This window comes from Solirubrobacter ginsenosidimutans, from assembly GCF_027587205.1.
Map to the genome: position 1 here is coordinate 1 of NZ_JAPDOD010000028.1, position 55,959 is coordinate 55,959.

The 55,959-nt window shown below is 71.2% G+C and carries 55 protein-coding genes and 1 tRNA gene (1 of these 56 only partly in view); 31 read left to right on the forward strand and 25 right to left on the reverse strand.

From position 1 onward, the window contains the following. The 3 genes from rlmB to OM076_RS26170 all read left to right on the forward strand — a co-directional run. A partial coding sequence (gene rlmB, locus OM076_RS26160; RefSeq protein ID WP_270043051.1) for a 23S rRNA (guanosine(2251)-2'-O)-methyltransferase RlmB occupies positions 1–919 on the forward strand: 919 nt, incomplete at its 5' end. 136 nt (positions 920–1,055) lie between these two features. After that, entirely contained in the window at positions 1,056–1,706 is a 651-nt protein-coding gene (gene sigH / locus OM076_RS26165) for an RNA polymerase sporulation sigma factor SigH (RefSeq protein ID WP_270043052.1), read from the forward strand. A 19-nt stretch (positions 1,707–1,725) separates the two neighbouring features. Beyond that, entirely contained in the window at positions 1,726–2,085 is a 360-nt protein-coding gene (locus OM076_RS26170) for a hypothetical protein (RefSeq protein ID WP_270043053.1), read from the forward strand. 3 nt (positions 2,086–2,088) lie between these two features. On the opposite strand, the gene OM076_RS26175 is transcribed toward OM076_RS26170, so the two are convergent. Both OM076_RS26175 and OM076_RS26180 read right to left on the reverse strand, forming a co-directional pair. Next, positions 2,089–2,823 carry an LOG family protein gene (locus OM076_RS26175; protein ID WP_270043054.1) on the reverse strand — a complete coding sequence of 245 codons (735 nt, stop codon included), beginning with the start codon at positions 2,821–2,823 and terminating at the stop codon, positions 2,089–2,091. A gap of 20 nt (positions 2,824–2,843) precedes the next feature. Then, positions 2,844–5,075: a DUF2339 domain-containing protein gene (locus OM076_RS26180; protein WP_270043055.1), complete on the reverse strand. Its 2,232-nt coding sequence runs from the start codon at positions 5,073–5,075 to the stop codon at positions 2,844–2,846. A gap of 100 nt (positions 5,076–5,175) precedes the next feature. Between OM076_RS26180 and OM076_RS26185 the strand changes: the two genes are divergently transcribed. Further along, on the forward strand, positions 5,176–5,784 hold the full coding sequence (locus OM076_RS26185) for a TetR/AcrR family transcriptional regulator (protein ID WP_270043056.1): 609 nt from the start codon (positions 5,176–5,178) through the stop codon (positions 5,782–5,784). Here OM076_RS26185 and OM076_RS26190 read toward each other — a convergent pair. Both OM076_RS26190 and upp read right to left on the reverse strand, forming a co-directional pair. Beyond that, positions 5,777–6,379, reverse strand: coding sequence for an FKBP-type peptidyl-prolyl cis-trans isomerase (locus OM076_RS26190; protein ID WP_270043057.1), 603 nt, complete (start codon positions 6,377–6,379; stop codon positions 5,777–5,779). The two genes, OM076_RS26185 and OM076_RS26190, sit on opposite strands and share 8 nt — an antisense overlap. A 295-nt stretch (positions 6,380–6,674) precedes the next feature. Next, positions 6,675–7,304, reverse strand: a complete 630-nt coding sequence (upp, locus tag OM076_RS26195) for a uracil phosphoribosyltransferase (protein ID WP_270043058.1) — start codon at positions 7,302–7,304, stop codon at positions 6,675–6,677. Between the two features lie 27 nt (positions 7,305–7,331). Here upp and cdd point away from each other — a divergent pair, with 27 nt between their 5' ends. Genes cdd through OM076_RS26240 form a run of 9 tightly spaced genes read left to right on the forward strand, consistent with a single transcriptional unit; the run spans position 7,332 to position 16,958 of the window. Then, positions 7,332–8,240, forward strand: a complete 909-nt coding sequence (gene cdd / locus OM076_RS26200; protein ID WP_270043059.1) for a cytidine deaminase — start codon at positions 7,332–7,334, stop codon at positions 8,238–8,240. Beyond that, positions 8,237–9,016 carry a purine-nucleoside phosphorylase gene (locus OM076_RS26205; RefSeq protein ID WP_270043060.1) on the forward strand — a complete coding sequence of 260 codons (780 nt, stop codon included), beginning with the start codon at positions 8,237–8,239 and terminating at the stop codon, positions 9,014–9,016. The genes cdd and OM076_RS26205 overlap by 4 nt, the downstream gene beginning before the upstream one ends. Next, entirely contained in the window at positions 9,013–10,323 is a 1,311-nt protein-coding gene (deoA, locus tag OM076_RS26210) for a thymidine phosphorylase (protein WP_270043061.1), read from the forward strand. The genes OM076_RS26205 and deoA overlap by 4 nt, the downstream gene beginning before the upstream one ends. Next, complete coding sequence (add, locus tag OM076_RS26215) at positions 10,320–11,315, forward strand: adenosine deaminase (protein WP_270043062.1); 996 nt, start codon at positions 10,320–10,322, stop codon at positions 11,313–11,315. Before deoA ends, add begins: the two co-directional genes overlap by 4 nt. A gap of 41 nt (positions 11,316–11,356) precedes the next feature. Beyond that, a complete protein-coding gene (locus OM076_RS26220; RefSeq protein ID WP_270043063.1) occupies positions 11,357–12,415 on the forward strand; it encodes a BMP family lipoprotein in 1,059 nt (352 codons plus the stop codon). A gap of 3 nt (positions 12,416–12,418) precedes the next feature. Continuing rightward, positions 12,419–13,951 carry an ABC transporter ATP-binding protein gene (locus OM076_RS26225; protein WP_270043064.1) on the forward strand — a complete coding sequence of 511 codons (1,533 nt, stop codon included), beginning with the start codon at positions 12,419–12,421 and terminating at the stop codon, positions 13,949–13,951. Then, a complete protein-coding gene (locus tag OM076_RS26230) occupies positions 13,948–15,150 on the forward strand; it encodes an ABC transporter permease (protein ID WP_270043065.1) in 1,203 nt (400 codons plus the stop codon). Before OM076_RS26225 ends, OM076_RS26230 begins: the two co-directional genes overlap by 4 nt. After that, entirely contained in the window at positions 15,147–16,310 is a 1,164-nt protein-coding gene (locus tag OM076_RS26235) for an ABC transporter permease (RefSeq protein WP_270043066.1), read from the forward strand. The genes OM076_RS26230 and OM076_RS26235 overlap by 4 nt, the downstream gene beginning before the upstream one ends. A gap of 36 nt (positions 16,311–16,346) precedes the next feature. Continuing rightward, positions 16,347–16,958: a hypothetical protein gene (locus tag OM076_RS26240; RefSeq protein ID WP_270043067.1), complete on the forward strand. Its 612-nt coding sequence runs from the start codon at positions 16,347–16,349 to the stop codon at positions 16,956–16,958. A gap of 6 nt (positions 16,959–16,964) precedes the next feature. On the opposite strand, the gene OM076_RS26245 is transcribed toward OM076_RS26240, so the two are convergent. After that, positions 16,965–17,378 carry a response regulator gene (locus OM076_RS26245; protein WP_270043068.1) on the reverse strand — a complete coding sequence of 138 codons (414 nt, stop codon included), beginning with the start codon at positions 17,376–17,378 and terminating at the stop codon, positions 16,965–16,967. 67 nt (positions 17,379–17,445) lie between these two features. Further along, the gene (locus OM076_RS26250) at positions 17,446–18,453 is read right to left on the reverse strand and encodes a hypothetical protein (RefSeq protein WP_270043069.1); all 1,008 of its coding nucleotides are present in this window, start codon (positions 18,451–18,453) and stop codon (positions 17,446–17,448) included. A gap of 103 nt (positions 18,454–18,556) precedes the next feature. Between OM076_RS26250 and OM076_RS26255 the strand changes: the two genes are divergently transcribed. After that, positions 18,557–19,243, forward strand: a complete 687-nt coding sequence (locus tag OM076_RS26255; protein ID WP_270043070.1) for a DUF4031 domain-containing protein — start codon at positions 18,557–18,559, stop codon at positions 19,241–19,243. Positions 19,244–19,245: 2 nt separating this feature from the next. Here the strand turns inward: OM076_RS26255 and OM076_RS26260 are convergent. Continuing rightward, positions 19,246–19,319: transfer RNA gene (locus tag OM076_RS26260), tRNA-Thr, on the reverse strand. 82 nt (positions 19,320–19,401) lie between these two features. Here OM076_RS26260 and OM076_RS26265 point away from each other — a divergent pair. Then, a complete protein-coding gene (locus OM076_RS26265) occupies positions 19,402–21,651 on the forward strand; it encodes a sensor domain-containing protein (protein WP_270043071.1) in 2,250 nt (749 codons plus the stop codon). Between the two features lie 135 nt (positions 21,652–21,786). Here the strand turns inward: OM076_RS26265 and OM076_RS26270 are convergent, their stop codons facing one another. The 4 genes from OM076_RS26270 to OM076_RS26285 form a co-directional block, all read right to left on the reverse strand. Further along, the gene (locus tag OM076_RS26270) at positions 21,787–22,503 is read right to left on the reverse strand and encodes a L,D-transpeptidase (RefSeq protein WP_270043072.1); all 717 of its coding nucleotides are present in this window, start codon (positions 22,501–22,503) and stop codon (positions 21,787–21,789) included. A 14-nt stretch (positions 22,504–22,517) separates the two neighbouring features. Continuing rightward, positions 22,518–24,011, reverse strand: coding sequence for a choice-of-anchor D domain-containing protein (locus OM076_RS26275; RefSeq protein WP_270043073.1), 1,494 nt, complete (start codon positions 24,009–24,011; stop codon positions 22,518–22,520). A gap of 112 nt (positions 24,012–24,123) precedes the next feature. Continuing rightward, positions 24,124–25,023 (reverse strand): GDP-mannose 4,6-dehydratase, encoded by a 900-nt coding sequence (locus OM076_RS26280; RefSeq protein WP_270043074.1) that lies wholly within the window; start codon positions 25,021–25,023, stop codon positions 24,124–24,126. A gap of 37 nt (positions 25,024–25,060) precedes the next feature. Further along, the gene (locus tag OM076_RS26285; RefSeq protein WP_270043075.1) at positions 25,061–25,591 is read right to left on the reverse strand and encodes a hypothetical protein; all 531 of its coding nucleotides are present in this window, start codon (positions 25,589–25,591) and stop codon (positions 25,061–25,063) included. 65 nt (positions 25,592–25,656) lie between these two features. On the opposite strand from OM076_RS26285, the gene OM076_RS26290 reads away from it, so the two are divergent. From OM076_RS26290 to OM076_RS26310, 5 genes are read left to right on the forward strand one after another with little or no spacing between them, the layout of a single operon-like run. Next, complete coding sequence (locus OM076_RS26290; RefSeq protein WP_270043076.1) at positions 25,657–27,321, forward strand: 1-acyl-sn-glycerol-3-phosphate acyltransferase; 1,665 nt, start codon at positions 25,657–25,659, stop codon at positions 27,319–27,321. A 22-nt stretch (positions 27,322–27,343) separates the two neighbouring features. Then, complete coding sequence (locus OM076_RS26295) at positions 27,344–27,898, forward strand: RNA polymerase sigma factor (RefSeq protein ID WP_270043077.1); 555 nt, start codon at positions 27,344–27,346, stop codon at positions 27,896–27,898. Next, entirely contained in the window at positions 27,891–28,271 is a 381-nt protein-coding gene (locus OM076_RS26300; protein ID WP_270043078.1) for a hypothetical protein, read from the forward strand. The genes OM076_RS26295 and OM076_RS26300 overlap by 8 nt, the downstream gene beginning before the upstream one ends. 33 nt (positions 28,272–28,304) lie before the next feature. Next, positions 28,305–28,871, forward strand: coding sequence for an RNA polymerase sigma factor (locus tag OM076_RS26305; protein WP_270043079.1), 567 nt, complete (start codon positions 28,305–28,307; stop codon positions 28,869–28,871). Continuing rightward, positions 28,868–29,590, forward strand: a complete 723-nt coding sequence (locus OM076_RS26310) for an anti-sigma factor (RefSeq protein ID WP_270043080.1) — start codon at positions 28,868–28,870, stop codon at positions 29,588–29,590. Before OM076_RS26305 ends, OM076_RS26310 begins: the two co-directional genes overlap by 4 nt. Here OM076_RS26310 and OM076_RS26315 read toward each other — a convergent pair. Further along, complete coding sequence (locus OM076_RS26315; protein WP_270043081.1) at positions 29,558–30,265, reverse strand: TetR/AcrR family transcriptional regulator; 708 nt, start codon at positions 30,263–30,265, stop codon at positions 29,558–29,560. The two genes, OM076_RS26310 and OM076_RS26315, sit on opposite strands and share 33 nt — an antisense overlap. Before the next feature lie 38 nt (positions 30,266–30,303). Between OM076_RS26315 and OM076_RS26320 the strand changes: the two genes are divergently transcribed. From OM076_RS26320 to OM076_RS26330, 3 genes are read left to right on the forward strand one after another with little or no spacing between them, the layout of a single operon-like run. Then, positions 30,304–31,263 carry an ABC transporter ATP-binding protein gene (locus tag OM076_RS26320; protein ID WP_270043082.1) on the forward strand — a complete coding sequence of 320 codons (960 nt, stop codon included), beginning with the start codon at positions 30,304–30,306 and terminating at the stop codon, positions 31,261–31,263. Beyond that, complete coding sequence (locus OM076_RS26325) at positions 31,260–32,036, forward strand: ABC transporter permease (protein ID WP_270043083.1); 777 nt, start codon at positions 31,260–31,262, stop codon at positions 32,034–32,036. Before OM076_RS26320 ends, OM076_RS26325 begins: the two co-directional genes overlap by 4 nt. 41 nt (positions 32,037–32,077) lie before the next feature. After that, positions 32,078–32,887 (forward strand): rhomboid family intramembrane serine protease, encoded by an 810-nt coding sequence (locus OM076_RS26330; RefSeq protein ID WP_270043084.1) that lies wholly within the window; start codon positions 32,078–32,080, stop codon positions 32,885–32,887. Here OM076_RS26330 and OM076_RS26335 read toward each other — a convergent pair. Continuing rightward, positions 32,884–33,768, reverse strand: a complete 885-nt coding sequence (locus tag OM076_RS26335; protein ID WP_270043085.1) for a cobalamin-binding protein — start codon at positions 33,766–33,768, stop codon at positions 32,884–32,886. The genes OM076_RS26330 and OM076_RS26335 overlap by 4 nt on opposite strands. Here OM076_RS26335 and OM076_RS26340 point away from each other — a divergent pair. Both OM076_RS26340 and OM076_RS26345 read left to right on the forward strand, forming a co-directional pair. Next, entirely contained in the window at positions 33,767–34,024 is a 258-nt protein-coding gene (locus OM076_RS26340; RefSeq protein ID WP_270043168.1) for a 4a-hydroxytetrahydrobiopterin dehydratase, read from the forward strand. The genes OM076_RS26335 and OM076_RS26340 overlap by 2 nt on opposite strands. A 40-nt stretch (positions 34,025–34,064) precedes the next feature. After that, complete coding sequence (locus tag OM076_RS26345) at positions 34,065–35,387, forward strand: hemolysin family protein (RefSeq protein ID WP_270043086.1); 1,323 nt, start codon at positions 34,065–34,067, stop codon at positions 35,385–35,387. A 398-nt stretch (positions 35,388–35,785) separates the two neighbouring features. Here the strand turns inward: OM076_RS26345 and OM076_RS26350 are convergent, their stop codons facing one another. Further along, positions 35,786–36,577 (reverse strand): 3-hydroxyacyl-CoA dehydrogenase family protein, encoded by a 792-nt coding sequence (locus OM076_RS26350; RefSeq protein ID WP_270043087.1) that lies wholly within the window; start codon positions 36,575–36,577, stop codon positions 35,786–35,788. A 132-nt stretch (positions 36,578–36,709) separates the two neighbouring features. Between OM076_RS26350 and OM076_RS26355 the strand changes: the two genes are divergently transcribed. Both OM076_RS26355 and OM076_RS26360 read left to right on the forward strand, forming a co-directional pair. Then, on the forward strand, positions 36,710–37,402 hold the full coding sequence (locus OM076_RS26355) for an FHA domain-containing protein (protein WP_270043088.1): 693 nt from the start codon (positions 36,710–36,712) through the stop codon (positions 37,400–37,402). 60 nt (positions 37,403–37,462) lie between these two features. After that, entirely contained in the window at positions 37,463–38,419 is a 957-nt protein-coding gene (locus tag OM076_RS26360; RefSeq protein ID WP_270043089.1) for an acrylyl-CoA reductase family protein, read from the forward strand. On the opposite strand, the gene xseB is transcribed toward OM076_RS26360, so the two are convergent. Continuing rightward, positions 38,416–38,649: an exodeoxyribonuclease VII small subunit gene (xseB, locus tag OM076_RS26365; protein ID WP_270043090.1), complete on the reverse strand. Its 234-nt coding sequence runs from the start codon at positions 38,647–38,649 to the stop codon at positions 38,416–38,418. The genes OM076_RS26360 and xseB overlap by 4 nt on opposite strands. A gap of 140 nt (positions 38,650–38,789) precedes the next feature. Between xseB and OM076_RS26370 the strand changes: the two genes are divergently transcribed. Continuing rightward, positions 38,790–39,176, forward strand: coding sequence for a winged helix-turn-helix domain-containing protein (locus tag OM076_RS26370; protein WP_270043091.1), 387 nt, complete (start codon positions 38,790–38,792; stop codon positions 39,174–39,176). An 8-nt stretch (positions 39,177–39,184) separates the two neighbouring features. On the opposite strand, the gene OM076_RS26375 is transcribed toward OM076_RS26370, so the two are convergent. Genes OM076_RS26375 through OM076_RS26385 form a run of 3 tightly spaced genes read right to left on the reverse strand, consistent with a single transcriptional unit; the run spans position 39,185 to position 47,048 of the window. Then, positions 39,185–39,826 carry a hypothetical protein gene (locus OM076_RS26375; RefSeq protein ID WP_270043092.1) on the reverse strand — a complete coding sequence of 214 codons (642 nt, stop codon included), beginning with the start codon at positions 39,824–39,826 and terminating at the stop codon, positions 39,185–39,187. Further along, entirely contained in the window at positions 39,823–45,144 is a 5,322-nt protein-coding gene (locus tag OM076_RS26380) for a hypothetical protein (protein ID WP_270043093.1), read from the reverse strand. The genes OM076_RS26375 and OM076_RS26380 overlap by 4 nt, the downstream gene beginning before the upstream one ends. Beyond that, entirely contained in the window at positions 45,141–47,048 is a 1,908-nt protein-coding gene (locus OM076_RS26385) for a hypothetical protein (protein ID WP_270043094.1), read from the reverse strand. The genes OM076_RS26380 and OM076_RS26385 overlap by 4 nt, the downstream gene beginning before the upstream one ends. Positions 47,049–47,379: 331 nt before the next feature. On the opposite strand from OM076_RS26385, the gene OM076_RS26390 reads away from it, so the two are divergent. The 3 genes from OM076_RS26390 to OM076_RS26400 all read left to right on the forward strand — a co-directional run bounded on the left by OM076_RS26390 (position 47,380) and on the right by OM076_RS26400 (position 50,420). After that, positions 47,380–48,801, forward strand: coding sequence for a type 2 periplasmic-binding domain-containing protein (locus OM076_RS26390; protein WP_270043095.1), 1,422 nt, complete (start codon positions 47,380–47,382; stop codon positions 48,799–48,801). A gap of 16 nt (positions 48,802–48,817) precedes the next feature. Then, a complete protein-coding gene (locus OM076_RS26395; RefSeq protein ID WP_270043096.1) occupies positions 48,818–50,071 on the forward strand; it encodes a choice-of-anchor Q domain-containing protein in 1,254 nt (417 codons plus the stop codon). Between the two features lie 109 nt (positions 50,072–50,180). Further along, on the forward strand, positions 50,181–50,420 hold the full coding sequence (locus OM076_RS26400) for a hypothetical protein (protein ID WP_270043097.1): 240 nt from the start codon (positions 50,181–50,183) through the stop codon (positions 50,418–50,420). Here OM076_RS26400 and OM076_RS26405 read toward each other — a convergent pair. The 7 genes from OM076_RS26405 to OM076_RS26435 all read right to left on the reverse strand — a co-directional run. After that, entirely contained in the window at positions 50,404–51,351 is a 948-nt protein-coding gene (locus tag OM076_RS26405) for a hypothetical protein (RefSeq protein WP_270043098.1), read from the reverse strand. The genes OM076_RS26400 and OM076_RS26405 overlap by 17 nt on opposite strands. Further along, positions 51,348–51,785 (reverse strand): lasso peptide biosynthesis B2 protein, encoded by a 438-nt coding sequence (locus OM076_RS26410; RefSeq protein ID WP_270043099.1) that lies wholly within the window; start codon positions 51,783–51,785, stop codon positions 51,348–51,350. The genes OM076_RS26405 and OM076_RS26410 overlap by 4 nt, the downstream gene beginning before the upstream one ends. After that, positions 51,769–52,047: a pyrroloquinoline quinone biosynthesis peptide chaperone PqqD gene (gene pqqD, locus OM076_RS26415; RefSeq protein ID WP_270043100.1), complete on the reverse strand. Its 279-nt coding sequence runs from the start codon at positions 52,045–52,047 to the stop codon at positions 51,769–51,771. The genes OM076_RS26410 and pqqD overlap by 17 nt, the downstream gene beginning before the upstream one ends. A gap of 6 nt (positions 52,048–52,053) precedes the next feature. Then, positions 52,054–53,253: a nucleotidyltransferase family protein gene (locus OM076_RS26420; RefSeq protein WP_270043101.1), complete on the reverse strand. Its 1,200-nt coding sequence runs from the start codon at positions 53,251–53,253 to the stop codon at positions 52,054–52,056. A 99-nt stretch (positions 53,254–53,352) separates the two neighbouring features. Then, complete coding sequence (locus tag OM076_RS26425; RefSeq protein ID WP_270043102.1) at positions 53,353–54,150, reverse strand: calcium-binding protein; 798 nt, start codon at positions 54,148–54,150, stop codon at positions 53,353–53,355. Further along, positions 54,150–54,917: a calcium-binding protein gene (locus OM076_RS26430; protein ID WP_270043103.1), complete on the reverse strand. Its 768-nt coding sequence runs from the start codon at positions 54,915–54,917 to the stop codon at positions 54,150–54,152. The genes OM076_RS26425 and OM076_RS26430 overlap by 1 nt, the downstream gene beginning before the upstream one ends. A gap of 97 nt (positions 54,918–55,014) precedes the next feature. Beyond that, positions 55,015–55,959, reverse strand: partial view of an exopolysaccharide biosynthesis polyprenyl glycosylphosphotransferase gene (locus tag OM076_RS26435; RefSeq protein WP_270043104.1) — the 3' portion only. The gene runs 516 nt beyond the window's last position; 945 of the gene's 1,461 nt are visible here — the last part of the coding sequence; its start codon lies beyond the right edge, outside the window; its stop codon occupies positions 55,015–55,017.

The following is a 55,959-nucleotide window of genomic DNA, read 5'->3' on the forward strand; positions in this document are numbered from 1 at the left end:
CGGGGCCGCGCCTCGTGGCGGTCGGCCGGGCGGCGGTTCCCGCGGCGCCGGCGGCGGGTCCTTCTCCGGCGGCCGGGCCGTGCCCGGACCCGAGGCCCGGGGCGGCAGCGCGCGGCCCGGTGGGCCGGCGTTCGTCGACGACGGGCGGGGGTTCGCGGAGTCCCACAGCGGCGCTCGGGCGCCGGACACGGCGCCGCCGATCCCCGAAGGGGCGGTCACTTCGCGGCGGATGGTCATCTACGGGCGCAACCCGGTCCGGGAGGCGCTGCGGGGCAAGCGCAAGGTGCACCGGATCTGGGCGACGTCCGCCGAGGGGTGGGGATCGGCGAAGGTGACGATCGCCACGGCCGAGGAGATCGAGGAGCGGGCCGAGAGCGACGCCCACCAGGGCGTCTGCGCGCTCGTGGACCCGTACCCGTACTCCGACGCGACCGAGTTGCTCGCGAACATCGACGCCCCGCTGTTCGTCGCGCTCGACGAGATCACCGACCCGCAGAACCTCGGCGCGATCTGCCGCACCGCAGAAGCCGCGGGCGCGACCGCGGTCGTGATCCCCGAGCGCCGTAGCGCCGAGGTCACCCCCGCCGTGTGCAAGGCGTCGGCGGGCGCGGTCGAGCACATCCCGATCTGCCGCGTGAAGAACCTCGCGGACTTCCTGGCCGAGGCCAAGGAGAAGGAATGCTGGGTCTACGGCGCGGCGGCCGGCGGCACGACGAGCTACGACCAGCCGGACTACACGGGCGGCGTCGTGGCGGTCCTCGGGGCCGAGGGCAAAGGCCTGCGACCGCGGGTTGCGTCGATGTGCGACGACCTCGTCGCACTGCCGCTGCTCGGCCGCATCGAGTCGCTCAATGTGAGCGCCACGGCAGCGGTCCTTCTGTACGAGATGTTGCAGCAGCGGCTTGACACCTCGACATAAGCGTGCCAACCTCGCCCACATAAACGTGAGCTTGAGGGTAAGCGATGACCCTCAAGCTCTCGGTCATTCGGCGCCGCGGGAGGTGTGCGCCACAAGCGATTCAGCCCTGGGAATGGGCTGAGAAGGGCATGCGCTCGTGGCTAGACTCTCACCCACAAAGTCTCAAGCTCAACTTCAGCTTGATGATGGTTACCTCCTCGCACTGGCGCGACAGGGAAGCCATGACGCGTACGACCGGTTGGTTCGGCGTTATGCCTCCTTCGTGCGGTTGAAGGCGTCGTCCTACTTCCTGGTCGGCGGCGACAGCGAGGATCTGATCCAGGAAGGCCTGGTCGGCCTCTACAAGGCGATCCGGGATTTCCGCCCGGACCGCGAGTCGTCGTTCCGCAACTTCGCGGAGCTCTGCATCACCCGCCAGATCATCACCGCGGTCAAGACCGCGACGCGCAACAAGCACACCCCGCTCAACGGCTACGTGTCGTTCAGCGCGACGCCGGCCGGGTCCTCGGAGTCAGAGCCCAGCCTCGACGAGATGCTCCCCGGCTCGACCGTGCACGACCCGGTCAACCAGGTCATCTCCTCCGAGGAGCTGCGCTCGCTCGTGGCCTGCCTGTCGACGGTCCTTTCAGAGCTCGAGTCGCGGGTCCTCGGCCTCTACCTCGACGGCTACTCCTACACGTCGATCGGCGAGAAGCTGGGCTGCGACTGCAAGACGGTGGACAATGCGCTTCAACGCGTCAAGCGCAAGGTCGGCGCGCATCTGCAATCTCGCGCAGTTTTGAACTAAAGGCGCTCATACTCTCTTCATGCTCTGGCTCATCATCCTGGTCGTCTTCGCCGTACTGATCGGCGGCGGCATCTACGCCCGCAACCGCCAGCTCGCCCGCTCACGCCCCGCGTTCGAGCGAGCTCTGGCTCAGGTCGACCGCGACCTCGCCAACGCCGCGGCCACCGACCGCGGCTGGGACCGCGGGGTCTTGGAGGCCGCCGTGCGCCGGATCAGCACCGAGCAGTTCGGCGCCGAGCCCCAGGAGCTGACGCTGGTCGAGGTGATCGACCGCCCGGGGACCGACGAGGACCAGGCGGTCTTCGACGTCACCGCGAGCGGCACCCACCACCGCGTCGTCCTCGGTCGCCGCGACGGCGACTGGGTTCCCGCCGCCTGAGCCTCAGGCGGCGCGCCGCGGGGCGACCCGCGGCCGCCGGTGCTCGATCGCGTCGAGCTCGGCTCGCACGTCGGCGAACGAGTCCGTGACCACGAGCGAGCGGACGTCGTCCTCGACGACGTTCCCATCGCGCCGGACCGTGTTCTCGAGCCAGTCGGTCAGCCCGCTCCAGTACGCCGAGTCGAACAGGACGATCGGGAAGTAGCGGATCTTCTGCGTCTGGCGCAGCGTCGCCGCCTCGAAGGCCTCGTCCAACGTCCCGAACCCGCCCGGGAAGACGACGAACCCGCTCGCGTAGCGGACGAACATCACCTTCCGGGTGAAGAAGTAATGGAACGTCACGCCGACGTCGACGTACTCGTTCAGCGACTGCTCGTGCGGCAGCTCGATGCCGAGCCCGACCGAGATCGCCCCCGCCTCGCGGGCGCCCCGGTTGGCCGCCTCCATGATCCCCGGCCCGCCGCCCGTGACGATCGCGTAGCCCTCCTCGCCCAGCTGACGGGCGAGGCGCCGCGCGGCCTCGTAGCGGGGATGGTCGCGCGGCGTGCGGGCGGAGCCGAAGATCGAGACCGCCTTGCCCACGTGCGAGAGCGCGCGAAAGCCGGCCCGCAGCTCGTCCTGGATGCGCAGCAGGCGCTGCGCATCCGTGAACTCGGAGAGGACCGCGGTGGTCTCGGCCTCGAGCAGCTCCTCGTCGTCGGAGGTCGCGGGGCGTGGGTCGTGCGGAGGCTGGGTCAACACGCCAACTGTAGGGCGCGTCAGCGCGCTTTCGCCCCGTTCGGGCGCACCTGCTGCCACGCGAACGCGCCGCACAACAGCAGCAGCCCGAGCCCGACCAGCGACCCGACGCGATACAGCGACTCCAGCGACGCGAGGTCGTAGAGGAAGACCTTCGAGACGGTCAGCGCGAGCAGGGCGAACGCGGCCTGGCGCAGTTGCCGGTCGTCGATCACCAGGCCGCGGATCAGCGCGCCGACACCCGCGAGCGCCCACAGGACGCTCAGCAGCGTCTGGCCCGTGAGGGTCGGCCCGGCGGCCGTGACGACCTCCACGCTCGCCAGGTACAGCACGGTCACGGCGGCGGCGGTCTCGAGGATTCGCCGGCCGTCCGGGATGCGCAGGTCGACGCGGCTGACCATGAACAGCGCGGCGGCGGACGCGGCGAGGCCACCGGCGGCGGCGAGCGGGGCGTCGAGGCCCACGAACAGCGCGTCCGGCGTCGCCAGCGTGCCGAGCGTGTGGGTGAGGCTCAGGAGCGCGAAGCCCGCGGCCGCCCAGGCGGCGTACGGATCGTCGTGGCGGCGCGCGAAGGCGGCGAGCGCGAGCGCCTCGGCGGCGAGCGTGGCGGCGAGCGCGGCGCCCTCGAGCGCCAGGCCCGTGAAATGCGCGACGGCGGTCAGCGCGAGCGTGTCGAGCCAGATCCGGTAGCGCTGGCCGGCGAGCCGGCCGCAGGCCCAGGCGACGACGGCGATCGCGCCCGCTGCGGCCAGCGCCGTACCCGAAGCGAGCGGGCCGCTCAGCTGCGTGACGGGCGCGTCGAACGCCAGGCCCTGGAAGGCGGAGAGCGCGATCTGGCCCAGCAGGCCGCCGATCGCGAGGATGCGGTCCGCGCGGCGGGCGGCCTCGTCGTCGGCGGGGCCGATGACGGTGTCGACGAGCTTGGTGAACGGGCTCGGCGTGTCCGAGCGGGCGCCGAGGAGGGCGGCGAACGGCAGCGCGGAGAGCGCCCAGCCGAGCACGAGCGGCAGGCCCGTCGCGATCGACGCGAACGCGATGTTGGCGAGCACGACGCCGATCGAGAGGACGATCAGCGCGAGCTCGCGGGAGATCCGCCTGACGTGCGTCAGGGCGAGACCGAGCCCGATGTGCGCGAGCGCGAGCCCGACGAGCCACGGCTCGCCGTCCAGGGCGCCCCAGCCGACCGCGGCGAGCGTGGTGGCGTTGAGGGCGAGCAGGGTGACGGCCAGCGGGTGGGTGTGCAGGCGCGGGCGCGGGCCGATGACGACCGGGTGCGCGCCGCGGCGGTTGAACTCGATCCCGAGCGCGAACGCGGCGGTCAGCGCGCCGAAGACGATCAGCGCCGGCAGCGAGGCGGTGTCGAACGCGACCCACGTGACCCACTGCATCGTCGTCACGACGTACGCGAAGACGCCGAGGTCCGTCCAGCGCTGGGAGCTGACGACGCCGATCGTCGCCGCGAACGCGATCGCGAGGAAGACCATGCCGCCGCCGTCGAACGCGGCCAGCGCGGTGGGTGCCGACAGCGCGCCGAGCAGGCCGAGCCAGCCCATGACCTGCGCGCGCCAGTGGATCGCGAGCCACGTCGCGAACGCGCCGGTGGCGAACGCGCCGGCGAACGCGAGTGGGACGGGAACGAGGTGGTAGACGGGGCCGGCGACGACGAGCGTGCCGAACAGTCCCGCGATGCCGACCGCGGCCGCGGCGAGCGACGCCTCGGTCTGACCCTTGCGCTCGCGCAGCCACACGCCCGCGCCGAGCAGCCCGGCGGAGACGACGCCGGCGAGCGCCGTGCGCGCGCCCTCGCCGATCCACCCGCGCGAGACCGCGATCGTCAGCAGGAACGCGAGCCCGGCGAGGACGGCGACACCGCCCAGCCACGCGAGCAGGCTGCCGCCGACGAAGTCCTCGAAGTCACGCTTGGGCGCCTCGGGCGAGAGCTTGGCCGGGACGGGGCGGACCGGGATGAGCGGCGTGGAGGCGCGGCCGGACATCGACGCGGCGCCACGCGCCCAGACGGGCGGGGCCTGCGAGGCCCTCGCGGCGGGCGGTGCCCCCACGTACTCCGGGCCCGCGTGCGGCGGGGCGAGGCGCTCCGCGGCGCGGGCCGCCGCCACGTACTCCGCGCCCGTGCGCGGCGCGGCCGCACTGGCCTGGTCGTCCTCCCACCACGCCCGGCGTCGTGCCGGCGGGTGCTCCTCCAGTCGTGCGACGCGTTCCTCAAGCGCTGCGAGCCGATCCTCTGCGACCATCACCACTCCTTTGTTGACCGTCGGTCGATACCGGCACCATACACTCTTGTTGACCGACGGTTACCAACTTGTCGACCGATGGTCAGCTAATGTTCGATACGTGACCCCCGAGCCCGCCTACACGCGCCTGGACGTCGACGAGCGGCGGCGCAGGCTGCTCGAGCTCGGCGCGGACCTGTTCACCCGCTTCGCGTACGACGAGCTGTCGATGGCGAAGATCGCCAAGGAAGCGGGGATCTCGAAGGCGCTCCTGTACCACTATTTCCCCTCCAAGGAGGCGTACTTCGTCGCCACGCTGGAGGAGAAAGCGGAGGAGCTGGCGGCGCGCACGGCGCCGGATCCGGCGCTCGAGCCGTTCGAGCAGCTCGCCGGCTCGCTCGACGCCTACCTGGGCTGGATCGAGGAGAACGCGAGCAGCTACGACAAGATGATCCGCTCGGCGGGAGCGGTGTCCGAGGTGCGGGCGATGCTCGACCGCGTGCGCGGGGACACCGCGCAGCGCATCGTCGACGGGCTGCGCGGGGACGGGCCGGCCTCACCCGCGCTGAGGACGGCCGTGCGCGGGTGGCTGGGGTTCATGGACGGCGCCTGCCTGGACTGGATCGCGCACGATCGCGACCTCGCCCGCGAGGCGCTCCACGGGCTCCTGCTCGGCACCCTGATGGGCGCCGTGTTGGCCGCCGAAGGGGCGGCCGAGGAAGCTACTTAGGCGCCTTGATCGCGTCGAGGTCGACGACGAAGACGAGCGGGGCGTTCGGGGGGATCGGCCCGCTGCCCTGGGCGCCATACCCCAACTCCGGCGGGATGATCAGCAGGCGGCGACCGCCCTTCTGCATGCCGGCGATGCCCTGATCCCAGCCGGGAATGACCATGCCGGCGCCGAGCGTGAACGTGAACGGCTGGCCGCCGCGGTCCCACGACGCGTCGAACTTGGTGCCGTCCTGGAACAGCACGCCCGAGTACTGCATGTCGACGCTCTGACCGGCCGTCGCCTTCGGGCCGGTGCCCTTCTTGATGTCCTTGATCATCAGGGTGGTCGGCGCGGTGCCGCCCTTCGGCACCGTGATCTTCGGCTCGGCGCCGAGCTTGCCGCTCACCTTCACGCCCGCGTCGCCCTCCTTGATCGCGCCCGCCGCGTCGGTGGGCGCCTCGGTCGCCGCCTCCGTGGGCGCTTCAGTCGGCGCCTCGGTGGCGGTCTCGGTGGGCGCGGCGGCGGATTCGCTCGAGGATGAGGAGTCGTCACCGCACGCCGCGAAGGCGAACACGGCGAGCAGGAGTGGCAGCGTGAGGAGGTATCGGCGCATGGCGGTCGGCAAGGGTAGCCATCCACGCCCCGACCCGACTGAAGGATTGGCTTAAGCGGGAGGGGCCGCCGACGGCGGCATCGGCCGCTCAGGCGCCGACACCATCGGAGATCGGAACCGGTCGCGCGGTTCCATCGTGGTCAAGCAGCGCGGGCACTGATCACCGCGCATGTAGGTCGCCGTGGCAGGCACGGTCAGCTTGCACTCGGGGCACTGCATATAAGCCATGGAAAAGTCCTCTTGGTCAGGGAGGGACCAGACCAACGATAACCCGTTTGTTCGCGTCCAACAAACCTCAGCGATCGGTGCCGAAGATCCGGTCGCCCGCGTCTCCAAGCCCAGGGCGGATGTAACCGGTTTCGTCCAATTCCCGGTCTATCGCGGCCGTGATGATCGAGACATCCGGGTGCGCCTCGCGGAGCGCGGCGACGCCCTCGGGCGCGGCCACGAGACAGACGAAGTGCAGCCGCTGAGCGCCCGCGCGCTTCAGACGCGCGACCGCCTGCACGCCCGACCCGCCCGTCGCGAGCATCGGGTCCACGACGAACACCTCGGCGTCCTCGACCCCGGACGGGATGTTCTCGTAGTACCCGACCGGCCGCAGGGCCTCCTCGTCGCGGTACATCCCGAGATGCCCGACCCGCGCCTCGGGCACGAGCCGCAGGAACCCGTCCACCAGCCCCAGCCCCGCGCGCAGGATCGCCACGACGAACACCTCGTCGGCCAACCGCACGCCCGACGTGGTCTCCAGCGGCGTCTGGACCGAGACCTCGGCACCGCGCAGCCCGCGCATCGCCTCATACCCGAGGATCAGCGCCGCGTCGGTCATGGTCTCGCGGAACACGCGATGCGGCGTGTCCTTGTCACGCAGGATCGAGAGCAGCCGCCGCAGCAGCACGTGATCGACCACCGTCACCCCATCCATGCGCAGGAACGTACTAGTGTCGGGCCCATGGCCGCGCCGCGCCGCAACATCGAGCTCAAGGCGTCGGACCCGGACCCCGAGCGCTCACTGGCCGTCGTTCTCGGCCTCGGCGCTCGCGATCGTGGGCTCCTGCGCCAGCGGGACACCTACTTCCGCGTCACCACCGGTCGCCTCAAACTGCGTGAGGAGGACCCCGGGGGCGCCGTGTTGATCCAGTACGACCGCGTCGACGCCGACGAGGCGCGCGAGAGCCGGTACCGGCTGATCCCGATCGAGGACCCCGGGGCGCTGAAAGCCGCCCTGGAAGCGAGCCTCGGCACGCTCGCGGTGGTCGAGAAGGAGCGTCACCTGCTGCTGTGGCAGAACGTGCGCATCCACCTCGACAAGGTCAAGGACCTCGGGAACTTCCTCGAGCTCGAGGGCGTCGCGACCGCGGACTCCGACCTGGCCGACGAGCTCGAACGCGTCACCCGCCTGACGGAGGCGCTGGCGATCCAGCCCGAGCGCATCCTGCGCAACTCCTACTCCGACCAGGTCGTCGGCTCCTCCGCGCTCGTCGACGCCGCCCGCCAGGTGATGGAACGCGCCCACGCGCCGTATTCCCGCTACCGCGTCGGCGCCGCGCTGCGCGCCGAGGACGGCTCGATCCACGTCGGCGCCAACGTCGAGAACGCCGCCTACCCGCAGGGCCAGTGCGCGGAGGCCTCGGCGATCGGGGCCCTGATCGCGGCGGGCTGCAAGCAGATCACGGAGGTCGCGGTGATCTCCGACGGCGAGGACTTCTGCGTGCCGTGCGGCGGCTGCCGGCAGCGGCTGCGCGAGTTCATCGTCCCCGGCGCCGAGATCCACGTCTGCGCCAACAACGGCGCGCGCCAGACGACGACGCTCGACGCGCTGCTCCCGCGCTCCTTCGGCCCGGAGTTCCTCCCCGGGTGAGACGCCTCGAGGACTTCACGCCCCGCCTCGGGATCATCCTCGGCTCCGGCCTGGGTGGCCTGGCGGACGCGCTCACCGACCCCGCGCGGTTCCCCTACGCCGACCTCGACGGCTTCCCGCAGCCGACCGTCGCCGGCCACGGCGGGACCCTGCACATGGGCGAGCTCAACGGCCTGCCGGTCGCGGTCTTCCAGGGCCGCAAGCACATCTACGAGGGCGGCGATCCCGGCGCGATGCGGGTGCCGATCCGGGTCCTGAAGACGCTCGGCGCCGAAGCGCTGCTCGTGACCAACGCGGCGGGCAGCCTCCGCGCGGAGGTCGGCCCGGGGCGGCTGATGGCGATCTCGGACCACATCAACCTGCTCGGCGTCAACCCGCTCACGGGGCCCAACGACGACGCGGTCGGCCCGCGCTTCCCGAGCCTCAGGGACGCGTACGACCCCGCGCTGCTGCAGCGGCTGCGCGACGCCGCGCACACGCTCGACATCGACCTCGCGGAGGGCGTCTATCTCGCCACCGCCGGCCCGACGTTCGAGACCCCGGCGGAGATCCGGATGTTCCGCACGGTGGGCGCGGACGCGGTGGGGATGTCGACCGTCCCCGAAGTGATCCTCGCCCGTCATGCCGGGCTGCGCGTCGCCGCGGTCTCGGCGATCACGAACCTCGCCGAGGGCATGGGCGGCGAGGAGCTCTCGCACGAGCAGACGTTGCGCAACGCCGAGGTCGCGGCGCGCGACCTCATCCGGCTGGTCGGCAAATTCGCGGAGGACTATTGACTTTCCTGGCACCTGAGGTCATCCGGCGCAAGCGCGACGGGAGCGCGCTGACGGCGGAGGAGATCTCGTTCCTGGTCGGCGGCATCACCGACGGCGGGCTCTCCGACGCCCAGGTGGGCGCCCTGGCGATGGCGTTCTTCCTGCGTGGGCTCGACGCCGGCGAGCGGATCGCGCTCACCACCAGCATGCGGGACTCCGGGACGGTCCTGGAGTGGGAGCTCGACAAGCCCGTCGTCGACAAGCACTCCACGGGCGGCGTGGGCGACAAGGTCTCGCTGATCCTGGCCCCGATCCTGGCGGCCTGTGGCGCCGCGGTGCCGATGATCTCCGGCCGCGGCCTCGGCCACACCGGCGGGACGCTCGACAAGCTCGACAGCATTCCCGGCTACCAGTCGGTTCCCGCGACCGAGGTCATCCGCCGCGTCGTGCAGGAGGCCGGCTGCGCGATCGTCGGCCAGACCGCCGACCTCGCGCCCGCGGACCGCCGCCTCTACGCGGTCCGCGACGCCACCGGTACCGTCGAGTCGATCCCGCTGATTGTCGCCTCGATCCTGTCCAAGAAGCTCGCCGAGGGTCTCGACGCGCTCGTGCTCGACGTCAAGACCGGCTCCGGCGCGTTCATGGCGCGTCGCGACGAGGCCCAGCAGCTCGCCGAGGCGCTGGTCGAGGTCGCCAACGGCGCCGGGCTGAACACCGTCGCGCTGATCACCGACATGGACGAGGTGCTCGGCACGACCGCGGGCAACGCGCTCGAGGTGCGCGAATCGATCGACCATCTCACCGGCGCGTCGCGGGAGGCCCGCCTGCACGAGGTGACCCTCGCGCTGGCCGCCGCCGCGCTCGTCCAGGCCCGCCTGCACCCGGACGAGGAGTCCGCGCGCGCCGCCGCGCAGGCGACGCTCGACGACGGCAGCGCCGCGGAGCGCTTCGGCGCGATGGTCACCGCGCTCGGCGGGCCGGCCGACCTCCTCGAGAACGCCGGAAGCCATCTCCCGCACGCCAGCGTGACCAAGCCGGTCGCGCCCGAGCGGCCCGGCTACGTGACCCGCGTCAACGCCCGCGCGGTCGGCCTCGTCGTCACCGGCCTGGGCGGCAACCGCCGGCGCGAGGACGACCAGATCGACTACGCGGTCGGGCTGAGCCGAGTGGCGCCGATCGGGGCCGAGGTCGGCCCGGACCGCCCGCTGGCGATCGTGCACGCGCGCGGCGACGCCAGCGCCGAGGAGGCGGCGGTCGCGCTGCGCAAGGCCGTGCAGGTCTCAGACGAGCCGCCCGCCGAGCGCCGGGTGCTACTGGGCCGCGTATGAAGCTCCCGCTCGCCGAGCTGCATGTCCACCTCGAGGGAACGGCGCCGCCGGCGTTGATCCAGAAGCTCGCCGACCGCAACGGCCTGAAGGTCCCCGACGGCGTCTTCGCCGGGCCCGATCGCTTCCGCTGGGTCGACTTCCTGGACTTCCTGAACACGTACGACCTCGCGGCGAGCGTGATCCGCACCGAGCAGGACTACCGCGACGTCACCTACGAGTACCTGATGAGCTGCGCGGCCGACGGCGCGATCTACATCGAGCTGATCGCCTCGCCCGACCACGCCGCCAACGTCGGGCTGAGCGACGCCGAGCACTTCGGCGGGATCGCGCAGGGCATCGACGACGCGCGGCGCGACTCCGGCATCGAAGCCCGGATCCTGGTCGTCGCCGTCCGCAACTTCGGCGTCGAGCGAGCGGTCGAGATCGCCCGCGCCTACGCCGACGATCGCCACCCGTACATCGTCGGCTTCAACCTCGCGGGCGACGAGGCGGGCTACGGCGCGGCGCAGTTCGCGCCGGCGTACGAGATCGCCTCGCGCTCGGGCCTCGGCTGCACGGTCCACGCGGGCGAGCACGACGGGGCCGGTTCGATCCGCCAGGCGCTCACGCTCCCCGGGGTCACGCGCATCTCCCACGGCGTGCGCGCGGTCGAGGATCCGGAGCTGGTGAAGGAGCTCGCCGACCGCGGGTTGATCCTCGAGGCGTGCCCCACTTCCAACGTCGCGACAAAGGTGTTTTCCGGATACGAATCCCACCCATTGAGGGCGCTTCACGAAGCCGGTGTGAAGCTCACGTTGGGTTCTGATGACCCTCCCTATTTCGGCGCTACGATCGCCGGCGAGTACGCCGTCGCGCGGGAGCGCTTCGGTTTCGAGGAGGGTGAGTTGGAGACGATCACGCGGACGGCAGTCCAGGGGTCCTTCGCGGAGGATGCGGTGAAGAGCGCCCTGCTCAATCGAATTACTGCCACAAGCGACCGACGCACCGAATAGGCTCGCGCCGGTCGCGTTCTTCGACAAAAGGAGTTCCGGCCGTGCGCCGTCCTCTTCATCTACTCGCCCTGCTGCTCCTCGTGGGGTCCTGCGCGGTCGTAACCGCCTGCGGCAGTGACGACTCCGACTCCGGGACCTCATCCGGTTCCAGCGGTAGTGCAGCGACGAGTACCCCCGCCCCCAAGTCGATCAAGGTCGGGTTGGTCACCGACATCGGCGGCCTCAACGACCGCTCGTTCAACCAGCTCGCCAACCAGGGCCTGGAGCGCGCGAAGTCCGAGCTCGGCGTCGAGACGCGCGTGCTCGTCTCCAAGTCCAACGCCGACTACGTGCCGAACCTCTCCACGCTCGCGCAGCAGAAGTACGACCTCGTCATCGGCGTCGGGTTCCTGATGGCCGACGCGATGGACACGGTCAGCTCGAAGTTCCCCGACACGAAGTTCGCGATCATCGACGTCGACGCCACCGGCCTCAAGAGCAAGCCGGCCAACGTGTCCGGCGCGCTGTTCAAGGAGCAGGAGGCGGGCTACCTCGTCGGCTACATGGCGGGCCTGTACCTGAAGGACAACGGCGGCGGCACCGCCGGCTCGGTCGGCGGCCAGAAGATCCCGCCGGTCGACCACTACATCGCCGGCTACCAGGCGGGCGTGAAGGCGGCCGACCCGGACGCCAAGACCGTCAACGCCTACTCGCAGAAGTTCGACGATCCGGCACCCTGCAAGGAGATCGCGCTCGACCAGATCTCCAAGGGCGCGAAGGTCATCTTCCAGGTCGCCGGCGGCTGCGGTCTCGGCGCGCTGGACGCGGCCAAGGAGAAGAGCGTCCAGGGCATCGGCGTCGACGCCGATCAGGCCTACCTCGGAGCCCACATCATGACCTCGGCGCTCAAGAAGGTCGACAACGCCGTCTATGACGAGATCAAGGCCGTTCAGGGCGGGACGTTCAAGGGCGGCGACAACACGATCTTCGACGTCAAGTCCGGCGGCGTGGGGATCGGCGACACCAACGACGTGGGCGCCAAGTACGCCGACCAGGTCAAGGCGATCCAGGACAAGATCGCCTCCGGCGAGCTGACCGACATCCCAAATACGGTCAAGTAAGCAGTGGCTGACGCGCCCGCGCTAGAGCTCCGTGGCATCACCAAGCGGTTCGGACCATTGGTCGCGAACCGCTCGGTGGACTTCGAGCTGCGCCGTGGGGAGATCCACGCGCTGCTCGGGGAGAACGGCGCGGGCAAGTCGACCCTGATGAACGTCCTCTACGGGCTCCACCAGCCCGACGAGGGCGAGATCCTGCTGGGCGGCGAGAAGGTGGAGATCCGGTCGTCCAGCCGTGCCATCGGCCTCGGCATCGGCATGGTGCACCAGCACTTCATGCTCGTGCCGGTGATGACGGTCGCCGAGAACCTGGTGCTCGGCGCCGAGCCCAAGAAGGGCCCGCTGCTCGACTACAAGACGGCCGCCGCGCGGACGCGCGAGCTGTCGGAGCGCTTCGGCCTCGCGGTCGATCCCGACGCTCGCGTGCAGGACCTCGGCGTGGGCGCGCAGCAGCGGGTGGAGATCCTGCGCGCGCTCTTCCGCGGAGCGAAGGTGCTCGTCCTGGACGAGCCGACCGCGGTGCTCACCGCCCAGGAGGCGCAGGACCTGTTCGTCGTCCTGCGCAACCTCAAGGCCGAGGGCACCGGGATCATCTTCATCTCGCACAAGCTCAACGAGGTGCTCGACGTCGCCGACCGGATCACGGTCCTGCGGCGCGGCGAGAAGGTCGACACGGTGCCGGCGGAGGGTGCGACCGAGCGCTCGCTGGCGACGCTGATGGTCGGCCGCGACGTGCTCCTGCGCGTCGAGAAGGACGACGTCAAGCCCGGCGAGACGCTGCTCTCGCTGACGGGGGTCTCCGCGCGCGACGACCGCGGCCTGCCGGTCGTGCGCGACGTGTCGCTGGACGTGCGGGCGGGGGAGATCGTCGGCCTGGCGGGCATCGACGCCAACGGCCAGAGCGAGCTGATCGAGACGATCATGGGCCTGCGCAAGCCCGACGAGGGGACGATCATGGTCGCCGGCCACGACGTCACCCACGAGGGCCCGCGCGCCACGCTCGCCTCGGGCGTGAGCCACATCGCGGAGGATCGCCACCGGCGCGGTCTCGTGCTCGAGTTCGACCTCGCCGAGAACCTCTGCCTGCGCGAGTACAAGTCTCCGGCCTTCTCGCAGCACGGCTTCCTCTCGCCGAAGAAGATGGTCGCCCGCGCGCGCAAGCTGCTCAAGGAGTTCGACGTCCGCGGCGGTGCCCCGGAGACGCGTGCGGGGTCGCTGTCGGGCGGCAATCAGCAGAAGGTCGTGATCGCCCGCGAGCTCAACGCGGACCCGCAGGTGATCATCGCCGCGCAGCCGACGCGCGGGCTGGACGTGGGCGCGATCGAGTTCGTGCACCGGCGGCTGGTCGAGGAACGCGACGCGGGGCGGGCGGTGCTGCTCGTCTCACTCGAGATGGAGGAGATCCGGTCCTTGAGCGATCGTGTACTGGTGATCTACGAGGGGCAGATCGTCGCCGAGATGCCGCCTGAGTCCTCCGAAGAGGACTTCGGGATGATGATGACCGGCGGCGGCCGTGGTGTCGGTAAGGACTCGGCTTGAGCGACGTCGACGACGAACTCCCGCCCGACGCGACCGTCGCGGCGAGGCTCGCCACCTACGTGCGCGCGGGTGGCGTCGTCACCCCGCTGATCACCCTGCTCGTCGCGTTCATCGTCGGCGGCCTGGTGGTGCTGATCACCGGCCACGACCCGATCGCCACCTACAAGGCGATCTTCAACGGCACCGGGCTGAACTGGTTCTTCCCGTGGGTCACCGGCGCCGACCGCGCGCTCGCGGCGGTGAACCTGCAGCAGACGCTGATCGTCACGACGCCGCTGATCCTGACCGGCCTGGCGGTGGCGTTCGCGTTCCGCTGCGGCCTGTTCAACATCGGCGGCCAGGGGCAGTACATCGTCGGCAGCGTCTTCGCGGTCTGGGTCGGCTCGTCCTTCGAGGGCATGCCGAGCCTCCTGCACATCCTCTTCGCGATCGTCGCCGGGATGCTCGGCGGCGCCTTCTGGGCCGGCATCGCCGGCCTGCTGAAGGCGCTCACGGGCACCAACGAGGTGATCACGACGATCATGCTCAACTGGATCGCGATCTGGACGGGCAACTACCTGTTCAGCCTCGGCGGCCCGCTGCAGAACTCCAACCCGACGCAGAAGGACGTCCCGGTCTCCAACGACGTCGTCGCGGGCGCCAGGCTGCCGGTCTTCTGGGGCGACCCGGACCTGCAGGGCCTGCACGTCGGCCTGTTCATCGCGATCGCGGCGCTGCTCGTCTTCTGGGTCCTGCTCAATCGCACGACGCTCGGCTTCGAAGTGCGCGCCGTCGGCTTCAACCCGGACGCGGCAGAGGCCTCCGGCATCTCCGTCGCCCGCAACTACATCGTCGTGATGGCGATCTGCGGCGCGTTCGCCGGCCTTGCGGGCACGCTCGACGTGCTCGGCTGGCAGTTCCGGATCGCCACCAACGACATCCAGGCCAGCCAGCTCGGGTTCTTCGGCATCGCGGTCGCGCTGCTCGGGCGCAACACCGCACTCGGCACGTTCTTCAGCGCGCTGCTGTTCGGCGGCCTGATCACCGGCACATCGGTGCGCAACCTGGACCCGACGGTGTTCGAGCCGGCGCTGGCCACGAACCTCACGTACATGATCCAGGGCCTCGTCGTCCTGCTCGTCTCGACGGACGTCCTCGTCCTCTACCTGTGGCGGCTGCGGCGGCGCAAGCGCCCGGCCGTCGCTGAGGTCTCCGTATGACTCCGGCAAAACAGGTCGGCTGGGCGGGCGTCGCGCTCGGCTTCCTCGCGTTCTTCATCGCGGTGCCGCCGATCATGGTGCGCTCGCCCGTCGTGATCGCGCTCGTCGCGCTCGCGGGCGTGACCGCGGGCGTGCTCGCCGTGCGCGGGGGCGAGCGGCGGCTCGGCTGGGGCGCGGTCGTCGCGGGCCTGATCGGGATCGCCGGCGGCTACGCGGCCACGCAATCGGGCGAGACGAACCTCAAGTCGGTCGTCGTCTGGGGCGCGCTGCTGGCCTCCACGCTGCGCTACGCCACGCCGCTGACCTTCGGCGCGCTCGGCGGGCTCTTCTCCGAGCGCTCGGGCGTCATCAACATCGCGCTGGAGGGCATGATGCTGATCGGCGCCTTCTTCGGCGCCTGGGGCGCGGACGTCACCGGGTCATGGGTCCTCGGCATCGTGATCGCGATCGCGGCGGGCGCGGTCTTCGCCGCGCTGCACGCGCTGTTCGCGATCACCTTCCGCGCCGATCAGATCGTCTCCGGCACCGCGCTGAACCTGCTGGCGGTCGGCATCACGGGCTACCTCTACGTGCAGATCTACGGCACCGACGGGACGCCGGACGACCTTCCCCGCGTGCCGGACGTCAACCTGCCGATCAAGTCGGTGCCGTTCTTCGGCGACGTCTTCGGCTCGCTGAACCTGCTGGTGTGGCTCGCGCTGGCGATGGTGCTGGTGACGTGGGTGGTCGTCTTCCGGACGGCCTGGGGGCTGCGGCTGCGCTCCGCCGGCGAGAACCCGCTGGCGGCGGAGACGGCCGGCCTGTCGGTCGTCCGCACGCGCTATCTGGCGGTGATGGTCAGCGGCGGCCTGGCGGCGCTCGGCGGCGCGTTCCTCTCGATCGGGTTCCTGCACACCTTCTCCCAGAACATGACCGCGGGGCGCGGCTTCATCGCCTTGGCGGCGCTGATCTTCGGGCGCTGGCGCCCGGGCACGGCGCTGCTCGCGACGCTGCTCTTCGGGTTCGGCTCGGCGCTCGCCCAGGCCCTGCCCGTGTTCTCCCCGTCGGGCGCCGTGCTCTTCCAGGCGCTGCCCTACGTGCTGACGCTGATCGCCGTCACCGGCCTGATCGGTCGCTCGATCCCGCCGCTCGCGCTCGGTCGTCCGCTCCCGAAATCGTGACCCGGCGGCGTCCGGCCGACGTACAATCGGTCAGGCATGAAGTCGTGGAGGGCGGTTGCAGCTCTGGGTCTGGTGGTCGCCGCGTGCGGCTCCACTAAGCCCAACCGCCTGGACCTGACGACTCCCGGCGCCCACACGGGCGACCCGCTGCCGGCCGCCACCGCGGCGCCGAGCGCGACCGCGACCGCCACGCCGGAGGCCAGCGCGACGCCCAGCGCCGGCAAGGTCACGGCCGCGGAGAAGCGGATCATCAAGGGCTGGTCCGACAGCCTGCGCAAGGGCCAGGTGGAGGCGGCGTCGCGCTACTTCCAGATCCCGGTGCTGATCTCCAACAACACGCCGGGCTACATCATCCTCGGCACGCAGGACGAGGTCATGGAGTTCAACCGGACGCTGCCGTGCGGCGCGAAGCTGATCAGGACCCGTCGCGGCGCGGACGGCTTCGTCGTCGGCGACTTCAAGTTGACCGAGCGCAAGAACTCCCCCGAGCCGTGCGGGACCGGGGTCGGCGCGACGGCGTCGGTGGCGTTCCAGATCGACAAGGGCCACATCACCAAGTGGGTGCGGGTCGTCGAGGCGAGCGAGCAGGACCCGATGGGGACGCCCACGCCCGACGCGAGTCCGACCCCGGAGCCGACGATCAGCTGAGCGCGCTCAGCGGAAGCTCGGGCTGAGGTAGCGCCCGCCGCCGCTGACCGCCTCGAGCCCTTCGATCAGCTCCGGCAGGCCGCCCTCTTTGAGGACGATCCCGTCGGCGCCCGCCTGCAGGACGTCGTGCAGCTCGGTCGGATCCGTCGTCGCCGTGAAGACGACGAGCTTGGTGTTCGACCCGCACTCGGCGAGCCGGCGGATCAGCGCGTCGCCGCCGCCCTCGGACGCGAGGTGCAGGTCGACGACGGCGATGTCGGGGGCCGTCTCGAGAACGAGCGCGGCGCCGGTCTCGGCGGTGCCGGCGACGCCGGTCACCTTCCAGCCGAGGCGGGTGAGGACGTCACGCAGGAAGATCCGCAGCGCGCCGTGGTCCTCGACGATCGCGACGCGGCGTACGGGGGTCAGCTCGGGGGTCATCACACGCATCATCGGCAGCCACGGGGCGAACCGTGACCGCCGATTGCGTGAATGCGGCTCGCGTCGCTCAGCCGAGGACGCGGCGGACGGTTATGACTTCGTAGACCGACCCGCGGGTCACGCTCGACGTGCCCTTGAACGAGTAGCGCACGCGGTAGGTGCCCCGGGCGAGCCGGAAACGCAGCGTGAAGGTGCCCTTGCTGTTGATCTTGGGCTTCCCGAGGGTGCGGAACCGCTTGCCCTTCTTGCCCTTCGCGACGGCAACCGTCACGCGGCTGCCGGCCGCGGTGGCCTCGCGCACCGCGCCCCGGAGCTGGTAGCTCGGGCCGCGCGGGTCCGGGAACGAGACGTCCGAAAGATCGAACGGCGCGACCAGCGTGATCGTCACGGGCGGGCTCCAGCTTGTGAAGTAGTCACCGAACTGGGCGCGCGCCACCATCGTGTATTGCCCGGGGCCGGTGAAGTTCCAGAAGCGGATCTTGCCCGTCGTGTCGACGATCGCGGTCTCGCTCGGACCGGAGATCGAGCCGTCCGGCGCGAGCACCGCGCCCTTGGCGAAACGCACTTCGTAGTTCTGCGCACCGGGGTTGCCCGCGAAATCGATCAGGTGCGTGTTCGTCGTCAACGTGTTCGCGGGGCGCGTCATGAGCGGCCCGGCGGGCGGGACGATCCCCACCGACGCGGCGGTGGTCCACTGATACGACGAGGTCGAGATCACACTACCCGTGCAGCTGGAGCCGCTGAACAGCTGGACGTTGAGCGTGTAGGTGCCATTGCCGCGGTAGTTCACGCGGCTGCTGTCGTTCTGCAGCGTGCTCCAGCAGTACTCCGAAGCGGCCAAAGCGCCGGTCGGGTCGCTGACGGACCACTTCCAGGACTTCTGCGCGCCCGGCGTCACCTGGACCGCGGCGGTCGCGCCCATGAAGCGGTACGTCGGCACCGCTCCGGCCGTCAGCGGCGCCGGCTGTCCATCGTCACCGGTGACCGTCGCCGACACTGCCGCGTTCGCCGTCGCCGGCCCGCAAAGCGCCGCCGCGACGATCGCCGTCGCGAGGAACCTTCCCCCTGACTTCATCCTGCCTCCTGCCGTAAATCGATCCGTCGTCTACTTGGCCCAAGATCCTGGCGAACGATTCGCCAGCTTCAAGACCCAACCGCCAAGATGGGCCGCCGGACCCATGCCCGTCCTCGTCGACCCCCTCCGCCACTACGCCCACGTCCGCCTCGCGGTGAAGGACTGGTGCCACATGGCCGTCGACGGGTCCTTTGAGGAACTGCACGCGTTCGCGGCAGGGCTCGGCATTCCGCGCCACCGCTTCCAGGGCGACCACTACGACCTCCCGCCGTGGCTGCGCTCGCGCGCGGTGGAACTCGGCGCGGAGGAGGTCCCGACCGCGGAGCTGCTCGTCCGCATGGCGGGCCCGCGCGGCGACCGGGCCCGGCGCCGGGCCGCACGCACCGTAAAGTCCGCCGCGATGACCGAGCAGCCCTACTTCGACGACTCCGGCGAGCCGTCCGATGCCGCGGGGATCTTCGTCCGGCCGACCGAGGACGTCGCGCCGCTGGAGCTCATCCCCGGCCTGCGCTTCCAGCCCGTCACGACCGACGCCGTGATGACGAACTTCGTCACGTTCGAGCCCGGCGCCGACGCCGCGATGCACCACCACTTCGAGCAGCAGATCGCGATCGTCGTCTCGGGCGAGCTGACGTTCACCGTCGGCGCCGAGACCCGGGTGATGCGCCCCGGCGACCTGGTCGTCATCCCGCCGCACGTCCCGCACGGGGGTTTCGCCGGCCCCGAGGGCTGCGTCGCGATCGACGTGTTCACGCCGCCGCGCCAGGGCATCGCGCGGGCGATGGAGTGAAAAGCCGGAGACGGGATTCGAACCCGTGACCTACCGCTTACAAGGCGGTTGCTCTGGCCAGCTGAGCTACTCCGGCGAAGACGGGCAGTGTAGGCGCGTCAAGGTCTGGTGGTCGTCGACCGATTAACCGGCTTGTGTCTGTATACGTTCGCCCGGAAGTGGGTCGTGGGTCTGCGCTCGAAGCGCTGGTTGAGGCCGCAGCCGGGATCCTGGCGGCGGACTCGCTGGAAGGGACGCTGGGCCGCATCGCGCACCATCTGCGCGCGCTGCTGCACTACGACGACCTGACGGTGTATGAGATCGACGAGGCGGCGAGCCTGCTGCGGCCCGTCTTCGCGGTCGGTGACTGGGTCGACGAGGTGCTCGCGAACCCGATCCCGCTCGGGACCGGCATCACCGGGTGGGTGGTCGAGCATCGGCGCACCCGCAACGTGCCGAACGTGTGCGAGGACCCGCTGTCGAACGTCGTCGCCGGCACGCCTGATGAGCCCGAGGCCTTCGTGTGCGTGCCGCTGCTCGCGCGCGAGCGGGTGCTGGGTGCGCTGAACGTGTATCGCAACGGCATCGATGCGGCGTTCACGGACGAGGAGGTCGAGCTGGTCGAGCGCTTCGCGACGATGGCCGCGCTCGCGTACGACTCCGCACGCCAGCGCGAGACGCTGCGCGAGCAGGTCAAGCGCGACGGGCTGACGGGGCTGCTCAACCACCGCGCGTGTCACGAGCGGCTGGGCCAGGAGCTCGAGGCGGGTGCGACGGTGGCGATCGTCTGCCTCGATCTCGACCACTTCAAGGTGATCAATGACGAGCTCGGGCACGCGGAGGGCGATCGCGTCCTTGCCGCGACCGCGGAGCGGCTGCGGTCGGTCGTGCGCTCGTCCGACGTCGTGGGCCGGCTCGGGGGCGAGGAGTTCGTGCTGATCCTCCCGGGGGTCGATGCCGAGGCCGCTGAGGATTGCGCCGAGCGTGCGCGGGCGGCGCTGGCCGAGCTGACGGTGCGCGGACGGCCGCTGGCCGCCTCGGCGGGTGTCGCGGTCTCGCCGCTGGACGGCGTCGAGCCGAGCGAGCTGCTCGCCAACGGCGACACGGCTCTGTACTGGGCCAAGCGCACGGGGCGCGGGCGGACGGTCCGCTACGTGGCGGGTGCGGTGCGGCCGGAGGCGCAGCAACGCCACGAGATCGCGACGCTGCTCGAGCAAGGGCCGCGCGCGTTGCGCATCGTGTTCCAGCCGGTCGTCGAGCTGGCCACGGGCCGCCCGGCGGGCTATGAGGCGCTCACCCGCTTCGAGGACTCACGTGGGCCCGACGAATGGTTCGCGCAGGCGCACCGGGTCGGGCTGGGGGAGGAACTCGAGGCGCTCGCGCTGCGCTCCGCCCTCGCCGTGGGTGGCCGGCCCGAAGGGACCTTCCTCGCCTTGAACGTCTCGCCGCGCGCGCTGCTCTCCGCTCCTGTGCGCTCAGCGCTCCCTGACGATCTCACCGGGATCGTGGTCGAGCTCACCGAGCACGAGCTGTTCGGCGCCGAGGGCGAGCTCGAGGCGGAGCTGGTCGCGCTGCGCGCTCGCGGTGCCCGGGTCGCGTTGGACGACGCGGGCGCGGGTTATGCCGGGCTGCAGCAGATCATCCGGATCGCTCCCGACATCCTCAAGCTCGACCGCGCGCTGGTGCACGGCGCGCACGCCGACGGCTCGCGCCAGGCGCTGCTTGAGGCCTTGATCGGCTTCGCCGGGACCACCGGCGCCGCGGTCTGCGCGGAGGGTGTCGAGGATCTCGACGACCTGCGCGCGCTCGTGGCGCTCGACGCCACCTACGCGCAGGGCTACGGCCTCGCCCGCCCGGGCCCGCCGTGGCCGGCGCCGCTGCACGGTGCCACCGAGGCGGGTGCGTCGGAGATCCGTGCCGGGCTGCGCGTCTCGATCGCGCCGCGCGGTGCGGCGGGCGCCTTCGCGAGCGGAATGGCCGACCTCTCCGACGACCTCGCCGCGGCGACGACGATCGCCGACCTCGACGCGGCCATCGGCCGCGCCGCGGGCATCCTGCGCGCCGACGACGTCGCGCTGATGCAGGTCGACCGCGAGACCGACTCGCTCGTCCTGCTCTCCGCGCACCACGCCAACCCGGCGGGCATGCACTGGCCGCTGGCCGACTTCCCCGCCACCCGCTACGTGCTCGACAACCGCATCCCGGGCCAGGTCGTCGTCGGCGACGAGGCGGGCGACCCGGCGGAGCTCGCCGAGCTCGAAGCCCTCGGCATGGCCACCGTCCTGATCGTCCCGATCGTCTTCGGCGGCCGCGAGCTCGCCGTCCTCGAGGTCTACCGCGTCCTGCCGCAGGCCTTCACCGCCCGCGAGGTCGACCGCGCCCGCGTGCTCTCCCAGCAGTTCGGCGCAGCCCTCGACCGCCTCGCCTGAAACCTAAACCCAACTTAAGGGGTCTGGCCCCTTATCTCGCGCTTAGGTTTCGCGCGGCTCGCTGCGGTCCAGTGTGGGGCCAAATCCGACCTAAAGGCCACCTAAGGGGTCTGGCCCCTTAGGTGGGGTTTAAGTTCAGCGGCGGATGAGGACCGGGGTTCCGCGGGGGGCGAGTTTGAGGAGGCGGTCGAGGGTGTGCTGGGCGACGCGGATGCAGCCGTGGGAGGCGGCGGTGCCGAGGGGTGAGCCGAGCTTCTCGTAGGCGTGGAAGGCGGTCTGGGGGATGCCGCCCTGGTAGCGGGCGAGTGCGCGGGAGTAGGCGGCGATCGCGAGGATGCGGCGGCCGAGGTTGCTGTCCGCCGGCTGGTTGACCGGGGCGTCGATCGCGAACTGGCCGACGGGGGTGGGCGTGGAGGGGGCGCCGATGACGGCGCGGGCGCGCAGGAGCGCCTTGCCCGCCTCGCGGATCGTGACGGTGCGCGAGGAGAGGTCGACGACGACCCGGCGGGTCGTGCGGGCGAGCTTGACGCGGTCGGCCTCGATCCACCCGCTCGAACCGGCGGGCATCTGCTTGAGCAGGACCTTGAGGTAGTCGACGCCGTCGACGGTCTTCGCGTCGAGCACGAGCAGCACGTTCGGGCCGCCCCAGTAGGGCGCGTGGCGCCCGAAGGTCTGCAGGGCCGCTCCCTCGCCGGGACGCTCCAACGCGTCCACCGGCTCGAGCACCCGTGCAGTCCACGCGGACTTCGCCCCGGGCTGCGGGTGTGCTGGGAGCTCAACGGCCTGTGCCGCCGCCGGGAAGGCGACGGCACAGGTCACAGCGAGCGCACAGGCCGCGCGCAGGCGGCTCATGCGGGAGGCGCGCATCAGCCGGTGAAGCGCGGAGCCTGCTTCGGGGCGGCCTCCTTCTTGGCGGCCGCCTTCGGGATGCGGATCACGACGTGCTCCTGGCGGGTGGCCTTGGAGCCGTCCGTGAAGGTCGTGTTGACGGTGAGGGTCGCGTGGATCAGCCGGATGCCGCGCTTCTGGGCGGCCTTGATGAACGCCGGCGACAGCTTGAGCTTGATCTCGCGGACCTTGCCGGCCGCCACACGGACGCCCGAGAAGCGGGCGACGGTCTGGGTGGCGACGGCCGCGGCGCGGACGGTCTTGTTCTTGAGCAGGTCGTCGGTCGAGATGACGACGGTGCCGTCGAGCGTGCACGCGACGCCGTTCGGGCAGCGCAGCGGCACGGTGACCGTGCTCGGGCCGCCGGCGCTGGACGTCGTGGCGGTGAAGGTCGTCTTGGCGTTCGGCGGCAGCGTCGCGCCCGACGGCGGCGTGCTCGTGGGCGCGGCGACGCCCGTGGCGGTCAGCGCGACTTCAGGCGAGCCCGCGTCGCTGGCGATCGTCAGCGCGCCGGTGGCGTCGCCCGTGGCGGCCGGCGCGAAGGCGAGCGTGATGACGCAGGACGCGCCCGCGGCGAGCGTGTCGGCGCAGGTGCTGGAGGCGATTGTGAACGGGCCGCTGACGGTCACGCCGCCCAGGCTCAGCGTGCGGGTGCCGCTGTTGGTCACCGTCACCTGCTGCGTGCCCGTGGCGCCGACCTTCACCGAGCCGAAGGCGAGCGTCGAGCTTGAGGTCGAGATTCCCGGAGCGGTGACCTCGAAGTCGTCCGTGCCCTGCGACGTCGTCAGGAAGCTGTCGTCGTTGCCGACGTAGGACGCCGTCACGGTGTGCTTGCCGCCGGCGGCCGGAGCGACCGACGTCTTGCAGGTCGCGATGCCGGTCTCGAGGTCCACCGGGCGCAGGAGGCAGCCGGCGATCGGCGCGCCGTCGAGGGCGAAGTCCACGGTCTCGACCGGGGCGCCGCAGCCCCCGGCGCACGCCGACGAGACGCCGCCGTCCGGCGGGCGCGGCGTGGTCTTGGCGATGTAGGTCATCGTCGCGCCCGGGTCGGCGAGCTTGGGCGACGCGGTGACGACGGTCTTCGACGGCGTGGCGACCGGCAGGTACAGGTACTTCGGCGACGGGTCGTACTGGCCGAATCCGGAGTACAGCGAGCTGATGGAGTGATTGCCGGCCGTGACCGGCGCGGTCGTGGTACAGGTCGTGACGCCGTTGGTGAGCGCAAGCGCAGCACAACCCGCGACCGGCTGGCTGTCCTGGAAGACCGTGACCGTGCCGCCGCTGGGGACCGGCGAGACGGCGACGGTGTAGACGACGGGACCGCTGACGACCAGCGGGCTCACCGAAGGCGTGATCGTCGTGGTCGTCGGGATGTTGATCGTCGCCAGCGCGGCGGGCGTGCCGAGCGCGGCGAGGGCGATTGCAGCCGCGGCGGTGGCGCGCGCGAGCTGCAGCAGGGTCCGTCGGTTCAACTTGATGTCCTTCAGCGAGAAGAGGCGGCTACCGTGCCGCCCGGATGTCCCCGCTATCGACCCGATGCCGGGAAACCCTGAGGCGGGCGTCCCCCGTCTGACGGAATCGCCCTCAGCGGGCGCGCCACCACGCCAGCGTGTCGCGCAGCGTCTGCTCGAGCGAGATCTCCGGTCGCCACCCGGTGGCGGCGGTGAGCTGGTCGTTGGCCCCGCGGATCTCGAAGACCTCGTGCGCGCGGACCTTGGCCGGGTCGATCTGGTGGTCGACGGCCACGCCCGCGACCTCGCCGAGGGCGACGAGCAGCTCGCGCGCGGACCGCGACACGCCGGAGCAGACGTTGTAGAGGCCCGGCTCGCCCCGCTCGGCCAGCGTGCGGTAGGCGCGCACGACGTCGCGCACGTCGGTGAAGTCGCGCCGCGTGTCCGGGCTGCCGGTGACGATCACGATCGGGTCGGCGCCGGCCTCGAGACCCTCCGCGAACTGGCGCGCGAAGTTGGCGATCGCGTAGATCGGCTCCTGCCCCGGGCCCGCGTGGTTGAACGCGCGGGCGTGGATCACCCGCAGGCCGTACCCGTCGGCGTAGAAGCGGGCGAGCAGCCCGCTCGACGCCTTGGAGACCGCGTACGGGTTCTGCGGGCGCAGCGGATGCGACTCGGTCGTCGGGACCGTCTCCGGCGGCCCGTACTCCTCGCCGGAGCCGACCGAGACGACGACCGCCTCGGGCGCCTCGTGGCGTACTGCCTCCAGCAGCGCGGACGTCATGGCGACGTTGTCGGCGAGCGTGCCGATCGGGTCCTCCCACGACATGCCCACGTGCGCGCGCGCGGCGAGGTGGAAGACCGCGTCCGGGCGGGCGCCGGCGACGAGCGTGCGTGCGGCCGCGGGGTCGCGCAGGTCGAGCTGGGACGAGGGCGGCGCGGCGACGACGTCGTCGCCCGCGGCCTCGCAGGCGGCGACGAGATGGCGTCCGGCGAAGCCGGTTGCCCCGGTGATGAGGACGCGTCTACTCATCCCAGTCCTGGGGGGAACGACGGGTCGGCGCTCACGGTCAGTTCAGAGACACGACGTACTCGGCGTGGCCGTGGCCGTTTGAGGCTGCGGCGGCCGGGTCGATCGGGCTCGGTTCGGAGTCGGGCGGGTTCAGGCGGCGTTCGAGCTCGCCCAGGACCGTGCCGAAAAGCAGGTGACGCCAGGTGGCCTGGGCGAACGCCGCGCCGGAGCCCCACAGCTGGGGGAGGTCGTCGGCGGCCGGGTGGAACCGCGACAGGGCCGCCGTTCCCGGCCACGTCGCGAGGTGCTCGGCGAGGCCGGCGAGCGGCCCGCGCAGCACGCCCGGGACCGGCAGCGCGCGACCCGCGTTCGCGTACAACGCGCCGAACACCGCGCCATTGGCGACGTGCAGCGCGAGCCCGAGCGGGTACGCCGCGCGCCCGTTGGTCACGAAGCGCCCGAGCAGCTCCACGTCGTCGTAGTCGACCCCGAAGACACGCTGGTCGAGCGGCTGCTGCGCCGCCCACACTGCCGCGGCGGCGGCGCCGGCGAGTGCGCCTCTGAGAGTTCGGGTTCGATCCAGAGCCATCCCGCGACTGTAACGCCCCGGGACGCCTCGGTGTACGGAATCGGCGAGGAGGAGTCACCCACCCTATGGATCACACGAAGAACCACCATGTGCGCGCCCGCACGAAGGGCGTCAACCCGATCGTGTACTGGCTGATGCGGGCCTGGCTGCAGCCGTTCGCGCATCTCTACTGGCGTCTGAGCCGGATCGGTCGCGAGCACGTGCCCACCAGCGGCCCGGTGATCTTCGTCTCCAACCACCGCTCCTTCATCGACCCGTTCATCATCGGGCTCTGCAACCGGCGGCCGGTGTACTACGTGGCCAAGGAGGAGCTGTTCCACAACCGCTTCCTCGGCTGGTTCCTCGGCTCGCTCGGCGCCTTCCCGGTCCGCCGCGGCGCGGGTGACGCGGACTTCATCGAGACCGCCAAGGCGATCCTCAAGCGCGGCGACCCGGTGCTGATCTTCCCCGAGGGCACGCGCACCCGCCCGGGCGCGCTCGGCAAGCCCAAGCGCGGCGTCGGCCGGCTCGCGCTGGAGACCGGCGCGACCGTCGTCCCCGTCGCGATCATTGGCACCGAGGCGATCCGCAAGGGCATCCGCATCCGCCCGCACAAGATCCGCGTGCGGATCGGCGCGCCGCTGAACTTCCCGCAGGTCGAGCAGGCCACCGGCCCGCTCGCCGCAGCGGTCACCGACCGCATCTGGCCCAACGTGATGCTCCAGTGGGAGTGGCTCGGCGGCCTCCCGCCGTTGAGACGAGCCGCCGTCATCGGCGGCGGCAGCTGGGGCACGGCGGTGGCCGTCGCCCTCGCGCGGGCGGGGATCGACGTCGACCTCGGCACCCGCACTCGCGCGCAGGCGGAGCTGATGGCCGCCTCGCGCCGCAACGAGCACTACCTCCCGGGCGTCGATCTCCCGGAGCGCGTGCGGCCGGTCAAGGCCTCAGAGCTCGAGCTCTCGACCCACGACCTGGTCGCGTTCGCCGTCCCCGCGGCCGAGCTGCCCGCGGTCGTCGCCGAGCACGGCCCGAACATCACGACCCGCACCGGCGTGCTCGTGCTCTCCAAGGGCCTCGTGCCGCCGCTCGGCACGCTCCCGAGCGCGTTCGTGGCCGAGCGCACCCACACCTGGGCGACGGGCGTCCTCGGCGGCCCCGCCCACGCCGTGGAGGCGCTCGACGGCGGCGCGAGCCTCGTCCTCGCCGCCAAGAACGACGCCTTCGCCCGTCAGGTCAGCGACGCGCTGAGCGCCGCCAAGCTCCAGGTCACCCACACGACCGACGTCATCGGCGTCGAGCTCGCGGGCTGCGCCAAGAACGCCGCCGCGCTCGCCGCCGCCGCGGCCAGCCCCGCCGGCCCGAACGCCGCGGGCGCCGCCGCCGGCAAGGTCTTCGCCGAGGTCGACGCGTTCGCGCGCGGCTACGGCTCCCAGCCGCAGACGTTCGCCGGCCTGGCGGGAACGGGCGACCTCGTCGCCACCGTGCTCGCCGAAGGCTCGCGCAACCGCCGCGCGGGCGAGCTGCTCGCGCAGGGCATGCCGGCCGCCGACATCGCGGGCGTGCTCGGGCAGACGCCCGAGGCCGTGGCGTCGGTCCCGCTGCTCGCCGCCCGCCTCAAGCAGGCCGGCGTCGACGCGCCCGTGCTCAACGGGCTCGCGGGCATCATCGAGGGCCGGATCGACGCCGAACGCTGGACCGCCGGCCTCACCGCCCCCAAGCCGGCGGGCAGAAAGACGGCAAAGGCCGCGTAGCGGAGGTAGGCTCCCATGCCGCATGGCCACCGCACCGGACAAGGCCAAGCTCGACGCCGACTTCTCCGAGCTGTACAAGGCGCACCTCAAGGACGTCTACTCGTACTCGTACTACCGCGTCGGCAACCATCACGACGCGGAGGACCTCACCGAGCAGACGTTCCTGCAGGCGTACCGGCACTTCGCGCGTGCGCAGGAGGAGTCGAAAGGGCGGCCGCTACGACCTTGGCTGATCCGCATCGCCCACAACCTCGCGGCGAACTACTACCGCGACCGCTCGCGGCGGCCGCAGACCAACATCGACGACGCGGGCGCGATCTCCACGCCGCACACGACCGAAGGGCTGGTCGAGGATCGTGACGACCTCGCGCGCATCCTGCGCGGCGTCCAGCTCTTGCCCGACGACCGCCGGGAGGCGCTGATCATGCGCTTCGCGCTCGGGATGGACAACCGCGAGATCGCCCGCGCCCTCGACCGCACCGACGGCGCGACCAAGGTGTTGTTGCACCGTGCCATTCGCCAGCTCGAAGACATCGTGCAAGCCGACATGAACGGCGACGGGCCCAAAAATGCCTGAGCAGGGCTCGACGTTCGAGGACATGGAGCGCCTGCTGCGGGCCGCGCTCGCGCCGGTCGACCCGCCGATCCACCTGCAGCGCCGGGTGGAGAACACGCTGGACTCGGTGCTCGAGCTGGCCGCGGACGAGCTTGAGTCGTGGGAGCTCGTCGCGATCAAGGACCCGCGCAACTGGCCGCGGGCCGCGATCGGCCCCGCCACGGCGGTCGTCGTCGGCTCCGGCGCGGCGGTCGGCCTGGTCGTCCTGCGGACCCAGCACAGGCGCCACAAACGACGCGCGCAGTCCAAGGGCCTGCGCGACCTCGCCGCCCGCACCGTGAGGGACGCCGCGCGCGAGGCGAAGAAGGTCTTCGACGAATTGGCGCCGGACTGATCCAAGAGAGCGGCTCGCGCGAATCTAGTCCCAATGGACGTACGCGCGCTCGCCGATGAGGATCTCGTGCCCCTGATGGCCAGGGGTGACGCGAGGGCGTTCGAAGCGGTCTATGAGCGCCATTCGGGCGCGGCCTACTCGCTCGCCTACCGGATGGTGGGCACGCGCTCGGTCGCGGAGGACGTCACGCAGGAGGCGTTCTTGAACCTGTGGCGCAGCGGGGCGCACTATGACCGCATGCGCGGTTCGGTGCGGACGTGGATCCTCGGGATCGTCCATCACCGCGCGATCGACGCGCTGCGACGCTCGTCGGTGCACTCGCGAAGGCGCTCGGACGACGAGACCGCCGCGGAGCGCCTGGAGGCTCCCGACCGCGTCGAGGAGGACGTCGCCCGCCGTGACGAGGCCGCGATCGTGCGCAACGCCATGGACATCCTGCCCGCCGACCAGCTGAAGGTCATCGAGCTCGCCTACTTCGGCGGTTTCACCCACGTGGAGATCGCCGAGATGCTCGAGGCGCCGGTCGGCACCGTCAAGGGGCGCATGCGCCTGGGGTTGAAGAAGATGCGCGAAGTCCTTGCGCAGGGAGCGGTCGGATGACGGATTCTCACGAGCGCTGGGAAGACGCCGCGGGCAGCTACGTCCTGGGCGCGCTCACGGACGAAGAGCGCACCTCCTACGAGGCGCATCTGGAGACCTGCCCGAGCTGCCGCGCCGAGGTCGACGAGCTGCGCGTCGCCGCGGAGGCATTGCCCGTCTCACCGCCGCCGTTGCTGCCGCCCCCCGCGCTGAAGGCGCGGATCATGGCCGAGGTGGAGCGCGAGGCGGCGCTGCTGGCGTCCGCCGGCAAGCCGGACCGGGCCGCCGCATCGGCGCCGGAGCGCCGCAAGCGCCGCTGGCTTGGCGGCGGCATCGCGTTCCCGCGCGCCGCGCTGGGTGCGCTGGCCTGCGTGATGCTGGTGATCGGACTCGGGCTGGGCGCGGTCGTCTTCAGCGGCGGAAGCGGCCGCACGGTGCCGGTCGAGTCGACGATCCCGACGGCCAAGGCCGAGCTGGAGGTCAACGGCGACACCGCGACCCTGGTCGCCAACGGCTTGCCGCTTCCGCCGAACGGCAAGACCTACATGGTGTGGCTCTCGCGGCCCGGGCACGCGCCCGAGCCGACGTCGGCGCTCTTCACGCCGCGCCGCGACGGCTCGGCCACGGCGTCGGTGACCGGCGACCTCAAGGACGTCGATGCGGTGCTGGTGAACATCGAGCCGGTGGGCGGCTCGACCACACCGACCTCAGACGTCCTCATGACGGCCAAGCTCAGCTGACCCCATCGCTTCGAGTCCGCGGACCAGCAGGTCGATCGCGAACTCGAAGCGCGCGTCGTCGTCGCCCGCGGTCAGCTCGCTCGAGAGCCGCGTGAGCGTCGGGAACTGCTCGGGCGGAAGCGACGCCAGGTAGGCGCCGAACTGCTCGGGCGAGGCCTGGCTTTCGTGCTGCAGGCTCTCCTCGTAGGCGAACGCCCCGACGTAGAGCGCGAACATGTCCGCGGCATAGGCGATCACGGCCGCCGGCAGCTTCGACGCCGCCAGCACGGCCAGATTGCGTTCCAGGATCGGCAGCGAGTTCGGCCCGGCGGGCACGCGGCCGAGTGAGAGCTGTGCGGCGTCGCGGCGCTGCGAGAGGTGCTTGCGCACGCCGCGGGCGAGCTCCTTGACGGTCCGTTGCCAGTTCTCCGGGTCCGGCTCGGGGACCGGCGTCTCGCCGACGATCCGGTCCAGCAGCAGGCTCAGCAGCTCCTCTTTGTCGCCCACGTGCCAGTAGAGGGACGCGGCGCCGGACCCGAGCTCCTGCGCCAGCCGGCGCATGGAGAGGCCCTGCAGGCCGTCGCGCTCGAGCAGGACGAGGGCGGCCTCGACGATCTTCTCGCGCGTCAGCGGCTGCTTCTCGCGGGCCGGTTCGGCGCGCTGTCGCCACCACGGGGGGTCGGGTACCGAAGCCATTGACACGAACACTGTACTGCGCTAGAACACTGTTCGAGATGACTCAAACAGTGTTCGAGAACGCGATCGAGGCCGACGGCCTCGTCAAGCACTACGGCGAGGTGCAGGCGCTCGACGGCCTGGACCTGACCGTCGAGGCCGGGACGGTGTTCGGCCTCCTGGGCCCCAACGGGGCGGGCAAGTCGACGACCGTCCGCATCCTCACGACGCTCTCCACGCCCGACTCCGGGTCGGCGCGCGTGGCGGGGCACGACGTCCAGCGCGATCCCCTGAAGGTGCGTCGCACGATCGGCGTCGTCGGCCAGAAGCACGGCTGCGACATGGAGGCCACCGGCCGCGAGAACCTGGTCCTGCAGGCCGAGCTCTACGGGATCTCCGGCGGGCGCCGGCGCGCGCAGGAGCAGCTGGAGCGCTTCGATCTCGCCGACGCCGCCGACCGTCAGGTCAAGACCTACTCGGGCGGCATGCAGCGGCGCCTGGACGTCGCACTGGGCCTGATCCACCGCCCGCAGGTGCTCTTCCTCGACGAGCCGACGACCGGGCTGGACCCCGAGGCGCGGGCGCTGATGTGGGCGGAGATCGAGCGCCTCGCGCGCGAAGAGGGGATGACGATCCTGCTGACCACCCACTACCTCGAGGAGGCCGACCGCCTCGCCTCGCGGTTGGCGATCGTGGACCGGGGGCGCATCGTCGCGCGCGGCACGCCGGACGAACTCAAAGCCGAACTCGAGGGGGACGCCGTGCAGGTCGAGCTGGCGGGTGACGACGGCGGGACGGCGCAAATCGCACTGGAGCGCGTGGCCGGGCTTGGCGACGTGCTGATCGACGGCCGCACCCTGCACGCCCGCGCGGCCAACGGCGCCGCGGCGATCCCCGCCGTGCTGGCGGCGCTGGAGTCCGTCGGCGTGCGCGCCGCGTCGGTGACCCTCGCGCGCCCCTCGCTCGACGACGTCTATCTGCGCCACGCCGGGCGCGCCTACGAAGGAGCGGCGGCATGAACCTCGCCTACCGTCAGACCGTCCAGGTCAGCCTGCGCTATCTGCTGGCGCTGCTGCGCCAGCCCGCCTTCGTCGTGATCACGCTGATCCAGCCGCTGATCTGGCTGCTGCTCTTCGGAGCGCTGTTCAAGGCCGTGACCCAGATCCCGGGCTTCACCGGCAAGTCCTACATCGACTACCTCACGCCGGGCGTCGTCGTGATGCTCGCGGTCTCGAGCGCCGGCTGGACCGGCATGGCCTTCATCGAGGACATCAACAGCGGCGTGATGGATCGCCTCCTCGTCACACCCGCCTGGCGCGGGGCGTTCAACCTCGGCAGCGTCGCCCAGTCGATGCTCTCGGTCGTCATCCAGACGCTGCTGATCGTGCTGCTGGCGTGGGCGCTCGGCGCCCACTACGAGAACGGGATCGGCGGCGTGCTCGTGCTGCTGCTCGTGGCGGCGCTGCTGGCCGCGATCTTCGCCTCGTTCTCCAACGGGCTGGGGGTCCTCACGGGACAGCGCGAGACGCTGATCGGCGCCGTGTCGAGCCTGCTGCTGCCGCTGACGTTCCTGTCGAGCGCGCTGATGCAGACGAGCCTCGCGCCCGCGTGGATCGGCACCGTCGCCAAGTTCAACCCGGTCGACTGGGCCGCGACCGCGGCGCGCAACGCGACGACCGAATCCTTCGACTGGGGCGTGGTCGCGGGCCGCGTCGGCCTGCTGGCCGCGCTGACCGTGCTCGCCGCGTGGTTCGCAACACGCGCCTTCGGTGTGTACCAACGGAGTCTCTGAATATGTGACCTAAAGGAACCGGCGCTATCGTCGCGGCTCGAATGGCCACCTGTTACCGCCACCCGAGCCGCGAGACCGGCGTGTCCTGCTCCAACTGCGGCAAGCCGATCTGCCCGGACTGCATGACGGCGACCCCCGTGGGCATGCGCTGCCCGGACTGCTCGCGACAGAAGACGCAGACGCGCTCACTGCAGTCGATCGCCGTCGACCCGATCGCGACCTACGTCCTGATCGCGATCAACGTCGCGGTGTACTTCGGCGTGCACAGCTCAAGCCAGTTCTCCTACCACGACCTCACGCTCTTCGGCTCCGGCGTCTACCAGGACGGGACGCTGCACGGGGTCGCGGAGGGCGAGTGGTGGCGGCTGGTCACGAGCGGCTTCCTGCACACCGAGACCGTGCATCTGCTGCTGAACATGCTGTCGCTGTTCTGGCTCGGGCGGATGATCGAGCCGGCGCTCGGCCACGCGCGCTACGTCGCGATCTATCTCGTGTCGCTGCTGGCGGGCTCGCTCGGCGTGATGCTCCTCGATCCCAACGCCGAGACCCTCGGCGCGTCGGGCGCGATCTACGGCCTGCTCGGCGCGGCGATCGTGATGGCGCGCAACCGCCAGATCAGCCTGATCCAGTCCGGGCTGCTGCCGATCCTGGCGATCAACTTCATCTTCACGCTCTCCGTCCCCGGCATCTCGCTCGGCGGGCACCTCGGCGGGCTGGTCGGCGGGCTCGTGTCGACGTTCGTGGTCGAGCAGATCTCGATGCGGCGCCGCGACTCGCTGGTTCCGTCCGTGGCCGCCTGCGCGGTCCTCGGCGTCGCCGCCGCGGTCGCGTCGGTCGTCGCGGTCTCCTAGAGCGTCACGACGCCGCCCGGGGGCTCCGGGACGAGGTCGGGGTGCAGCGCGTGGCCGAGCCACTCGAGGCCCTCGACCAGCCGCGGGCCGGGGCGCGAGAACCACCCGCAGGCGTCGGCGATGACGATCTTCTGCGCGCCGAGGGCGTGCAGCCGGTCCGCGTAGTCGTAGGCCTCCAGGCGCCCGCGCTCGACGTCGTAGCCGCACGGGGCGACGATCACGACCTCGGGCCGCGCCGCCGCCACCTCCTCCCACGAGCGCTGGACCGACGGCTCGCCCGCCAGGCCGAGCAGGTCGACGCCGCCGGCGTACTCGATCAGCTGCGGCACCCAGTGGCCGCCGACGAAGACCGGGTCCAGCCACTCGAGCATCGCGACGCGCACCCGCGGGGCTTCGCGCACCGCGAGGCGGACGCGGTCGATGCGCGCGGCGGCGTCCTGGACGAGGTCCACGCCCGCGTCCTTGGCGTCGGTGGCCTGGGCGAGCGTGCGGACGTCGCCGAGCACCTCGCCGAGCGTGTGCGGGTCCAGCGAGACGATCTGCGGGACCGGGTCCATCTCGGCCGCGATCGCCCGCACGTCGTCCACGGACACCGCGCAGACGCTGCACAGCGCCTGCGTGACGATCAGGTCGGGCTTGAGGTCGCGCAGGCTCACGCCGTCGAGCTGGTAGATCGAGCGGCCCTGCTCGGTCAGCTCGCGCACGGCGCGATCGATCTCGTCGGGTCTCAGACCAGGGCCGATCACGTCGCGGGTGACCTTGGGTAGATTCCGCGCATCCGCCGGGAAGTCGCACTCGTGCGTGACGGCGGCGACGTGTTCGCCCAGTCCCAGGGCGAAGAGCGTCTCGGTGGCGGAAGGGACGAGGGAAACGATGCGCATGGCTGCGGATTCAGTATGGCGCCAAGAGGGTGAGTCGCTCGTGCGCGACTACGAGTTCGACGACTTCGCCGCGGCGATGGGGTACGTCAACCGGGTCGCGGACGCCGCCGAGGAGGCCAATCACCACCCCGACATCCTCGTGCACGGCTGGAACAAGGTGCGTTTGACATTGACGACGCACGACGACGGCGGATTGACCGAGAAGGACCATGCGATGGCCGAGCGCATCGACGCTATCCTCGGCACGTCGCCCTGATGAATGACGACGACAAACCTCGAAGTAGGCCGGAGGATCGATGATCGCCCTGTTGCTGGTGGCGGTTGTTGTCCTCGTCCTCCTCAACGCCTTCTTCGTCGCGGCTGAGTTCGCGCTCGTCCGTTCGCGCAAAGCGCACCTCCAGACCGACGCCGATCTCGGCAAGCGCGGCGCCGCGACAGCGGTGAACATGATGGACGACCTGTCGCGGTATCTCTCCGCGGCGCAGGTCGGCATCACGCTCACCTCCCTCGGGCTCGGCTTCCTCGGCGAGCCGGCGATCGGCTCACTGCTCGAGGACCTGTTCGGCGACGACGTGCCGCACTGGGTCTCGACGACGGTCTCGATCACCCTCGCCTACCTGATCACGACCTCGATCCACATCACCTTCGGCGAGCAGGTCCCGAAGATCTACGCGATCCAGAAGGCCGAGCCGGTCGCGCGCTGGGTCTCGCGGCCCCTGCTGATCTTCTCCAAGATCTTCAGCCCGTTCATCGGGATCCTCAACGCGGCGTCCAACGGCATCCTGCGGCTGCTCGGGGTGCGCACGTCGGGCCAGCTGGACGAGGGCGAGACGCCCGAGGAACTGCGCGTGCTGATCCAGGAGTCGCTGACCGGCGGCAAGCTCGACGCCAACGAGGCCGGAATGCTGACCGGCGTCTTCCACCTGCACGAGCAGCAGGCGCGTCAGGTGATGACGCCCGCGCCGGCGGTGGTCACGGTCGACACGTCCGAGGACGTCGAGACCGCCCTGCGCCGCTGCGTCTCCTCCGGCCACACCCGCCTGGTCGTGACCGAGGACGAGAACCGCGACCGGGTCAAGGGCATCGTGCACTCCAACGCGCTCGCGCAGCTGCTGCTGGCCGAGGGCCCGCAGGCGACGCTGGACGGCCTCGTCCGCGAGGTGCCGATCGTGCCCGAGACCAAGCCGCTCGACGACCTGCTGGCCGACCTGCAGCGCCAGCGCTCGTCACTCGCCGTTGTCATCGACGAATACGGCCGCACGGCGGGGATCGTGACCGTCGAGGACATCATCGAGGAGGTCGTCGGCGAGATCGACGACGAGACCGACCCGCAGGGCGGGGAGGTCCGCCGGCTCGCCAACGGCGACTGGTTCGTCCGCGGCCACGTCGCCATCACCGACCTGATCGACTACGGCCTCCAGCTGCCGGTGGACTCCGACGCCTACAACTCCGTCGGCGGCTTCGTCTTCGGCGAGCTGGGGCGCCTGCCCAAGCGCGGCGACACCGTCACGCACAACGGCTATTCGATCCGCGTGGAGTCGGTCCGGGAGAACCGGATCGAGGCGGTTCGCATCCGCGAACGGCAGCATCCGCGACCCGAAACGAAGGTCCAGTCCTAAATTGAAACTGCGTGCGGAATTGCACATTGGCCTCTGACGCGCTACCTTCCCGCCAGCCAACTTGCCGCTCCGGCGGTTGAGGAGGAGAGAGAGGGAGATCCTGGGGAGGATCGACCGAGTAAGCACGAAGCGCCCGGGCTCAGGGGAGCGAGGCCGGGCGCGACGTGTTTAACGGCCCGTTTTCGCGGCGCTGGAAGCGCGAGCGTCGACTTTCGCGAGTAGAGCGCCAGAAACTCGACGCTCGCGCGTGCACGCCGGCCCGTTAAACACTTACGCCCGCCTCAGGGGAGCGAGACGGGCGCAAATGGTTCTGGAGGAGGGGTGCGATGAGAAGATCGTCGCGAAGCGGATACTCCCAACGCGTTCTCAATCCTAGCTAAACATTCCCTCGATGTAAATCAATACGAGTGGAATCCTCGGCCCGTTTTCCGGCCCAACGCGCCCTCGGCGATCAACTCCTGGATGCGAGTTGGCACGTCGGCACCGATCGTGCGCCCGATCGCGGCGCTGACGTCGAGGCCCACGAGGTCCAAGAGTGCCAGCGGCCCCATCGGATGCCCCGCGCCGAGCCGCATGCACGTGTCCACGGCCTCGGCGTCCAGCCCCGTGCGCTCCATCAGCCGGACCGCGTCGAAGAGGAACGGGAACAGCAGGCGGTTGACGACGAAGCCCGGCGTGTCGGGCACCTCGACCGCGGTCTTGCCCAGCGCGACGCAAAGCGCGCGTGCGCGCCCGCGCGTGACCTCCGTGGCCGCGTCCGGGAACGCGAGCTCGATCAGGTCCATCTTCGGCACCGGGTTGAACACGTGCAGGCCGACGAAGCGGTCGGGCCGGCCGCTCGCGAGCGCCAACTCGCCGATCGGCAGCGAGGAGGTCGTCGTGGCCAGCACGGCGTCGTCGGCGAGATGGTCACCCAGGCGACGGAACAGCTCCGCCTTGGCGGCCGGGTCCTCCGCGATGGCCTCGATGACGAACGTCGCCCCCTCGAGCACGGCGGGGTCGCGGCTGATCACGACGTTGCCGTTCACGCTGGCGCCCATGCGCTCGCACAGCGCCCGGACCTTCGCGCCGGCCTTGTCGCAGGAGCCCTCGGAGCGCGCGAATACGGCTACGTGGCCCTGGGTGGCGGCGACGGCTGCCAGCCCACATGCGATGGCCCCGGATCCCGCAATTGCCAAGCGCTCCGACACAGCGATCCTTCCGATTGATTGACTCGCCAGTCAACTCCAAGCGTAGTCCGCTGGATGACAGCGTGTGGAGCTTGGTCACACGGTCCACGGACTTGCCTCCAAGCCCGACGCGGCGTAGGGTCCCAGCGACCCATGGAGTCCCACGCGACGCTCGGCAGTAAGACACCGGAAGAGCACGAGGAGCGCCAAGCGGCACTGGATCGGGGCGAACCGTTCCTGCTGTTCCGCGACGGTGATGGCCGCCAGCGGATCGTCCCGCTCAGCGAGGACGCCGACGCGGTCACGATCGGCCGGCGTTTCGAGGCCGACATCTCGCTGCCGTGGGACCCTGAGGCCTCGCGGCTGCACGCCGAGCTCTCGCTGCGCGCGGGGGAGTGGACGATCGTCGACGACGGCTGGTCGCAGAACGGCACGTGGGTCAACGGGCTGCGCCTTGCGGGGCGCCGGCGCCTGGCCGACGGCGACCTGGTGAAGATCGGCCGCACGATCCTCGGGTTCCACGCGCCCGGCGCCACGGGCCCAGGCCCGACGATGGTCCAGGGCGAGCTGAGCGCGACCCCGCGCTTCTCCGAGCAGCAGCAGCGAATCCTGAAGGCGCTGTGCCGCCCGCTGTTCGCCGACGGCGACGGCTTCAACCCCTCCAGCGACCTCGAGGTCGCCGACGAGACGGGGATCAACGTCGACGTCGTCACGCAGGAACTCGACCTGCTCGCCCGCCTGTTCGGCCTCGAGGACATGCCGCGCCCCGAGCGCCGCGCCGAGGTCGCACTGCTCGCCGTGCGCTCCGGCCTGGTCGGAGCCGACGAGGGCGGCACACAGGGATAAGGGCGTAAGCCCGCCCCACCGCCCCCGGCCCATCATCCCTTTACTCGATAGGCTCGCTCGATGCGGGCCTTCGTTGCGGAGAAGCGGGGAGACGAAGTCGTGCGCGGTGTGCGCGACGACTTCGAGATCGGTGACCTCGGCGAGGGCGACGTGCTCGTCAAGGTCGGCTGGTCGAGCGTGAACTACAAGGACGCGCTGGCGACGATCGCCAAGGGGCAGGTGGCGCGGATCTCGCCGCTGATCCCGGGGATCGACCTGGCCGGCGTCGACGAGGACTCCGGCGAGGAGGTGCTCGCGCATGGCTACGACCTCGGCGTCGCCCACCACGGCGGCTACGCCGAGTGCGCCCGCGTGCGCTCGGAGTGGGTCGTCCCGCTGCCCGGCGGCCTGTCGGCCAAGCAGGCGATGACGATCGGCACGGCCGGCTACACCGCGGCCCGTTGCGTGATCGCGCTCGAGGACGCGGGCCTGACCCCCGACAGCGGCCCGGTGCTCGTGACGGGCGCCAGCGGCGGCGTCGGCTCGACCGCGGTCGACATCCTCGCCGCCCGCGGCTACGAGGTCGTCGCCTCCAGCGGCAAGGACCCCGAGTACCTCGAGCTCCTCGGGGCGTCCGAGGTGATCACGCGCGAGGACGCGGCGGGCGATGCGGGGCGGCCGCTGGAGAAGGCGCGCTGGGCCGGCGCGGTCGACTGCGTCGGCGGAGAGGTGCTGGCGGGCGTGATCCGCTCGCTGCACTACGGCGGGGCCGTGGCCGCCTGCGGCAACACCGGCGGCGTGAAGCTGCCTGCGACGGTCCTGCCGTTCATCCTGCGGGGCGTCTCACTGCTCGGCGTGGATTCGGTCCAGACGCCGATCAAGGAGCGCACGGAGACCTGGAGGCGGCTCGCGACCGACCTGCGGCCGCCGCACCTCGACGACTCGCTGGGCCACGAGACCGACCTCGACGGGCTCGAGGACGTCCTTTCGAAGATCCTGCGGGGCGAGGTCTCCGGCCGTACCGTGGTCAGGCTCTAGGCGGCTGCGGAGCCGCTCTCAAGGCGAGCGACGAGCTCGTCGAGGCGCAGCTCCTCGAGCCCCTGGCCGACGGCCTCGAGCTCGGTGGCGCAGAATTCGACCAGCGTCCGGCCCTCGCGGCAGAGGTCCAGCGTCTCGCGCAGGCCGGCCTCGCCGGAGTCCAGCCGAGCGATGATCGCCTCCAGGCGCGCGCCGGCCGCTTCGTAGGTCAGGATCTCCTCGCCGTCCACGCGAACGAGGGTACCGGCGGCACCGGCGGCGGTCTCGCGTTCACAAGCGATCACAACGCTTATCGACATGGTTCCCATCCATTCACAGACGCTGGACCGAGGCTCCGTAGTTTCGGCCAGACGAGCAGATGGAGAGGGCCGTGAACCATCCAGAGATCGAACGCATCATCGTCGGACCGCTGGAGATTCGCCCAGATCGCTATCTCGTGCTGCTCGGTGAGCGCACGCTGCCGCTGTCAGCCCGCGAGCTGACGCTGCTGACGGTGCTGGCGCGACGGCGCGGCGAGGTGGTCGCCCGCAGCGAGCTGTACGAGCTGGCCTGGGGCGCCAGCCTGGCGCGCGCCGACCGTTCAGTCGACGTCTACGTGCACAAGCTGCGCCGCAAGCTCGAGGCGGCGGTGCCGGACGTGCGCTTCATCCACACCCACCACACCATCGGCTATCGGCTGGACCCACAGCCCACGCCGCTGAGCGGGGCAGGTGGTGCGAGGCCGCCGGGCGAGTTACACCCGGCGGCCATGCACTGACCAGCGAATCAGCTGTCGCGCGCGTCGAGGCAGTCGGCGACCGCGTGGACCGTCTTCTTGGCCTTGGTCGCGAGGCTCGCCGAGACGACGTAGTTGCCCCCGACCTCGGCGTCGGAGACGCCCGCCAGGCTCTCGACGGAGAGCTGGGCGTCGCGCGGGGACGGATACGGGCCGTCGACGGCGACGAGGGCCTCCGGGCCGCCGAGCGTCCCTGACCACAGGCCCGCGCCGCTCTTCTTGGTCTGCTTGAGATCGGCCGCGCTCAGGCAGATCAGCGGGCCGTTCTTCTTGGCCGCCTTCGGCTTGGGCGTCGGCGTCGCGGTCGGCGCGTCCTTCGGCAGCGGCGTCGCCGTGGGAGCGGGCGTCGACTTCGCCTTGGCCGGGTCCGGCGTGGGCGTGTCGACGGGCGCCTGCGTGGCGGCGGGCGTGGGCGTGGACGTGCTCGTGGGCGCCGTCGTGGGCGCCGTCGTGGGTGCCGTGGTGGGCGCGGCCGACGCCGTGGCCACGGGTGGCGCGGTCTGCGCCGGGGAGGCCGACGGCGAAGCCGCGACCTGCGCCACCTGCTGGGCCGCCGGAGCCGGCTGCCCGCCGCCTCCGCACCCGGCCAGGGCGAGCGCGAGCAGCGCCGGCGCGAGCGCGGCCGCCCTCATCGCCGGTCCCTCCGGCGCGTCTCGACCTTCGCGAGCGCGGGCGTGGCACGCCGGCGCGGGTCGGGGCGGACGCCCCCGGCGACCAGGAGCAGCGTGAGCAGGGTCATCGCTCCGACGCCTCCGTAGAACCACGGCACACCCGGCTGGTGGGTGGTGAATGCGGACTGACTGGCATGTTTCTGGGCCTTTTCCTTTCTGCGGGCGGCGGCCTGGGCGGACGCGGCCCCTCCGGGCGGGATCGGCTGGATGTTCGGTGGGATCGGCGGCACGGCCACCGGCGGGACGTTCGGAACCGTCGGCGGCGGCTGCGGGTGAAAGACCGCAGGGACGAGCGGCGGCGCGGGCTGCGGCGGCGCGACGCGCGGCTGGGGCTTCGGCGGCGCAGGTCGCTCCGGGGCGGCCGGCGGCAGGGGAGCCGGGAACGGGACCGCGAAGTTCGGCAGCTTGGCGGGCGGTGACTCGCCGCTCGGCCCGGGTGGCGGGGGCGGCGGGGCGCCCGCCCCGCTCGGAGCCCCCTGCGACCGCACGGTGCGCGTGCTCGGCACGATCACGACCGGTCGCACGCCCTCGCGGAAGACCGTGCCGCACGGGCGGCCGAATCCGCCGGCGAGCACCGTCACCGGCAGCGACGCCCGGCGCGAGCCGACGGTCACGGAGACGGTGGTCGTGCCCGAGTTGTAGGCGCAGAAGAGGCCGGAGGAGCGGGCGGGGATCGGGCGGCCGTCGTTGTCGAGCTCCGGAAGCCGGGAGCCGAGGCCGCTGGGCAGCACGAAGTCGCCGATCGTGGGATCGGAGCTCGTGAACGTGTAGCTCGGCAGCACGCACGTGACGCAGTCCGCGGGCGCCGGAATGTTGAGGTAGTTGTCAAAGCCCGGGAACGTCGGGTCGATCGGCGTCGTCGCGAGGGTCCCGGTCGGGCGCCGGCCGACGGCCTCGAACGCGAGCGTCTGGCTGCGCGCCACCGTCAGCCCGATCAGCGGCTTGAGCGCGAGCGAGTCGACCAGCGGGCGGGCTTGGACGCTGACCGTACGCTTGGCGACGTCGACCGCGATCGAGTACCAGGCCACGCCGTTGTTCTTGGCCTGCTGGTAGCCGAGCGTGGCGCCGGAGATCAGCGGGATGCGCGACTCGAGCGCGACCTCGGGGGGCCATGGGCGGTTGTCGTTGGTGTCGCCGGGCACGACGACGGCCAGCACGCCCGCGTCGATGAACCGCAGTGCGAGCAGGAACTGATCGCTGTTGCTGGACGTGTTCAGCGGCTGGCTCAGGAACACGACGGTCGGCAGGTTCGTGCTCTTGACGGCCTCGAGCTGGGCGTCGAGCCACCTCGACTGGGCCGCGTCGAGCGCCGGCCCGTCCGAGAGCGCCGTCGAGTTGTCGAGCACGATCGCCCGCATCACGGAGCCGTTCTGGTTGACGTCGAAGGCGTAGTAGCGATGGACGGCGCCGACCGCCGCGCCGCTGTCGACCGGCGTGAAGCCCGCCGGCGCCGGCCGGGAGCCGAACGGCGCGGGCGCCTGGGCGAACGCGCCGGCCCACGGCGCGAGCTGATCCGAACGGTTGACGAGGTGGTCGCGCGGGCCGACGACGGCGAACAGGGGCACGTGGCTGAGCGGCTGGAGCAGGCTCGGGAGCCGCAGGAAGTCCTTCTCCGCATTGCCGCTCTGGAACGCGGTGAGGTCGACGGGCCCGCGCGCGTTGCCGCCCAGGACCGCGAACGCCGGCCCGCCGGGCTGCTGCGCGTACTCGTCGATCTGCTCGAGGGCGGCGTGCAGGTTGACGTCCGGCTGCGCGTCCTGGGTGCCCGCGCACTGGAACTTGCACTGGACGTTGGAGAAGTACGCGAAGTTCACGGTGTTGGGTGCCGCGACCTGCGGGTTCACGGTGACCTCGACGTCGGCCGGCGACGCCGTCGGACGGCCGCTGTCGTAACGCCAGATGTGGGCGGTGCGCCAACCGGCCGGCCGTGCTTGCAGGATGTCGTCGAGTCCCTGCCCCGCCGCGCTGCGGGTGCCCGCGTACCCGCCGACCGCCCACGCGTGCTCGCCGTCCGGGCTCGCGGCGACCGCCAGCACGGGGTCCGGCTTGATCAGGCCGTCGCCGACCAGTTGCGTGAGGTTCTGCGTCTGCGTCGGCGGCTGGCTGTGGCTGAGGTCCAGCCATCCGTCCGCGGTCTGGCGCAGCAGCACGCCGTCCCCGGCCGGGAAGCCGCCGATGTCCCCGCCGAGGACCACGCCGCCTCCCGTCGGGATCGGCGCGGCCGATGAGACGAACGCGCGGACCACCCCGTCGCGATCGCGGAACGCGCTCGCGGCGACCGCGATGCCCGAGATCGGCTGGTCGGCGTAGGCGAAGGTCCCGCCGGAGCGTTGCCGGACCAGCACGACCGAGCGGCCCGCGGCGACGACGCCGCCGTCCGGCAGCCCGGAGACCACGCGCAGGTCGCGATCGAACGGCAACCGCGCGGCCGACGGATCCGGCAGGTCGGTCCGCTCGACGTGCTGCCACCGACCACCCGCGCCGCGCTTGATCAGGTTGCCGTCGGAGATCGCGAAGACGTCGTCGCCGGCGACGGTGACGGAGCTGATCGTCAACCCGTCGTCCTCGGGCGGCGCCTCCTCCGGCGACCACGACTTGCCGTCGTAGTGCAGGATCGTCGAGAAGCGCCCGACCGCCCAGCCCTGTCCGTCGGGCGCGAAGGCCAGGCCCTGGAGCTCTGATCCGGTGATCTGCGTCGACTGCGGGTCCTCGGTCCAACTCGTCCCGTCCCAGCGGAGGATCAGGCCCGCACCACCGACCGCGAACGCCGTCGTGGGGCTGTTGAAGGCGACCGCTCGTACCGGCAGCCGGTGCGAGCGCGCCGGGGTGTTCTGGATCTGCCAGCCGGCGCTCGCGTCGTACCCGAGCGCGGTGCCGTCGAGCCCGACGGCGAGCGCGCCGGACTCACCGACCGCACCGGTGCTCCCGGGCGGCAGAGCGACGCTCAAGAGCGTCGAGCGGTTCGCCTGCGGCCAGGTGGCCATCGGCTCCGGGAGGCGGGCCGTCGCGACGCGTCCGAACGCCACGGAGCCCGCGAGCCAGCCGTCTTCGGGGGCGCCGAGCAGCAGGCGCCCGGCGCCGGGGCTGAACCCTGGGGCGGCGACCTTCGCCCAGTCGCCGTATTCGAACGTGTGGATGAAGTTGGTCTGCAGCGACACCCCCACCGGGCCGCGTGCGGTCTGGAACATCTGATCCGGCACGGCGGCGTCGCCCAGCGGCGCACCGCAGTTCGTCGCTCGCCCCAGTGGGTCGCACCAGGTGCGCGTCACTCCTCGCGCCGCGTCCTCGTAGTGGGCGACGATCTTCCGGGTCGGATTGCCCGCGGTGGCGGCCCCGATCCAGACGCCGCCGGCTTCGGCGCGCAGCCCGGTGGTCGTCACCGCCGGCGGGTTGACGGCGAACTCGCCCGTCGCGTCGAGTGCGTCGAGCCCGGTGACGATCGGGTCCCAGGGACTGTCGCTGAGCCTCCCGATCCGCGGTGGGATCGGCGCCTGGTTGGCCGTGTTGACGACGTCGACCGCCACCCAGCCGGTGCCGGGGCCGGTGAGATCGGCGAAGTCAAGCCGCAGCGTGTCCGCGTTGCGGGCTGCGTATCCGCGCGGGCGCGGCAGGGTCTTCAGTCGCCAGGTCCCGTCGGACAACGCGCCGTACTGGAGGACCGATTTGACCTGGATCGTGCCGCCGTCCGGGCCCGGCTCGCCCTTGAACGGCGGCTCCTGGTTGGGGACGACGAGCAGTCCGAAGTCGCGGCCGTCGGTCGTCTCGCCCACCTGGAGCTGTTTTGGGGCGAGGCCGTTGACCGGCGTCGAGAGCAGCGGCGCGAGCTCCGTCGAGGCCGCGCCGTCGCGGCGAAACTGGCCGTCAAAGCGACTCGGGACGCGATGGAAGACGGAGGCGGAGTCTCCGAACACGACGATCCAGGCCTCGCCGCTGGGTGTCATCTGGCCGCGAACGTCCGTGCTGCGGACGTCGTACGCCGCCCCGTCGCGGTCGGGGTGGCCGGGCTGGTCGGCGTCGCGCAGCACGTCCTGGATGCGCCAGCCGCCTGCCTCGGTGTACCGCAACAGCACGAGCTGGTTCCCGCGTCGCGTGTAGTCGAGCTGGTGGCCGTCGACGACCGCGGGGGGGCCGGTGGAGATCCCGGTCGCCCACGTCTCGCCCGTGTTCGTCGTGCCCAGCAGCTGGAGGTTCGTCGCCGGCGCGACCACGTTCGTGACCGCCCGCCCGCCCGGTGCGACGCGCCCCGGGTTGCTCACCGCGACGTTCTTCGCGATCGGCGACGCGGCCGAGTTGCCGGCCGTGTCGGTGGCGACGACCCGGAAGTCGTATGTGCCGTCCTCGAGGATCCGGGTATCGAAATCGGTCGCGTAGGGCTCGCGCCCGAGCGACGTGATCGCGGTCCACGAGTCCGCGCCCGCCGGCGAGTGCTCGAAGCGCACCGAAGCCACGCCGCCCCCGTCCTGCGCCGTGGCGGCGAGGCGGACGACCCCCTGCAGCGGGCCGGCCGGGATCTGCAGCTCCGAGACGGGCGCCTCCCGGTCGAGCAGCAGGTTGCGCCGCGGGCGCGAGACGAACCTCGCGTCGGGCTCGTCGGTGCTCTTGGCGACCGCGCGGAGGTCGTACCTCCCGCCGGTGAGGTCTGTCGCGTCGAAGTCGACGCTGAAGCTCGCGTCGAAATCGTCCATCGTGGTGTCGAGCGCGATCTGCTTCCAGTCCTCGGCCCCGGACGGGGAGATCTGGAAGCTGACCTCGGTGGGAAAGCTCCTGGAGACCGGCGTCGTCGAGCGCAGGGTCATGTGCGCGCGCAGGGCGGTTCCGGGATCGTCGAGGACGACGCTCGTGGCGTCGTTGGCGACCGCGACGTCGCGGACGACGACCGTGGTCTGGTCCCCGACACTGTCGGTGGCGACGGCGCGCAACTCGATGAGCCCGTTGAGCCGGTCGGGGAAGGTGGTGTCGAACGGCTGGTTGGCCTGGTCGGACCTGACGGGCTGGCCGATCTGCGTCCAAGCTCCGTTCGCGTCACCCTGCGGCCGGAACGCGAAGACCACGTTGGAGATGGTCCGCCCTGTGCTCGCGACCGCGGTCGCTCGCAAGGTCACCCCACCGAGCAGGCAATCCGGGCACGACTCGCTCGACGGCGGCGCCGCGAACGTCACGACGGGTGCGGTCGGCGACTGCGCGAGCGCCGAAGGGCCGCCGTCGGGCCCGGTCACCGCGAGGATCGCGAGCACCGCCGCGCACAGCGCGGCGCAGACCAGCGGACGTCGTCGCCTCACCGGGTGCTGCCGCTTCGCGTGTAGAAGCGGACCCTCGTGGGCCAATGCTTACGGGTGATCTCGAGCTTGAGGGTTCCCCGCTTGCCCTTGAAACGCTTGAGCCCGCTGCGCGACACGACCTTGTTCTTGCGCAGCGCCTGCACCCCGACGGTGACCGGGCGGCGAACGCGGAACGTGACCACCATGACGTAGCGGTTGCCCTTGATCCGCCGCGGCTTGGACACCTTCGGCGAGTAGATCGACGGCTTCTGCTTGACGCGCTTGGGCTTCGTCGGCACGGTCGTGATGACCGGTGGCTCGTCGGGCGCGGGCGGCGGCTCGGGCGGCGGCGCGTCCTCCACGAAGATCGGCGGGTCCGCCACCACCTCGAAAGGCCGGTCCTCGACATCGTCTCCGGCGGTTGCGGCAGGCTTTGCGGTGTCCGTCAGGCGGTAGAGGTGGGGGCGCTGGTAGAAGCGTTGGTCGACGCCTGTCGGGATGCCGCCGCCAATCGCGGAGCCGCTCGACGTCGCCGCCCAGGCGTCATTGGCCGCGTTCGCGGCAACGGCATCGAGCGAGCCGCGGTAATTCGCTGGAGCGACCGCGGCGTCGTTCGTCGTCGGGTCAGGCTCGCGGAAGCGGGTCTCCGTCACCGCGCCGGCGCAGCCCACGCGGGTGAGCACGGGCTCGGCGTACCCGTTGTCGTTGCGAGACGTCCCGCCCACGGCTGGGCGCTCGGTCCCGCCGGCCAGGGCGTCGCCGCTGTCCGGGAACACGGAGAGCGAATTCCAGATGTACGACGACTGGCCGTCCGGAAGGCCGCTCGAAGTAGGCGCGTACGTGAAGGCCGTGGCGGAAGGCGTGCAAGCCGCCCGGCCGCTGAGGGCGAACGGCACCACTGGAGCCGCTTGCCGGCCAGGGAGGATGCGGCCGGTGATCTGGAGGTTTCCCGCCCCGACGGTGTTGCCGGCCACCCACCCGCGCCCGGACGGGTCGAGGTCGACCGCGACGAGGTTGGTCCGCCATGGATCGTCCGGACCGGGAACCGTGGGTGGCGTGAAGGGAAAGGGCGCGAACGCGCCGCCATCGGAGCGCAGGAGCTGAGCGGGTGCGGACTCGCCAGGGTCCGGCCGCACCTGATCTTCGGGTTTGACGCCATCTTGGGAGCTGTGGCTGGTCCACCGGACCGCGACGCCGATGCGGTGACCGTCGGCGTCCACCCTGGCGGCCGCCGAGCCGAACCGTCCGCGCAGCGACGGCGAAGAGATGTCGGGTGTGTCGTCGTTGAGCTTTGTCCCGTCCCAGTGCAGGCGCACGCCCTCGGGGCCGAAGAACCAGCAGTCGTCCCACGCGTAACATGCGCCCGCGCGGACGCTTGCGATCTCCGGCGACAGCACTTTCACGCGGGTCTCGGCAGGTATCTCGAGCGGCTGCCAGGCGAAGCTCGAACCGTCATAGCGGCAGACGGTGGGAACGCCGGAACCGGTGAGCGAGCCGCCGATCAGCCAGTAGTCGAGCTTGCCGGCCCACACGACCGTGTCGCCGTAACAGGTGCTTGCGCCGGGAAACGTGGGGTCCGGATACCAGCGGGTGCCGTTGAAGAGCCAAACGCCGAATGGCGTCGGCGGCGGCGAGGGGTTGATCTGGAACCTCGTCGTAGCCGCCAAGCCGCGGTTCCATGCGCGGAACGCCATCGAGGTGACGCGCAGGTAGCACTGGCTCTGATAGCCGCGGTCCTTTTCCGCATTGACCGCCGGACAGCCGAGCGATGAGGTGTCCACCGGCAGGCCATCGGTGCCGAACGGGTACGGCGTGATATCGACCCAGCAAGGCTTGCCCGGGCTCGGGGCGGCCGGCGTCGCCGGATCGGTCGTCTTCGCGCAGGCGGTCGCCGCGCTCGCCGACGGCGCGGCGATGGCAAACATGGACGCGACGCAGGCACCCACGATGAGGGCGAATGAACGCGTAGAAGTTCCGACCCGCACGGCGCAAGTGACCGTAGCCCAGCGCCGGTGCACCAAGCAATGGGTTACACAAATGGTTAACGTCGAACACGCGGGTTGTGAACGGTTCATTCACGCTTGTTCTGAGTTGTGAATCGATGTCATCGAGCGTCGCCAAAGGTGAAGCGAGTCTTCACCGGTCCATTACCTAGCGTCATCCGCGGGCGGATTACCTCCCGCTTAGCAGTCACGTCGGCCCGAGGGGGGCCGCCGGAGCGCTGTTTTCTCGCAACAACTCAAAGGAGCAACTCGCATGACGGGTCGCATGACTGGTGCGCGCAAGCGCGCCGGCGTGATCGCGGTCGGGGCTGGGATCGTCGCCTCCTTGGCCTTCGCAGCACCAAGCTTCGCCGCGCCGCCTGCCGCGGGCGCGAACTGCCAGCCGAACGGGCGCATCGCCGCGGGCGGCGCCACGCTCGCCAACAACGCGCAGCGCATCGTGTTCGAGCCGGCCTTCCGGCGCGAGATCTGCGGGCCGGTCCCGGGGGGCCCGACCGACGCCAACAACGAGCCCAACAGCGATACGCGCATGGTGCTCTACAACTACGTCGGCCGCCCCACGGGCTCGGGCAGCGGCATCAACGGCGCCCAGTGCCGCGCCGACGCGTTCGAGGGCTCCGACGTGCCGTACACGACGGCTCAGCTCGCGCTGCTGCGTGCTGCCAAGCCGGCCACGACGGATCCGAACTGCTCGCTCTTCCAGAGCCTGACGGTCCCGTTCGCGCCGCAGCCGGCGTACCCGGATGCCTCCGATGCCACCACCGTCGGCATCATGTCGTTCCCGCTCGCCGGCTCCGCCGTCGCGATCGGTTACAACCTCACCGCGGCCGCGTGCGGCGGCTCGACGCCTCCCGCGTCGATCCAGCTCGACTCCCTGCAGGCCTCGCGCCTGTTCGGCGGCGACACCGCGACGTGGAATGACGCCGCGCTCGTGGCGATCCAGCCGGTCGGCTCCACGCTGGCCAACTGCGCGGTCGGCGTGAGCCGCTTCGCGCGCCTGGACAACTCGGGCACGACGACGATCTTCAAGAGCTACCTGAACAAGGCCGATGGTGCCCGCGCGCTGTGCGACGGCACCACCTGGAGCGCCCGTAGCGGCCAGAACGGCTCGAACTTCCCGTCCGGTGGCACGTGCACGCCGGTCTCCTACGTCAGCGGCAACCCGGCGGTCATCGACGCGACGGCCGGCACGGTCGGCGGCCTCGGCTACGGCGATCTGTCCGATTGGCGTGTGCGCCAGCCGCAGCTCGGCCTCGCCTCGGTCCGCAACCAGGCCAACGACGCGTACGTCAGCCCGCTCGCGGGCCTGGGCTCCAACTGCTCGTTCGCGGGCGCGTCGCTGCCGGCCGGTGGCGCCAACGGCGCCGTCGGCATCGCCGGCAACGCTTGGGCCTCAGACCTTCCCCCGGCCACCAACAAGTCCGACGTCACGTTCGTCGGCGCCGGCTACCCGATCTGCGGCTTCACGTTCGGCCTGGTCCGTCCGGGCCTCAGCGCGGGCGCCGGCACGGGTGCCGTCGCGCGTCTGAGCGACAACCAGCGCCGCACGCTCTACTCCTACCTCCTGTTCGCGCTGTCGCCCACCACCCAGGCGCAACTCTCGGCGAACTTCTACGCCCCGGTTCCCGCGACGTTCCTGACGTCGATCCGCACCGGCTACAACTCGAACTTCTAGAAAGGCGACTCCTTTCATGAGCCACACACTCGCCGCGTCGCGGCTGAGCCGGTGGGGTATCGCGATGGCTGCGGCCACCGCGGGCCTGCTGAGCGTCAGCGCCGCCGCGAACGCGACGGTCTACCACCCGTCGAGCTCCGGTAACGCCTTCCGCCAGGCCGTCCTGGACGCGAACGCCAACCCGGGCTTCGACAAGATCATCGTCGACACGACGTTCACCACCTTCACGGCGACGAACCTCACGATCACCGACGATCTCTACATCACGAGCGACCACAAGCACGACGGTGGCGACCCGAACTTCTTCGGTCCGGCCGTCAGCGGTGGCTCGGTCGACGTCCGCCCGGCCAACTTCATCACGGTCAACCCGGGCGTGCGCCTCGAGATCGCGGGCATCGAGTTCAACCAGGCGTCTGAGAACGGCTTCGCCACGATCTTCAACAACAACGGCAAGCTGCGCCTGGACAACATGGCGTTCCTGGGCAACTCGGGCAACATCGTGTCCCAGGCGGGCGCGAACGCGTCGACCGTCATCACCAACACGACGGTCACCGACAACGCCTACACCGCCCCGACGGTCCTTTCCAACGGCGGCGGCTCGGTCACGATCAACAACTCGACCCTCGCCGACGCCCCCGGCGGCGGCCCCCAGGTCGACGGTCCGTTCGTGATGCGCAACACCGTGCTCTCGTTCGTCGGCTCGCAGAGCTGCTTCACGACCCCCGGGCCCGGCTCGTCGAACAACTGGTCCACCGACACCTCCTGCGGCCCGACCGCCGGCGTCGGCGATCCGAAGATCGACTTCGTCTTCTACTACAGCGGCCCGACGCAGACGCGTCCGCCGCTGGCCGGGAGCCCGCTGATCAACGCCGGCAACCCCGCCACCTGCGCCTCCAGCGACCAGGGCTTCCGCGTTCGCCCGGCCGCCGGCGGCACGTGTGACATCGGCGCGGTCGAGGACGGCGCCGTTCGCGACACCACTCCGCCCACGTGCGCGGTGACGGCGACCCGCCGCGGCCCGGACGAGCAGGACGTCACGGTCTCCGACACCGGTTCGGGCCTCGGCTACGACAGCGTCTTCTCCGAGGAGATCGCGATCACCAACGGCACCGTCGCGTTCACCGGTCTCCCGCCGCTCGGCGGCATCCCGGCTGATCCGGCGCGTCCCGGCAACACCGTCGTGACCGCGGTCAAGGCCAACCAGTCGCTGAAGACGCGCTGGTCGTTCACTGCCCGCGACTGGGCCGGAAACACCCAGGCCTGCTCGTGAGCCTTCAGACCTCGACCAGCGAGACAGAAACCATGAACAAGCGCACCTACCGCAAGCCGGTCCTGAAGCGCCTCGGGCTGCTTCGCCGCCTCACCCGCTACACGTTCTGATGCTGCGGGCCGTACTCGTCACCGCCTCCCTCGCGCTCGCCACCGGACCGGTGGCGGCCGCGGGGGCGGCGACACCCGACCGCGCCGCCTGCAAGGGCGGAACGGTCGCGCGGATCTCAGGCAAGAGCACGTGCCTGGCCAAGGGCCGGGCGTGCGCTTCGAGCAAGCAGAAGGAATACAAGAAGCACGGCTATGCCTGCTCGCACGGCCGCCTGAAGAAGGTCAAGCAGGAGTTCTGAGCAGCGCTCGCACGAGCTCTGCCGTGTAGCCCAGGTCGGTGCCGGACCGCAAGGTGTAGCACCGGACCTGGGCCAGCAGAGCCGCGATGGCCTTCAGATGCGCCTGGGTCCCGGCGGGCTGCGTGAGCAGCACGTCGGGGACCAGCCGCAGATACGCCTCACCGGGATCGAGTGGCATGACCTCTCCCGGGGAGTCATAGACCACCTCGGGGAACACGATCACGCGCGGTTCGCAGCGCTCGACCGGGGTCACGCCGAACGCGTCCTCGAGCCGGATCAGGCGCTTGGGGAACCCGTCGCGCCGCGGCGTGCCCTCGAGCGCGAAGCGCTCCGCACTGGCATCGGTGACGCCGGCCGCGTCGGCGAAGCCGAGGGCCTCCAGACGATCCTCGCCGTGGGCGAGGAAGACGAGGTCGTCGGAGACGAAGCCCAGCCCGGCGCGCACGAGCGCCACCGTCAGGGTGGACTTGCCCGAGCCGGTCGGGCCGGCGACGAGCACGCCGCGGCCGTCGAGCTCCAGGCAACCCGCGTGCAGGCAGTAGCGGTCACGGCGCTCGAGCAGCTCCATCAGCGCGATCGTGGCCAGCGGGTGGGTGGCGAGATACAGCTCGCGCCCGCTGAAGCCGGTGTCGCACTGCAGCCGGGCGACGCCGGAAGTGGCATCGCAGCGCAGCCGCACGCCGCGCAGGTCGCCCCACAAGGTGTCGGTGTCCGGGAAGTAGGCGACGTCGCCGTAGGGCGTCTCATACACCGGCCGGCTGGCATCGGTGGGAGGCGCGATCGCGCGATCGGGCCCTTCGAGGAACTCCAGCCGCAGCGGATGCGCGCCGACCGGTGAGCGGAACGCGCGCAGGCGCAGCTCCATCTCGAGCTGGATGTCGGGCGCGCCGTGGACCTCGAGGTCGACGCCGTGAAGTGAGTAGGTACTCACGTGACCGGGACGCGGTAGATCTCCGCGAAGCGCGGACGTGGGTCCTCGCGCTCGAGGTACGGCTCGCCGTCGAGCGTCAGCCAGCAATGGCCGTCGGCGACGCCGGTCGGGTCCAGCCCGAAGCGCAGCTCGACCGCCACGCCCTGGCGCCGCAGGAACCAATAGAGCGTGAGCCCGCGGGTCAGGCAGCCGGTCCGCACGACGGGGTGCGCGAGCCGCGGGGCGAGCGCGACCAGGCGGTCGACGCGGTCGGGCGACAGCGGCCGCCGCGGCGTGCGCGGCGGGCGGGTCAGTAGGCGGCTCATGCGCGGCAAGGGCAGCCGCAGCAGCAGCGGGACGCCGCTCGCGAACGCGGTCACCGAGGCGAACAGCGCGAACTCGCGCGGGCTCTGCAGCTGCGCGAACGCCCCGAGCCGGTCACGGAGCCTCGACAAGCAACCGCTCCTCGCGAAGCTCGTCGATGAACTCGAGGACGTCGGCCGTGATCGTGGCCGCCGGGGCCTCGAACTCGCCGGTCATCACGGCCACGATGTCATCGACCGAGCGCTCGCCGTCGCACAGCTCCCACACGCGCGCGCCCACGTCGTCGAGGGCGTAGTAGCTGCCGTCGTCGAGCCGCAGGAGGACCGTCTGACCCTGGGCCTCTTGCGCGAGGACCCCGTCGCGCTGGCGGGGACGGAGGGCGATGTCTGGCATGTGCGGCTACTCCCGGTGCTCGAGGGCGTGGATCTGGCCGTTCAGCCGATAGTCCTGCACGACCGACCAAGGACGGGAGAGCGCGGCGCGCGCCAGCGGCGCCTGCGCACGGGCGCGGCGGACGTACGCGCGGGCGAGCGAGCCGCGGGCGCCGGGCTCGCCGTCCCACCCGCTCACCAGCACCTCGCGCGGCGGCGCGGCCATCCAGCGCAGCGAGCGCACCGGAAGCTTGCGACCGGAGCGCAGCACGCGCAGGCCGACGAGCCGGCGCCCGACGCGCGGGTCGAAGGCGGCGGGCCGCAGCGCGTCGAGGCCCTCGGCCGGGATGTCGAATCCGACCTCGTGGGCGGCGAAGAGCGCGAGGAAGAGGCGCGCGTCGAGCCGGTAGGCGCTCGAGTCGGCGGCCAGTCGCGACCAGTCCAGCGGCTCGGCGGCGACGATCCAGGCCATGTCGCCGAGCTGGCTGAGCGCGCCCCCACTGCCGTAGCGGTCGTGGTTGCCGCCGAGGCGATTGCGGGTGAAGTGGAAGCCGACGTGCAGGAGCAGGTCCTCGCCGGCGGGCAGGCGGTGGCCGGGGACGGTGGGGTGCGGCCGCGAGCGCTCCCACAGGCCGGCGACGTCGAAGTGGCGGCGCTCGTCCTTCATCGCGATGTGGTGGTGCAGCTCGATCGCGAGCAGCCCGTCCTCGGCGACCAGCGCGGGGTCATGATGGTGATTGGCCCGCATCCACCCGGCCGAGTGCTGCTCCTCGCCGCTGCCCGGCGGGCTGCGGTAGCCGAGCGCGGCGAGCGCGGCGTGCGCGGCGTCGAGCTGCTCGCTGCGCACGAGCATGTCGACGTCGAGCATCTCGCGCACGGCCGGGTCGTCGTACACCGTGGCGGTCAGCGCCGCGCCCTTGAGCAGCATCGCCTCGACCCCGGCGGCGGTGAGCGCGGTCAGCGCGGCGCTCAGGGAGGCGGCCACGAACGCGCTGCGCGCGGCGTTGGCGAAGTAGCGCTCCTGCAGGCGTGCCTGGAGGTCGGCGGGCACGCCCGTGTCACCCGCCAGGTGTTGCGCGAGCATCGGCTCGAGCCGATGCCAGGCCGCCGCCTCGACGGCGCGCTCGTAGCTCGCCCGCGCCCACGACGAACGATCGGCCGCGGTGGCGGGGGTCGGGCGCGCGGCTTCGACGAGCAGCGCGAATTCGGGAGTGAGAGCTTTGGACATGGGCGCGCCGCAATCTTCCGGTGACGCGGACGCCGAGTCGTTAAATGCTCGTGGCGGCGCGCGTCGTCCGCACGCCGCCACGAACCTCGGACCCTCGCGCTAGTACGTGATCGTCTCGCAGCCTGAGATCACGTCGAGGTTCCTGTCGGCCGTGACCTTGTCGGTGCCGTTGGCACCGCAGTCGATCACGTCCTTCTCGCCGTCCTTGGCTGAGATCGTGTCGTTGCCGTCGCCGGCGGTGACCGTGTCGCGTCCGCTGCCCGGGTCGATGACGTCGTTGCCGTTGCCGGCCGAGATCGCGTCGTTGCCGTCGCGGCCGTAGATCGTGTCGTTGCCGTCGCCGCCGGAGATCGCGTCGGCGCCGTCGGTGGCGGCTTCGCCGGTCGCGGCGTCGCCGTAGATCGTGTCGTTGCCGTTGTCGGCGGTGATGTTGTCCGCGCCCGCGCCGCCGATCATGCGGTCGGTGCCGTCGCCGCCGGAGAGGTTGTCGCCCCCGGCGCCGCCGTCGACCCGGTCGTCGTTGTTGTCGCCGCTGAGGTTGTCGGCGCCGCCGAGCCCGTAGAGCGCGTCGTTGCCGTCCTCACCGCGGACCGAGTCGCCGCCGTCGCCGGCGCGCTCGTCGGTCGAGCAGTAGTCGGCGTTGGTTGCGCCCGCCGGGCAGCTGCCGTCGCCGTAGACGGTGTCGTCGCCCTGGCCTGCGCTGATCGAGTCCGCTCCGCCGAGGCCGAGCACCAGGTCATCGCCCGACTGTGCGTTGATCGAGTCGGCGACGCTCGTGCCGATCAGCGTGTCCGGGCCGTTGGTACCCGTGATCGTGGCCGCCAGCGCGACCGAGGCGGTGACGCCGAGGGTCGCGGTCGCGAGTACGAGCGGGCGCAGGATGCGGGAGCTGAGCATCAGTAGTCGACGTTCTCGCAGTCGCGGTTGATGACGTCCACGCGGTCCGCGAAGACGTAGTCGCTGCCGCCGCCGCAGGTGATCGTGTCCTTCTCGCCGTCGCGCGAATAGACCAGATCCAGCGACGAGCCGCCCTTGATCGTGTCCTTGCCCGAGCCGCCGGTCATCGCGTCGCTGCCGCCGTCGGAGTTGATCTGGTCGTCGCCGGAGCCGCCGTCGATGACTTCGCTGCCCGAGCCGCCGTTGATGATGTCAGCGCCCGCGCCGCCTTCGATCACGGTGCCGCTGCCCATCGCGGTGATCGTATCGTTGCCGTCGCCGCCGTCGATCAGATCGAAGCCGTCCGTGCCCGAGTTCAGGGTGTCGTTGCCGCCGCCGCCGAAGATGGCGTCGTTGCCGGTGCCTCCGGTGATCGTGTCGTTGTTGCCCTGGCCGTAGATGACGTCGTTGCCGGCGTCGCCCTTGAGGTTGTCCTTGCCGTCGGTCGAGGTCTCGGCCGTCGAGCAGTAGTTCGCGTTGGTGGCGCCGGCCGGGCAGGTCGCGTCGCCGTAGATCGTGTCGTCGTCGTTGCCGCCACTCACGGTGTCATCGCCACGAAGGCCATACACCGAGTCGTCGCCATCCTTGGCTGTGATCGTGTCGTTGCTCGTCGTCCCGACGAGGAAGTCGTTGCCGTTGGTGCCGTTGATGGTCGCGGCCATCGCGACAGCCGCGGTGGCGGTGAAGATGACCACCGCCAACAGCATTGATCGCTTCAGGAGGGACATCGCGCGAGGGTCCTTTCAAAAGGGGGGCTAAAGAGCGCATCCCTCCCTACGTCTGTGAACGATTCACACTGACCCTGGACACCGAATCTTCACGCATTTACATATTTCGGCGGGCTAACAGGTACGGCACCGTCCGCATCAGGATCTTCACATCGGTCCACAACGACCAGGTGGCGACATAGAGATAATCGAGCTTGAGCATCTCGGCGAGCGGCAGGCGGGTGGCGCCCATGACCTGCCAGTGGCCGGTCATGCCCGGCGTCAGGAACAGGCGGCGGCGGTCCAGCCCGGTGATGCGCCCGTCGTCGTCGGCGACCAGGGGCCGCGGGCCGACGAGGCTCATCTCGCCCTTGAGGACGTTGACCAGCTGCGGCAGTTCGTCGAGTGACAGCGAGCGCAGCGTACGCCCGACGCGGGTGATCCGGGGATCGCCCGCGACCTTGAACAGGTGACTGTCCTCGTTGGCCGCGGTGAGCGTGGATTTCAGTGTGTCGGCGCCACGCACCATCGTGCGGAACTTCCACATGTCGAACAGCCGCCCCTCGCGGCCGACGCGGGGCTGGCGATAGATGACTCCGCCGGGACTGTCGAGGCGGATCGCCACCGCGATCACCGCCAGCAGCGGCGACAGGACCGCCAGCAGGAAGGCGGCGCCGACGGCGTCGAAGGAGCGCTTGAGCAACGCGGACGAGCGCGAGAGCCCGAAGTGGCGCAGCCCGAGCAGGGTCAGGCCCTGCACGTCGTCGATCTCGATCGCGGACCCGACGACCTCGAGGATGCGCGGCAGCACGCTGACCCGCGCACCGGTGGCCTTGGCCTCGCGCACCAGGTCCAGCGTCATCTGCGGGCGCGGCGCGTTGGGCTCGATGATCACGCGATGGACGGCGAACTCGTCGACGAGGCGATGCAGAGTGGCCGCCGCCTCGACCGCGAGGGCGTCGTCGGGCGCCTCGGGGAGGTCGATGCGGACGACGACCGCCGCGTGTGAGCCGGTGGCGGCGAGCTTGTCCTGCAGCCGTTCGCATGAGCTCTGAACGCCGAC

What these genes read in the sequence shown, in the direction of transcription:
- OM076_RS26170 (WP_270043053.1), top strand. Translation starts at nt 1,726, where the DNA reads ATGCTCTGGCTCATCATCCTGGTCGTCTTCGCCGTACTGATCGGCGGC.
- OM076_RS26180 (WP_270043055.1), bottom strand. Translation starts at nt 5,075, where the DNA reads ATGGTCGCAGAGGATCGGCTCGCAGCGCTTGAGGAACGCGTCGCACGA.
- OM076_RS26190 (WP_270043057.1), bottom strand. Translation starts at nt 6,379, where the DNA reads ATGCGCCGATACCTCCTCACGCTGCCACTCCTGCTCGCCGTGTTCGCC.
- upp (WP_270043058.1), bottom strand. Translation starts at nt 7,304, where the DNA reads ATGGATGGGGTGACGGTGGTCGATCACGTGCTGCTGCGGCGGCTGCTC.
- cdd (WP_270043059.1), top strand. Translation starts at nt 7,332, where the DNA reads ATGGCCGCGCCGCGCCGCAACATCGAGCTCAAGGCGTCGGACCCGGAC.
- add (WP_270043062.1), top strand. Translation starts at nt 10,320, where the DNA reads ATGAAGCTCCCGCTCGCCGAGCTGCATGTCCACCTCGAGGGAACGGCG.
- OM076_RS26235 (WP_270043066.1), top strand. Translation starts at nt 15,147, where the DNA reads ATGACTCCGGCAAAACAGGTCGGCTGGGCGGGCGTCGCGCTCGGCTTC.
- OM076_RS26240 (WP_270043067.1), top strand. Translation starts at nt 16,347, where the DNA reads ATGAAGTCGTGGAGGGCGGTTGCAGCTCTGGGTCTGGTGGTCGCCGCG.
- OM076_RS26245 (WP_270043068.1), bottom strand. Translation starts at nt 17,378, where the DNA reads ATGACCCCCGAGCTGACCCCCGTACGCCGCGTCGCGATCGTCGAGGAC.
- OM076_RS26250 (WP_270043069.1), bottom strand. Translation starts at nt 18,453, where the DNA reads ATGAAGTCAGGGGGAAGGTTCCTCGCGACGGCGATCGTCGCGGCGGCG.
- OM076_RS26255 (WP_270043070.1), top strand. Translation starts at nt 18,557, where the DNA reads ATGCCCGTCCTCGTCGACCCCCTCCGCCACTACGCCCACGTCCGCCTC.
- OM076_RS26270 (WP_270043072.1), bottom strand. Translation starts at nt 22,503, where the DNA reads ATGAGCCGCCTGCGCGCGGCCTGTGCGCTCGCTGTGACCTGTGCCGTC.
- OM076_RS26280 (WP_270043074.1), bottom strand. Translation starts at nt 25,023, where the DNA reads ATGAGTAGACGCGTCCTCATCACCGGGGCAACCGGCTTCGCCGGACGC.
- OM076_RS26285 (WP_270043075.1), bottom strand. Translation starts at nt 25,591, where the DNA reads ATGGCTCTGGATCGAACCCGAACTCTCAGAGGCGCACTCGCCGGCGCC.
- OM076_RS26290 (WP_270043076.1), top strand. Translation starts at nt 25,657, where the DNA reads ATGGATCACACGAAGAACCACCATGTGCGCGCCCGCACGAAGGGCGTC.
- OM076_RS26295 (WP_270043077.1), top strand. Translation starts at nt 27,344, where the DNA reads ATGGCCACCGCACCGGACAAGGCCAAGCTCGACGCCGACTTCTCCGAG.
- OM076_RS26300 (WP_270043078.1), top strand. Translation starts at nt 27,891, where the DNA reads ATGCCTGAGCAGGGCTCGACGTTCGAGGACATGGAGCGCCTGCTGCGG.
- OM076_RS26305 (WP_270043079.1), top strand. Translation starts at nt 28,305, where the DNA reads ATGGACGTACGCGCGCTCGCCGATGAGGATCTCGTGCCCCTGATGGCC.
- OM076_RS26310 (WP_270043080.1), top strand. Translation starts at nt 28,868, where the DNA reads ATGACGGATTCTCACGAGCGCTGGGAAGACGCCGCGGGCAGCTACGTC.
- OM076_RS26315 (WP_270043081.1), bottom strand. Translation starts at nt 30,265, where the DNA reads ATGGCTTCGGTACCCGACCCCCCGTGGTGGCGACAGCGCGCCGAACCG.
- OM076_RS26320 (WP_270043082.1), top strand. Translation starts at nt 30,304, where the DNA reads ATGACTCAAACAGTGTTCGAGAACGCGATCGAGGCCGACGGCCTCGTC.
- OM076_RS26325 (WP_270043083.1), top strand. Translation starts at nt 31,260, where the DNA reads ATGAACCTCGCCTACCGTCAGACCGTCCAGGTCAGCCTGCGCTATCTG.
- OM076_RS26330 (WP_270043084.1), top strand. Translation starts at nt 32,078, where the DNA reads ATGGCCACCTGTTACCGCCACCCGAGCCGCGAGACCGGCGTGTCCTGC.
- OM076_RS26340 (WP_270043168.1), top strand. Translation starts at nt 33,767, where the DNA reads ATGGCTGCGGATTCAGTATGGCGCCAAGAGGGTGAGTCGCTCGTGCGC.
- OM076_RS26335 (WP_270043085.1), bottom strand. Translation starts at nt 33,768, where the DNA reads ATGCGCATCGTTTCCCTCGTCCCTTCCGCCACCGAGACGCTCTTCGCC.
- OM076_RS26345 (WP_270043086.1), top strand. Translation starts at nt 34,065, where the DNA reads ATGATCGCCCTGTTGCTGGTGGCGGTTGTTGTCCTCGTCCTCCTCAAC.
- OM076_RS26355 (WP_270043088.1), top strand. Translation starts at nt 36,710, where the DNA reads ATGGAGTCCCACGCGACGCTCGGCAGTAAGACACCGGAAGAGCACGAG.
- OM076_RS26360 (WP_270043089.1), top strand. Translation starts at nt 37,463, where the DNA reads ATGCGGGCCTTCGTTGCGGAGAAGCGGGGAGACGAAGTCGTGCGCGGT.
- OM076_RS26375 (WP_270043092.1), bottom strand. Translation starts at nt 39,826, where the DNA reads ATGAGGGCGGCCGCGCTCGCGCCGGCGCTGCTCGCGCTCGCCCTGGCC.
- OM076_RS26385 (WP_270043094.1), bottom strand. Translation starts at nt 47,048, where the DNA reads ATGTTTGCCATCGCCGCGCCGTCGGCGAGCGCGGCGACCGCCTGCGCG.
- OM076_RS26390 (WP_270043095.1), top strand. Translation starts at nt 47,380, where the DNA reads ATGACGGGTCGCATGACTGGTGCGCGCAAGCGCGCCGGCGTGATCGCG.
- OM076_RS26395 (WP_270043096.1), top strand. Translation starts at nt 48,818, where the DNA reads ATGAGCCACACACTCGCCGCGTCGCGGCTGAGCCGGTGGGGTATCGCG.
- OM076_RS26400 (WP_270043097.1), top strand. Translation starts at nt 50,181, where the DNA reads ATGCTGCGGGCCGTACTCGTCACCGCCTCCCTCGCGCTCGCCACCGGA.
- pqqD (WP_270043100.1), bottom strand. Translation starts at nt 52,047, where the DNA reads ATGCCAGACATCGCCCTCCGTCCCCGCCAGCGCGACGGGGTCCTCGCG.
- OM076_RS26420 (WP_270043101.1), bottom strand. Translation starts at nt 53,253, where the DNA reads ATGTCCAAAGCTCTCACTCCCGAATTCGCGCTGCTCGTCGAAGCCGCG.
- OM076_RS26425 (WP_270043102.1), bottom strand. Translation starts at nt 54,150, where the DNA reads ATGCTCAGCTCCCGCATCCTGCGCCCGCTCGTACTCGCGACCGCGACC.
- OM076_RS26430 (WP_270043103.1), bottom strand. Translation starts at nt 54,917, where the DNA reads ATGTCCCTCCTGAAGCGATCAATGCTGTTGGCGGTGGTCATCTTCACC.